Source organism: Caballeronia sp. GAWG1-5s-s, assembly GCF_023631445.1.
Taxonomy (GTDB): domain Bacteria; phylum Pseudomonadota; class Gammaproteobacteria; order Burkholderiales; family Burkholderiaceae; genus Caballeronia.
On the sequence record NZ_JALQDC010000003.1, the window covers coordinates 1 to 54,905 of the forward strand.

The 54,905-nt window shown below is 64.1% G+C and carries 58 protein-coding genes and 1 other RNA gene (1 of these 59 running past the window's edge); 29 read left to right on the plus strand and 30 right to left on the minus strand.

Annotation, left to right across the window (positions count from 1 at the left end):
- Positions 1–259: 259 nt before the first annotated feature.
- The 4 genes from NCR34_RS02455 (at position 260) to NCR34_RS02470 (ending at position 3,362) form a co-directional block, all read left to right on the plus strand.
- Entirely contained in the window at positions 260–1,153 is an 894-nt protein-coding gene (locus NCR34_RS02455; protein ID WP_248321162.1) for a glutamate/aspartate ABC transporter substrate-binding protein, read from the plus strand.
- Positions 1,154–1,222: 69 nt separating this feature from the next.
- The gene (locus tag NCR34_RS02460) at positions 1,223–1,963 is read left to right on the plus strand and encodes an amino acid ABC transporter permease (RefSeq protein WP_175939439.1); all 741 of its coding nucleotides are present in this window, start codon (positions 1,223–1,225) and stop codon (positions 1,961–1,963) included.
- Complete coding sequence (gltK, locus tag NCR34_RS02465) at positions 1,963–2,640, plus strand: glutamate/aspartate ABC transporter permease GltK (RefSeq protein WP_175939440.1); 678 nt, start codon at positions 1,963–1,965, stop codon at positions 2,638–2,640. The genes NCR34_RS02460 and gltK overlap by 1 nt, the downstream gene beginning before the upstream one ends.
- Positions 2,637–3,362 (plus strand): amino acid ABC transporter ATP-binding protein, encoded by a 726-nt coding sequence (locus tag NCR34_RS02470; RefSeq protein ID WP_248321164.1) that lies wholly within the window; start codon positions 2,637–2,639, stop codon positions 3,360–3,362. Before gltK ends, NCR34_RS02470 begins: the two co-directional genes overlap by 4 nt.
- Before the next feature lie 55 nt (positions 3,363–3,417).
- Here NCR34_RS02470 and NCR34_RS02475 read toward each other — a convergent pair whose 3' ends face one another.
- Positions 3,418–4,320 (minus strand): class II glutamine amidotransferase, encoded by a 903-nt coding sequence (locus NCR34_RS02475; RefSeq protein WP_350029418.1) that lies wholly within the window; start codon positions 4,318–4,320, stop codon positions 3,418–3,420.
- 217 nt (positions 4,321–4,537) lie between these two features.
- On the opposite strand from NCR34_RS02475, the gene pyrC reads away from it, so the two are divergent.
- The 3 genes from pyrC to rnpB all read left to right on the plus strand — a co-directional run bounded on the left by pyrC (position 4,538) and on the right by rnpB (position 6,897).
- Positions 4,538–5,620, plus strand: a complete 1,083-nt coding sequence (pyrC, locus tag NCR34_RS02480; RefSeq protein WP_250499022.1) for a dihydroorotase — start codon at positions 4,538–4,540, stop codon at positions 5,618–5,620.
- A gap of 11 nt (positions 5,621–5,631) precedes the next feature.
- The gene (locus NCR34_RS02485; RefSeq protein WP_350029419.1) at positions 5,632–6,471 is read left to right on the plus strand and encodes a DUF3025 domain-containing protein; all 840 of its coding nucleotides are present in this window, start codon (positions 5,632–5,634) and stop codon (positions 6,469–6,471) included.
- A gap of 12 nt (positions 6,472–6,483) precedes the next feature.
- Positions 6,484–6,897: RNase P RNA component class A (gene rnpB / locus NCR34_RS02490), an RNA gene on the plus strand.
- Between the two features lie 59 nt (positions 6,898–6,956).
- Here rnpB and NCR34_RS02495 read toward each other — a convergent pair.
- On the minus strand, positions 6,957–7,379 hold the full coding sequence (locus tag NCR34_RS02495) for an OsmC family protein (RefSeq protein ID WP_248321169.1): 423 nt from the start codon (positions 7,377–7,379) through the stop codon (positions 6,957–6,959).
- 577 nt (positions 7,380–7,956) lie between these two features.
- On the opposite strand from NCR34_RS02495, the gene rplM reads away from it, so the two are divergent.
- The 3 genes from rplM to erpA all read left to right on the plus strand — a co-directional run bounded on the left by rplM (position 7,957) and on the right by erpA (position 9,353).
- Complete coding sequence (gene rplM, locus NCR34_RS02500; RefSeq protein ID WP_159835229.1) at positions 7,957–8,385, plus strand: 50S ribosomal protein L13; 429 nt, start codon at positions 7,957–7,959, stop codon at positions 8,383–8,385.
- 10 nt (positions 8,386–8,395) lie between these two features.
- Positions 8,396–8,788, plus strand: coding sequence for a 30S ribosomal protein S9 (gene rpsI / locus NCR34_RS02505; RefSeq protein ID WP_008351569.1), 393 nt, complete (start codon positions 8,396–8,398; stop codon positions 8,786–8,788).
- Positions 8,789–8,987: 199 nt separating this feature from the next.
- Complete coding sequence (gene erpA, locus NCR34_RS02510) at positions 8,988–9,353, plus strand: iron-sulfur cluster insertion protein ErpA (RefSeq protein WP_175939444.1); 366 nt, start codon at positions 8,988–8,990, stop codon at positions 9,351–9,353.
- A gap of 70 nt (positions 9,354–9,423) precedes the next feature.
- Here erpA and NCR34_RS02515 read toward each other — a convergent pair whose 3' ends face one another.
- On the minus strand, positions 9,424–10,554 hold the full coding sequence (locus NCR34_RS02515) for an anhydro-N-acetylmuramic acid kinase (protein WP_256465391.1): 1,131 nt from the start codon (positions 10,552–10,554) through the stop codon (positions 9,424–9,426).
- A gap of 291 nt (positions 10,555–10,845) precedes the next feature.
- Here NCR34_RS02515 and tyrS point away from each other — a divergent pair, with 291 nt between their 5' ends.
- Genes tyrS through NCR34_RS02530 form a run of 3 tightly spaced genes read left to right on the plus strand, consistent with a single transcriptional unit; the run spans position 10,846 to position 13,209 of the window.
- Positions 10,846–12,102: a tyrosine--tRNA ligase gene (gene tyrS, locus NCR34_RS02520; protein ID WP_248321170.1), complete on the plus strand. Its 1,257-nt coding sequence runs from the start codon at positions 10,846–10,848 to the stop codon at positions 12,100–12,102.
- 4 nt (positions 12,103–12,106) lie between these two features.
- Positions 12,107–12,565, plus strand: a complete 459-nt coding sequence (gene dtd, locus NCR34_RS02525; RefSeq protein ID WP_248321172.1) for a D-aminoacyl-tRNA deacylase — start codon at positions 12,107–12,109, stop codon at positions 12,563–12,565.
- Positions 12,562–13,209 carry a histidine phosphatase family protein gene (locus NCR34_RS02530; RefSeq protein ID WP_248321173.1) on the plus strand — a complete coding sequence of 216 codons (648 nt, stop codon included), beginning with the start codon at positions 12,562–12,564 and terminating at the stop codon, positions 13,207–13,209. Before dtd ends, NCR34_RS02530 begins: the two co-directional genes overlap by 4 nt.
- Here the strand turns inward: NCR34_RS02530 and NCR34_RS02535 are convergent.
- The 10 genes from NCR34_RS02535 to NCR34_RS02580 form a co-directional block, all read right to left on the minus strand.
- Positions 13,206–14,108 (minus strand): oxygenase MpaB family protein, encoded by a 903-nt coding sequence (locus tag NCR34_RS02535; RefSeq protein ID WP_248321174.1) that lies wholly within the window; start codon positions 14,106–14,108, stop codon positions 13,206–13,208. The genes NCR34_RS02530 and NCR34_RS02535 overlap by 4 nt on opposite strands.
- Before the next feature lie 3 nt (positions 14,109–14,111).
- Complete coding sequence (ruvB, locus tag NCR34_RS02540; protein ID WP_175939449.1) at positions 14,112–15,173, minus strand: Holliday junction branch migration DNA helicase RuvB; 1,062 nt, start codon at positions 15,171–15,173, stop codon at positions 14,112–14,114.
- Positions 15,174–15,253: 80 nt separating this feature from the next.
- Positions 15,254–15,835, minus strand: coding sequence for a Holliday junction branch migration protein RuvA (gene ruvA / locus NCR34_RS02545; RefSeq protein WP_159835236.1), 582 nt, complete (start codon positions 15,833–15,835; stop codon positions 15,254–15,256).
- Between the two features lie 24 nt (positions 15,836–15,859).
- A complete protein-coding gene (gene ruvC / locus NCR34_RS02550) occupies positions 15,860–16,402 on the minus strand; it encodes a crossover junction endodeoxyribonuclease RuvC (protein ID WP_175939451.1) in 543 nt (180 codons plus the stop codon).
- 89 nt (positions 16,403–16,491) lie between these two features.
- A complete protein-coding gene (gene purH / locus NCR34_RS02555; protein ID WP_250499023.1) occupies positions 16,492–18,057 on the minus strand; it encodes a bifunctional phosphoribosylaminoimidazolecarboxamide formyltransferase/IMP cyclohydrolase in 1,566 nt (521 codons plus the stop codon).
- A gap of 64 nt (positions 18,058–18,121) precedes the next feature.
- On the minus strand, positions 18,122–18,355 hold the full coding sequence (locus NCR34_RS02560; protein ID WP_175939453.1) for a Fis family transcriptional regulator: 234 nt from the start codon (positions 18,353–18,355) through the stop codon (positions 18,122–18,124).
- Entirely contained in the window at positions 18,352–19,443 is a 1,092-nt protein-coding gene (gene dusB / locus NCR34_RS02565) for a tRNA dihydrouridine synthase DusB (protein WP_250499024.1), read from the minus strand. Before dusB ends, NCR34_RS02560 begins: the two co-directional genes overlap by 4 nt.
- Positions 19,444–19,650: 207 nt before the next feature.
- Positions 19,651–20,850 carry a UbiH/UbiF/VisC/COQ6 family ubiquinone biosynthesis hydroxylase gene (locus tag NCR34_RS02570; protein ID WP_248321180.1) on the minus strand — a complete coding sequence of 400 codons (1,200 nt, stop codon included), beginning with the start codon at positions 20,848–20,850 and terminating at the stop codon, positions 19,651–19,653.
- A 10-nt stretch (positions 20,851–20,860) separates the two neighbouring features.
- Complete coding sequence (locus NCR34_RS02575) at positions 20,861–22,258, minus strand: aminopeptidase P N-terminal domain-containing protein (protein ID WP_248321182.1); 1,398 nt, start codon at positions 22,256–22,258, stop codon at positions 20,861–20,863.
- 115 nt (positions 22,259–22,373) lie between these two features.
- Positions 22,374–23,675, minus strand: coding sequence for a THUMP domain-containing class I SAM-dependent RNA methyltransferase (locus NCR34_RS02580; RefSeq protein ID WP_248321184.1), 1,302 nt, complete (start codon positions 23,673–23,675; stop codon positions 22,374–22,376).
- Positions 23,676–23,847: 172 nt separating this feature from the next.
- Here NCR34_RS02580 and NCR34_RS02585 point away from each other — a divergent pair, with 172 nt between their 5' ends.
- Positions 23,848–24,366, plus strand: a complete 519-nt coding sequence (locus NCR34_RS02585) for a hypothetical protein (RefSeq protein WP_250499025.1) — start codon at positions 23,848–23,850, stop codon at positions 24,364–24,366.
- Positions 24,367–24,439: 73 nt separating this feature from the next.
- Here the strand turns inward: NCR34_RS02585 and NCR34_RS02590 are convergent, their stop codons facing one another.
- From NCR34_RS02590 to NCR34_RS02600, 3 genes are read right to left on the minus strand one after another with little or no spacing between them, the layout of a single operon-like run.
- A complete protein-coding gene (locus NCR34_RS02590; RefSeq protein WP_175939458.1) occupies positions 24,440–25,882 on the minus strand; it encodes an NAD(P)(+) transhydrogenase (Re/Si-specific) subunit beta in 1,443 nt (480 codons plus the stop codon).
- On the minus strand, positions 25,883–26,203 hold the full coding sequence (locus NCR34_RS02595; protein WP_175939459.1) for an NAD(P) transhydrogenase subunit alpha part 2: 321 nt from the start codon (positions 26,201–26,203) through the stop codon (positions 25,883–25,885).
- Between the two features lie 13 nt (positions 26,204–26,216).
- Positions 26,217–27,362 (minus strand): Re/Si-specific NAD(P)(+) transhydrogenase subunit alpha, encoded by a 1,146-nt coding sequence (locus NCR34_RS02600; protein ID WP_250499026.1) that lies wholly within the window; start codon positions 27,360–27,362, stop codon positions 26,217–26,219.
- Between the two features lie 216 nt (positions 27,363–27,578).
- Here NCR34_RS02600 and NCR34_RS02605 point away from each other — a divergent pair, with 216 nt between their 5' ends.
- The 4 genes from NCR34_RS02605 to NCR34_RS02620 all read left to right on the plus strand — a co-directional run bounded on the left by NCR34_RS02605 (position 27,579) and on the right by NCR34_RS02620 (position 31,223).
- Entirely contained in the window at positions 27,579–28,061 is a 483-nt protein-coding gene (locus tag NCR34_RS02605; RefSeq protein WP_248321190.1) for an NUDIX hydrolase, read from the plus strand.
- 31 nt (positions 28,062–28,092) lie between these two features.
- Positions 28,093–29,226: a tRNA 2-thiouridine(34) synthase MnmA gene (gene mnmA / locus NCR34_RS02610; RefSeq protein ID WP_248321191.1), complete on the plus strand. Its 1,134-nt coding sequence runs from the start codon at positions 28,093–28,095 to the stop codon at positions 29,224–29,226.
- Positions 29,227–29,379: 153 nt separating this feature from the next.
- On the plus strand, positions 29,380–29,937 hold the full coding sequence (locus NCR34_RS02615) for a TetR/AcrR family transcriptional regulator (protein WP_248321192.1): 558 nt from the start codon (positions 29,380–29,382) through the stop codon (positions 29,935–29,937).
- Positions 29,938–30,197: 260 nt separating this feature from the next.
- A complete protein-coding gene (locus NCR34_RS02620; RefSeq protein ID WP_248321194.1) occupies positions 30,198–31,223 on the plus strand; it encodes an alpha/beta hydrolase in 1,026 nt (341 codons plus the stop codon).
- 45 nt (positions 31,224–31,268) lie between these two features.
- Here the strand turns inward: NCR34_RS02620 and NCR34_RS02625 are convergent, their stop codons facing one another.
- The 5 genes from NCR34_RS02625 to NCR34_RS02645 form a co-directional block, all read right to left on the minus strand.
- Positions 31,269–31,877: a glutathione S-transferase N-terminal domain-containing protein gene (locus NCR34_RS02625; RefSeq protein ID WP_248322244.1), complete on the minus strand. Its 609-nt coding sequence runs from the start codon at positions 31,875–31,877 to the stop codon at positions 31,269–31,271.
- A 221-nt stretch (positions 31,878–32,098) separates the two neighbouring features.
- Positions 32,099–32,803, minus strand: a complete 705-nt coding sequence (locus NCR34_RS02630) for a PqiC family protein (protein WP_248321196.1) — start codon at positions 32,801–32,803, stop codon at positions 32,099–32,101.
- The gene (locus tag NCR34_RS02635; protein WP_248321198.1) at positions 32,800–34,461 is read right to left on the minus strand and encodes a PqiB family protein; all 1,662 of its coding nucleotides are present in this window, start codon (positions 34,459–34,461) and stop codon (positions 32,800–32,802) included. Before NCR34_RS02635 ends, NCR34_RS02630 begins: the two co-directional genes overlap by 4 nt.
- Positions 34,454–35,143: a paraquat-inducible protein A gene (locus NCR34_RS02640; RefSeq protein WP_371747371.1), complete on the minus strand. Its 690-nt coding sequence runs from the start codon at positions 35,141–35,143 to the stop codon at positions 34,454–34,456. Before NCR34_RS02640 ends, NCR34_RS02635 begins: the two co-directional genes overlap by 8 nt.
- Positions 35,140–35,799, minus strand: coding sequence for a paraquat-inducible protein A (locus tag NCR34_RS02645; protein ID WP_248321199.1), 660 nt, complete (start codon positions 35,797–35,799; stop codon positions 35,140–35,142). Before NCR34_RS02645 ends, NCR34_RS02640 begins: the two co-directional genes overlap by 4 nt.
- 420 nt (positions 35,800–36,219) lie before the next feature.
- Between NCR34_RS02645 and NCR34_RS02650 the strand changes: the two genes are divergently transcribed.
- The 3 genes from NCR34_RS02650 to NCR34_RS02660 all read left to right on the plus strand — a co-directional run bounded on the left by NCR34_RS02650 (position 36,220) and on the right by NCR34_RS02660 (position 38,111).
- On the plus strand, positions 36,220–36,789 hold the full coding sequence (locus NCR34_RS02650) for a cytochrome b (protein WP_248321201.1): 570 nt from the start codon (positions 36,220–36,222) through the stop codon (positions 36,787–36,789).
- 121 nt (positions 36,790–36,910) lie between these two features.
- Positions 36,911–37,474, plus strand: coding sequence for a YceI family protein (locus NCR34_RS02655; protein WP_175939471.1), 564 nt, complete (start codon positions 36,911–36,913; stop codon positions 37,472–37,474).
- 73 nt (positions 37,475–37,547) lie between these two features.
- Complete coding sequence (locus NCR34_RS02660) at positions 37,548–38,111, plus strand: YceI family protein (protein WP_371747402.1); 564 nt, start codon at positions 37,548–37,550, stop codon at positions 38,109–38,111.
- Positions 38,112–38,193: 82 nt separating this feature from the next.
- Here the strand turns inward: NCR34_RS02660 and secF are convergent, their stop codons facing one another.
- The 5 genes from secF to queA all read right to left on the minus strand — a co-directional run bounded on the left by secF (position 38,194) and on the right by queA (position 44,165).
- Positions 38,194–39,144, minus strand: a complete 951-nt coding sequence (gene secF / locus NCR34_RS02665; protein ID WP_248321204.1) for a protein translocase subunit SecF — start codon at positions 39,142–39,144, stop codon at positions 38,194–38,196.
- Between the two features lie 18 nt (positions 39,145–39,162).
- Complete coding sequence (gene secD / locus NCR34_RS02670) at positions 39,163–41,241, minus strand: protein translocase subunit SecD (protein ID WP_248321206.1); 2,079 nt, start codon at positions 41,239–41,241, stop codon at positions 39,163–39,165.
- Positions 41,242–41,372: 131 nt separating this feature from the next.
- On the minus strand, positions 41,373–41,702 hold the full coding sequence (yajC, locus tag NCR34_RS02675; RefSeq protein ID WP_159835259.1) for a preprotein translocase subunit YajC: 330 nt from the start codon (positions 41,700–41,702) through the stop codon (positions 41,373–41,375).
- A gap of 206 nt (positions 41,703–41,908) precedes the next feature.
- Positions 41,909–43,069 (minus strand): tRNA guanosine(34) transglycosylase Tgt, encoded by a 1,161-nt coding sequence (gene tgt / locus NCR34_RS02680; protein WP_250499027.1) that lies wholly within the window; start codon positions 43,067–43,069, stop codon positions 41,909–41,911.
- A gap of 52 nt (positions 43,070–43,121) precedes the next feature.
- On the minus strand, positions 43,122–44,165 hold the full coding sequence (queA, locus tag NCR34_RS02685) for a tRNA preQ1(34) S-adenosylmethionine ribosyltransferase-isomerase QueA (RefSeq protein ID WP_248321208.1): 1,044 nt from the start codon (positions 44,163–44,165) through the stop codon (positions 43,122–43,124).
- A gap of 80 nt (positions 44,166–44,245) precedes the next feature.
- Between queA and recG the strand changes: the two genes are divergently transcribed.
- From recG to NCR34_RS02725, 8 genes are all read left to right on the plus strand, one after another.
- Positions 44,246–46,444 (plus strand): ATP-dependent DNA helicase RecG, encoded by a 2,199-nt coding sequence (gene recG / locus NCR34_RS02690; protein ID WP_250499028.1) that lies wholly within the window; start codon positions 44,246–44,248, stop codon positions 46,442–46,444.
- Between the two features lie 150 nt (positions 46,445–46,594).
- Positions 46,595–47,554 (plus strand): hydrogen peroxide-inducible genes activator, encoded by a 960-nt coding sequence (locus NCR34_RS02695; protein ID WP_175939478.1) that lies wholly within the window; start codon positions 46,595–46,597, stop codon positions 47,552–47,554.
- A gap of 201 nt (positions 47,555–47,755) precedes the next feature.
- Positions 47,756–48,127 (plus strand): DUF805 domain-containing protein, encoded by a 372-nt coding sequence (locus tag NCR34_RS02700; protein ID WP_248321211.1) that lies wholly within the window; start codon positions 47,756–47,758, stop codon positions 48,125–48,127.
- A gap of 308 nt (positions 48,128–48,435) precedes the next feature.
- Positions 48,436–49,926, plus strand: coding sequence for a catalase (locus NCR34_RS02705; protein WP_248321213.1), 1,491 nt, complete (start codon positions 48,436–48,438; stop codon positions 49,924–49,926).
- A 53-nt stretch (positions 49,927–49,979) separates the two neighbouring features.
- Positions 49,980–50,144 (plus strand): hypothetical protein, encoded by a 165-nt coding sequence (locus NCR34_RS02710; protein WP_175939481.1) that lies wholly within the window; start codon positions 49,980–49,982, stop codon positions 50,142–50,144.
- A gap of 166 nt (positions 50,145–50,310) precedes the next feature.
- Entirely contained in the window at positions 50,311–50,799 is a 489-nt protein-coding gene (locus NCR34_RS02715; protein WP_175939482.1) for a Dps family protein, read from the plus strand.
- Between the two features lie 116 nt (positions 50,800–50,915).
- On the plus strand, positions 50,916–51,776 hold the full coding sequence (ubiA, locus tag NCR34_RS02720; protein WP_248321214.1) for a 4-hydroxybenzoate octaprenyltransferase: 861 nt from the start codon (positions 50,916–50,918) through the stop codon (positions 51,774–51,776).
- Positions 51,777–51,813: 37 nt separating this feature from the next.
- A complete protein-coding gene (locus NCR34_RS02725) occupies positions 51,814–51,963 on the plus strand; it encodes a hypothetical protein (protein WP_250499029.1) in 150 nt (49 codons plus the stop codon).
- Positions 51,964–52,063: 100 nt separating this feature from the next.
- Here NCR34_RS02725 and proC read toward each other — a convergent pair whose 3' ends face one another.
- The 4 genes in view from proC to glcE are tightly spaced (at most 45 nt apart) and all read right to left on the minus strand, a layout consistent with a single transcriptional unit that may run on beyond the window.
- A complete protein-coding gene (gene proC, locus NCR34_RS02730) occupies positions 52,064–52,876 on the minus strand; it encodes a pyrroline-5-carboxylate reductase (RefSeq protein ID WP_248321217.1) in 813 nt (270 codons plus the stop codon).
- A gap of 13 nt (positions 52,877–52,889) precedes the next feature.
- Entirely contained in the window at positions 52,890–53,585 is a 696-nt protein-coding gene (locus tag NCR34_RS02735) for a YggS family pyridoxal phosphate-dependent enzyme (protein ID WP_248321218.1), read from the minus strand.
- Positions 53,586–53,630: 45 nt separating this feature from the next.
- The gene (glcF, locus tag NCR34_RS02740; protein ID WP_248321220.1) at positions 53,631–54,857 is read right to left on the minus strand and encodes a glycolate oxidase subunit GlcF; all 1,227 of its coding nucleotides are present in this window, start codon (positions 54,855–54,857) and stop codon (positions 53,631–53,633) included.
- A gap of 19 nt (positions 54,858–54,876) precedes the next feature.
- A protein-coding gene (glcE, locus tag NCR34_RS02745) for a glycolate oxidase subunit GlcE (protein WP_206467544.1) crosses the window boundary here: on the minus strand, positions 54,877–54,905 show its final stretch. It continues 1,060 nt past the right edge of the window; 29 of the gene's 1,089 nt are visible here — the last part of the coding sequence; its start codon lies beyond the right edge, outside the window; the stop codon is at positions 54,877–54,879.

Here is a 54,905-nt window from a genome sequence, read left to right on the forward strand (position 1 = left end):
CACCAGACGGCGCGGCCCCGCCCCGGCCGGCGCCGCGCCCCGCCCCCCCCCCCCCCCCCCCCCCCCCCCCGGCGGCGCCCCCCCCCCCCCCCCCGCCACTTTTTTTATCAAATTCGCGTAATATGCGCGCCTACGCGGAGTTGCACTCAGTTGCACCGGCCCGTCTCTAAAATGCGACGAACTCCGGTTAACGATCATTCTTTCAGAATTATTACCCTGCTAAACTTGGCCCGGTTTTTCGCCACAGGAGATCGAACACATGAAGGTTAAAAAGGCTGCGCTGCTCGTCGCCGCGCTGGGAATTTTCGCCACGGGCGCCTACGCCCAGGACGCGGGCACGCTCAAAAAAATCAAGGATACGGGTGTCATCTCGCTGGGGCATCGCGAATCGTCCATTCCGTTCTCGTACTATGACGACAAGCAGAATGTCGTCGGCTATTCGCACGAGTTCGCGCTGAAGGTCGTCGAGGCGGTCAAGCAAAAGCTCAACATGCCGAACCTGAAGGTGAAGCTGACGCCGGTGACGTCGCAAAACCGCATTCCGCTCGTGCAGAACGGCACCGTCGATATCGAATGCGGCTCGACCACGAACAACGCCGAGCGCCAGCAGCAAGCGGCTTTCTCGAACACGATCTTCGTGATCGGCACGCGTCTCATGACCAAGAAGGATTCCGGCGTGAAGGACTGGGCCGACCTGAAGGGCAAGACCGTCGTGACGACTGCCGGCACCACGTCCGAGCGCCTGCTTCGCAAGATGAATCAGGAAAAGAACATGGGCATGAACATCATCAGCGCGAAGGACCACGGCGAGTCGTTCCTGACGCTGTCGACGGGCCGCGCGGTCGCGTTCATGATGGACGATGCGCTGCTCGCCGGCGAGCGCGCGAAGTCGAACAACCCGGGCGATTTCGTGATCGTGGGCGCGCCGCAATCGCATGAAGCGTACGGCTGCATGATGCGCAAGAACGACCCCGAGTTCAAGAAGGTGGTCGACGACGCGATCGCGAAGGTCGAGACGTCGGGCGGAGCCGACAAGATCTACAAGAAGTGGTTCGAAAGCCCGATTCCTCCGAAGGGGCTCAACCTGAACTTCCCGGAAAGCGAAGACATGAAGGCTCTGTTCAAGAGCCCGAATGACAAGGCAATCGACTAACCGGTTCGGGTAAAGAACGAACGAGACGGAAGGAGCCTTGCTTCTTCCGTTTCTTTTTGGAGTGAGTCCATGTCTTATCACTGGAACTGGGGCGTTCTGCTGAGTCCGGTTTCCACCGGCGAGCCCACCACGTATCTCGGCTGGCTGATTTCAGGCTTCTGGGTGACGATTACCGTGTCGCTCGCGGCCTGGGTCATCGCGCTCGTGGTCGGTTCGTTGTTCGGCATCTTGCGCACGGTCCCGAATCGCACGCTCGCGGGCATCGGCACCGTGTATGTCGCGATCTTCCGCAATATTCCGCTGATCGTGCAGTTCTTCATCTGGTATCTCGTGATACCGGAGTTGCTGCCGGCTTCCATCGGCAACTGGTTCAAGCAACTGCCGCCTTCCGCGCAGTTCTTTTCGTCGTCGATCATCTGTCTCGGGCTCTTCACCGGCGCGCGCGTGTGCGAACAGGTGCGCTCGGGCATCAGCGCGTTGCCGCGCGGACAGCGCAACGCCGGCCTCGCGATGGGCTTCACGCAATGGCAGACGTATCGCTACGTGCTGATGCCGGTGGCGTATCGCATCATCGTGCCGCCGCTCACGTCGGAATTTCTGAACGTGTTCAAGAATTCGGCGGTGGCCTCGACCATTGGTCTCCTCGATCTGTCGGCGCAGGCGCGTCAGCTCGTGGACTACACGGCGCAGACCTATGAATCGTTTATCGCGGTGACGCTCGCGTACATGCTCATCAACCTTATCGTGATGCTGCTGATGCGCTGGATCGAAGCGAAAACGCGGCTGCCTGGCTACATCGGAGGCAAGTAATGCATCAGTTCAACTGGAGTGGCGTCATCGGCTCGCTGCCTACGCTGTGGACGGGCGCCATCATCACGCTGCAGATCACGCTGCTCGCTATCGTGATCGGCATCGTGTGGGGGACGGTCATCGCGCTGTTCCGCCTCTCGGGCATCAAGCCGCTGCAATGGTTCGCGGGCGCCTACGTCACGCTGTTCCGCTCCATCCCGCTCGTGATGGTGCTGCTGTGGTTCTTCCTGATCGTGCCGCAAGTGCTGCAGAACGTGCTCGGGCTGTCGGCGGATATCGACATTCGCCTCGCATCGGCGATGGTCGCGTTTTCGCTATTCGAAGCCGCGTACTATTCGGAAATCATCCGCGCCGGCATTCAGGCGGTGCCGCGCGGGCAGGTCAACGCAGCCTTCGCGCTCGGCATGACCTACGGCCAGGCGATGAAGCTCGTCGTGCTGCCGCAGGCCTTCCGCGCGATGGTGCCGCTTCTGCTCACGCAGGCGATCGTGCTCTTTCAGGACACGTCGCTCGTCTACGTGATCAGTCTCGCGGACTTCTTCCGCACGGCGACGAACATCGGCGACCGCGACGGCACGACCGTCGAAATGGTGCTGTTCGCCGGGGCATGTTATTTCGTGGTGTGCGTGGTGGCGTCGGCGCTCGTCAAAAGTCTTCAGAAAAAGGTCGCAAGATGATCTCTATCAAGAATGTTTCAAAGTGGTACGGGCAGTTTCAGGTGCTCACCGACTGCACGACCGAAGTGAAGAAGGGCGAAGTCGTCGTCGTGTGCGGCCCGTCGGGGTCGGGCAAGTCGACGCTCATCAAGACCGTCAACGGCCTGGAGCCGTTCCAGAAGGGCGAGATCAGCATCAACGGCCAGTCGCTGACGGACAAGAAGACGAATCTGTCGAAGCTGCGCTCGAAGGTCGGCATGGTGTTCCAGCACTTCGAGCTGTTTCCGCATCTGTCGATCGTCCAGAACCTGACGCTCGCGCAAATCAAGGTGCTCGGCCGCTCGAACGACGAAGCGACGCAGAAGGGTCTGAAGCTGCTCGATCGCGTCGGCTTGCGCGCGCATGCGGACAAGTATCCCGGCCAGTTGTCGGGCGGTCAGCAGCAGCGCGTGGCGATTGCGCGCGCGCTTTCGATGGACCCGATCGCGATGCTCTTCGACGAGCCGACTTCCGCGCTCGATCCGGAGATGATCAACGAAGTGCTCGACGTGATGGTGGAGCTCGCGCAGGAAGGCATGACCATGATGTGCGTGACGCACGAAATGGGCTTCGCGAAGAAGGTCGCGCATCGCGTGATCTTCATGGATAAGGGCTTGATCGTGGAGGACGACCAGAAGGACGCCTTCTTCGCGAACCCGAAGTCGGACCGCGCGAAGGACTTCCTCGCGAAGATCCTGCACTGAGCTTTCGCAACGCTAGAAAGAAACGCGGCGCTCCTGAGAAGAAGCGCCGCGTTTTTTATTCGATGCCCAGTTCCGATTCCACTGCCGCCGTCGTGCGGATCTCGTCGATTTTCAGCGCGGAGCCGACGCACGCCTTTGCGAGCGGCTCGGCCGCCTTCTTCGCGACTGCCTCCGGCACCGGAATGTTCAGCGTTCGCGCGAGCGCGCCTTGCTGGAACATCGCGAGATCGCCGGGAGCGAAGCGCGTCCAGACTTCGTTATCGGTGAGCGGCGAAGTCGCGATCACGGCGACGCGATCTTCGGGCGTCGTGTACTTCGCGAAGTCGATCGACATGTCCGCGTCGATCAAGTGCGCGGTCGAAAACGGCCAGCTGCGCACGAGGTAGTAGAGATGCGTCGAGCAGTGCGAGAAGAGCGCCTGCCCGTTCGACATCAGAAAGTTGAACACGCCGTACTGCGTGACCTCGCGCGTGAGCGTGGCGAGCGCCTCGAAGAGTTCGTCGAGCGGCGGCTGCGAGCACGGAAATGCGCTACGGAGCCCTTGCAGCAGCGCGCAGAACGCGAGTTCGCTGTCCGTGGTGCCGACCGGCTGATAGACGCCAGTGAGTTGCGGCGCGTGGCCATTCAGATCGCCGTTATGCGCGAAGATCCAGTGCCGGCCCCACAACTCGCGCATGAACGGGTGGCAGTTCTCCAGAAGGATATGCCCTTGCGTCGCCTTGCGAATATGCGCGATGGTGTTCTTCGACTTGATCGGATACCGCTTGACCATCTCGGCGAGCGGCGAACTCGCCGACGACTGATGATCGATGAAGAGCCGGCACGCCTTGTCCTCGAAGAACGCAATGCCCCAGCCATCCGCATGATGATCGGTCATTCCGCCGCGCGCCGCGAAACCGGTGAACGAGAACGTCACGTCGGTCGGTTCGGCGCAATTCATTCCGAGAAGTTGGCACATGTTGCTCGATGCGGCGGGCGAAAGCCCTGAAGTCGGGTTGTTACAATACGTCCGACAAGCATATCACCGGGGCATTCCCGAAAAAATCGAAGGCCGTCCCCGGTTGGCGGCCCGTTGTGGAATTTCCACGGCGATTTTTTCCGGCCGTGCGCTTCTCGGCTGCGCAGTTCTTTGCTTGCGGTTCGCTTTCTCTTAACGTCCTCGCTGTCATCACGCCATGTCCGCTACTTCCGCATCGCCCGATTCGCCTACGACTCTCACGCTGGCGCGCCCCGACGACTGGCACTTGCACGTGCGCGATGGCGCGACGCTCGCCGCCGTGCTTCCGCATACGGCGCGCCAGTTCGGCCGCGCGATCATCATGCCGAATCTGAAGCCGCCGGTCACGACGACCGAGATGGCCGCGGCGTACCGCGAGCGGATTCTGGCGGCATTGCCGAAAGAGGGCGCGGGCGCGCGCTTCGAGCCGCTAATGACGCTCTATCTGACCGACAACACGCCGCCCGACGAGATTCGCCGCGCGAAAGACAGCGGCTTCGTGCACGGCGTGAAGCTGTACCCGGCCGGCGCGACGACGAATTCGGACGCGGGCGTGACGGATCTGCTCGGCAAGTGCGCGAAAACGCTCGAAGCGATGCAGGAAGTCGGCATGCCGCTCTTGGCGCACGGCGAGGTGACGGACAGCGACATCGACGTATTCGACCGCGAGAAAGTGTTCATCGACCGCGTGATGACGCCGCTGCGCCGCGATTTCCCCGCCCTCAAGATCGTCTTCGAGCACATCACGACAAAAGACGCCGCCGACTATGTGCGCGACGCGCAAGGCGCGATCGGCGCGACGATCACCGCGCATCACCTGCTGTACAACCGGAACGCGATGCTCGTCGGCGGCATTCGTCCGCACTATTACTGCTTGCCGGTGCTCAAGCGCGAGACGCATCGCGTGGCGCTCGTCGAGGCGGCGACGTCCGGCAATCCGCGCTTTTTCCTCGGCACGGACAGCGCGCCGCATCCGAAGGGCCTGAAGGAGCACGCGTGCGGCTGCGCGGGCTGCTACACGGCGCTGCACGCGCTGGAACTCTATGCCGAAGCCTTCGACAAGGCCGGCGCGCTCGACAAGCTCGAAGGCTTCGCCAGTTTCCACGGCGCGGATTTCTACGGCCTGCCGCGCAGCGCGGAGACGGTGACGCTCGAACGCGCATCGTGGACGCTCCCCGCCGAGTTCGCCGCGGGCGATTCGCAGATCGTCCCGTTGCGCGGCGGCGAGTCGATCGGCTGGCGGTTCGTGGAATCGGTCTGACGGTAGCCGCAGTGTCCGCGCGTTTCGACGAGATCGACTGGACGCGTCCGTGGCTCGCGCCACTCGCGTCGCGCGGCGAACGCTGGCAGGCGGCGGCGCTCGATGGTCCGGCGCGCTATCTCAAAGCACTGAACGATGACGCGGCGCAAGCCGCGCTCGTCACCGGACGTGGCCGGCCGCTCGCGTTCGTCGCGCAGGAATCGCTGCCGGAAGGCGCGTCGTACGAGGCGCATATCGCCGCGACCGGCTGCGTGCCGACGCGCCACAATCTGCACGATTTCTTCAACGGCCTGATGTGGTTCGCGTATCCGCGCATCAAGGCGGCGCTCAACGCGTGTCAGGCGAAGCAGATCGACGCGCTCGGCATCGGCCCGACGCGCGGCGGCGTGCGCGACGCGCTCACGCTCTTCGACGAAAACGCGGTGCTATTCGCGTGCGCCGAGCCATCCCTCGCGGATGCGCTGCGCCGCTTCGACTGGCGCGCGTTGTTCGTCACGAAACGCGCGTCGTGGGGCAGCCGGTGCGAGGCGCGCGTCTTCGGCCACGCGTTGCTCGAGAAGCTGGTCGCGCCATACAAGGCGTGCACGGGGCACGCGTGGATCGTGGACGTGCCGGCCGCCTATTTCTCATCGGACGATGCCGCCCGCCGCTCCATGCTCGACGATATCGTGTCGCGCAGTTTGCTCGGCGAGCCGCCCGCGAGCCGCGCGTTCGCGCCGCTGCCCGTGCTGGGCGTGCCCGGCTGGTGCGACGCGAATGCGGACGCCGCGTTCTACGACGATCCGTCCGTCTTCCGTCCCGGCCGACGCATCGCGGCAGGCGCAGTGAAGGACGCGAAAGCCGCATGTTAGAATCGACGCCGCAAAGCAGGCCAGGCAGTCGCGGCTTCGGCGCTTTTTGGCGTCGAGGGCGAGGAAAGTCCGGACTCCACAGGGCAGGGTGATGGCTAACGGCCATCCGTGGCAACACGCGGAACAGGGCAACAGAAAGCAAACCGCCGATGGCTTCGGGCGCAAGTCCGGAGATCAGGTAAGGGTGAAACGGTGCGGTAAGAGCGCACCGCGGCCGTCGCGAGACGTGCCGGCACGGTAACCTCCACCCGGAGCAATTCCAAATAGGCAGGCGCGCATCTTCGTGATGCAGGACGGTGCCCCCGTTCGTCTGCGGGTAGGAAGCTCGAGCGCGTCAGCAATGGCGCGCCTAGAGGAATGGCTGCCACGCGCGTTCGCCTTCGGGCGGCGCGCGCACAGAATCCGGCTTATCGGCCCGCTTTGTCGTCATTCAAAAAAAAGAGCCGGCGTCTTGTCTGACGCCGGCTCTTTTTTCTGCGACGCGCTTAGCGTTCGACGATATCGAACGAATGCGTGAGTTCAGCCGTCTTGGCGAGCATGATCGACGCGGAGCAGTACTTGTCGTGCGACAGATTAATGGCGCGTTCCACCGTCGAGGGATTCAGGTTCTTGCCCGTGACCGTGAAGTGGAAGTGGATCTTCGTGAACACCTTCGGGTCTTCGCTTGCGCGCTCGGCCTTGAGCGTCACCGAGCAGCCTTCTATTTCCTGGCGGCTTTTCTTCAGGATCATCACGACGTCGTACGCGGTGCAGCCGCCCGTGCCGAGCAGAACCATCTCCATCGGACGCGGCGCGAGATTGCGGCCGCCGCCTTCCGGCGCGCCGTCCATGTTGACGAGATGACCGCTACCGGTTTCGGCGGCGAACGCCATGCCGTCCTGTCCCATCCAGCTCACTTTGCATTCCATGCTGAGGCTCCGCCCGCTTCACGCGTTGTAGACAGCTTTCATTGTAGCGGTTCATCGAACGGTCATCGCAGACCGACTCCGCGCATTCTCCGATTGACGCGGGCGGGAACCCGGAATCCGCATAACCGCGCGCGCCACGCTGACGGTCCGACATTCCGCCGCCGCGAGACCGAGACGCCGTGGCAACAGCGCAAGCCGAATCCACATTATGAAATCCGTTCTCATGATGCGAATCTTCTTGCTTTGCAGCATGACCGTGCCTATACTCGGGCCATTGGTTGTTGCAGTACCTACAGCGTCTCCTCCACCTCCTCCTAGGTGGATTGAGCCCGAGCTACGAACGCTCGGGCTTTTTTTCGTTCGGAGAGCCGCGCGCTGTTTGCAGTCGGCCACCGAGTGCGGCAAGCCTTTGACGCAACGAGCGTTTTCCCGCTATACTTCAAAGTTCTCTTCGTCACACGCCCGCGGAGAGAAGTCAGGGAGAGCCTGCACGCGCAAGGAAAGTCATTTAGCGCACTCATATAAGCAGGACCGAACAAGGTAAAGAGCAAAGGGCAGATTAATTTTTGGATCGATCATGAAGACGTTTTCCGCAAAAGCCGAAGAGGTGACGCGCGAATGGTACGTGATTGACGCGACGGATAAGGTTCTCGGCCGTGTCGCCAGCGAAGTGGCACGCCGTCTTCGCGGCAAGCATAAGCCTGAATTCACTCCGCACGTCGACACCGGTGATTACATCATCGTCGTCAATGCCGGCAAGCTGAAGGTCACCGGCAACAAGACCACGGACAAGAAGTACTACCGTCACTCGGGCTACCCGGGCGGCATCTATGAAACGACGTTCGGCAAGATGCAAGAGCGTTTCCCGGGCCGCGCGCTCGAGAAGGCTGTGAAGGGCATGCTGCCGAAGGGCCCGCTCGGCTACGCGATGATCAAGAAGCTGAAGGTCTACGCTGAAGCCACGCATCCGCACACGGCTCAACAGCCCAAGTCGCTCGAGATCTAAGGGAGCCCACATGATCGGTAACTGGAACTACGGTACGGGCCGCCGCAAGAGCGCCGTCGCTCGTGTCTTCATCAAGTCGGGCAAGGGCGAGATCATCGTCAATGGCAAGCCCATCGCCGACTATTTCTCGCGCGAAACGTCGCTGATGATCGTGCGTCAACCGCTGGAACTCACGAACCACGCCACCACGTTCGACATCAAGGTCAACGTGAACGGCGGCGGCGAAACGGGTCAGGCAGGCGCGGTCCGCCACGGCATCACCCGTGCGCTGATGGACTACGACGCAACGCTCAAGTCGCAACTGTCGAACGCTGGCTTCGTCACGCGTGACGCGCGTGAAGTGGAACGTAAGAAGGTCGGTTTCCACAAGGCACGCCGCAGGAAGCAATTCTCGAAGCGTTAATCGCTTCGGGTTTCGCCGGTTCTGCCGGCGAAGCTGCTGCGAAAGCCGCCCGCACTGCAAGGTGCCGGCGGCTTTTTCTTTTTGCCGCGATTTGCCCGAATCAGTCGAATTTGCATATAGCCTCTTGATTTCATGGGCTTTCGGCACGATTTTGAGATCAGCCCTACAATAGCGGCTAGAAGCTAAATTGGAGAGTTCAATGAGCGCAGTCAGCGACACCCCCACGACCGAAATGCCGATGCCGTTCGTCTTCACCGACGCTGCGGCCGACAAGGTCAAGCAATTGATCGACGAAGAAGGCAATCCGGATCTGAAGCTGCGCGTGTTCGTGCAAGGCGGCGGATGCTCGGGCTTCCAGTACGGTTTCACGTTCGACGAAGAAATCAACGAAGACGACACCGTGATGGACAAGAGCGGCGTGCAGCTGCTCGTCGATTCGATGAGCTATCAGTACCTCGTCGGCGCGGAAATTGACTATAAGGACGATCTTAACGGCGCGCAGTTCGTGATCAAGAATCCGAACGCGACGACGACGTGCGGTTGCGGTTCGTCGTTCTCGGTCTGAGCGCGGACCGAGCAGTTGTGGAAAAACGGAGCCTTCGGGCTCCGTTTTTCGTTTCCGCTCGCCAAAGAGCTCAGCGCGGATAGATCGCGCCCAGCACGCGCTCGCCGGCCGCGCCCGTCACCGACGCGAGATTGCCGGGTTCGCGCGCCACGCAGCGCATCGCGAGCCACGCGAACGCGAACGCTTCGACTTGTTGCGGCGGCACGCCGAGCGCCTCGGTGGTCATGACGGGCACGCCCGAAACGCCGGTTTCATCGAGCGCCTGTTGCAGCATCTGCATCAGCACCGGATTTCGCGCGCCGCCGCCGCAAACATAGACCGCGCGGGCGTCGGATGCGTGGCGCTCGATTTCGCGCGCGACCGTCACGGCCGTGAGCGCGGTGAGCGTCGCTTGCACGTCGGCGGGGGCGAGCGCGGCGAACGGCGCGAGCTTCGCATCGAGCCACGCCGGATTGAACAGATCGCGGCCCGTGCTTTTGGGCGGCGCTTCCTCGAAAAACGGCTCGTCGAGCAGCGCATTGAGCAGCGGCCGATTCACCTCGCCGCGCGCCGCGAACTTCCCGCCGTCGTCGTACGGTTTGTTCAGATGCCGGTGCGCCCATTCATCCAGCAACGCGTTCGCCGGGCCGCAATCGAAGCCGCGTACCGCGCCGCTCGCCGCCAGCACCGTGATATTGCTGATGCCGCCCAGATTGCAGACGACGCGCGTCTCGTTCTTCGCGCCGAAAACGGTCGCGTGGAACGCCGGCACGAGCGGCGCGCCCTGACCGCCGGCGGCGACATCGCGGCTGCGGAAATCCGCGATCACGTCGATATTCGTCATTTCCGCGAGCAACGCGGGATTGTTGATCTGCCGCGTGTATCCCTTCTCCGGCCGATGCCGCACCGTTTGGCCGTGTACGCCGATCGCGCGCACCTTCGTCGACGAATAGCCGCTCACGCTCTGCAACTCGTGGCAGCAGACGGCGTAGCGCGTGGCGAGCGCATTGCCGGCGAGCGCCTCGCGTTCCAGTTCGTTGTCGCCCGGCGTCTGTAGCGCAAACAGCGCGTCGCGCAGGCCCTCGGAAAAGGACACGTGCGCCTCGCCGAGCACGACCGGCGGTTTGCCCGCGGCGAACTGCACCGCGACGCCATCGACGCCGTCCATGCTCGTGCCGGACATCAGGCCGAAGTACACGCCGTCTGCCTTGCCGGGTTCAATTGCTTCGGCTTTTTTCCCCACGTTCCCCTCCTCGTCGATGCTCGTCGGTGCTTGTCCATCAACGCGGGATTATCCGCGCATCCGCGCCGATCGTTAAGGTGTGGCCACCGACCGCGGCCACCGCCCGCAGCCGCCGCCGGATGTCCGCGTGCCGCCGAACGGACCGAATGCGTGCCTCATCGCGTAAAATCGTGAGCCTGAACAAGCCATTACGCCCATCACGCCGTTAAGCACCGCGCGAGGCCGTCCGGGACGGCGCCATCGCAATCTTTCACATCACAAGCCGCAAGCATGACCACTGACTCCAACGCTTCTTCCGCGCCGCCGCGCGAGGCCTTTCCGATCACCGACGACGTGCGCGCCGCCCTCGCGATCGCCAAGCGCGGCTGCGACGAACTTCTGATCGAAGACGAGTTTGCGCAGAAGCTCGCACGGAGCGCCGCGACGGGCAAGCCGTTGCGCATCAAGCTCGGCCTGGACCCGACCGCGCCCGACATCCACATCGGCCATACGGTGGTGCTCAACAAGATGCGCCAGTTGCAGGACCTCGGGCATCAGGTCATCTTCCTGATCGGCGATTTCACGTCGCTGATCGGCGATCCGTCCGGCCGCAACGCCACGCGCCCGCCGCTCACGCGCGAGCAGATCGAAATGAACGCGAAGACGTATTTCGAGCAGGCGTCGCTGGTGCTCGACCGCGAGAAAACCGAGATCCGTTACAACAGCGAATGGTCCATGCCGCTCGGCGCGGACGGCATGATCAAGCTGGCATCGCGTTACACGGTCGCGCGCATTCTCGAACGCGAAGATTTCACCAAGCGTTTCCAGAGCGGCGTGCCCATCTCGATTCACGAATTCCTTTATCCGCTGATGCAGGGCTACGATTCCGTCGCGCTCAACGCCGACCTCGAACTCGGTGGCACGGATCAGAAGTTCAACCTGCTCGTCGGCCGCGAATTGCAGAAGCAATACGGCCAGGAGCAGCAATGCATTCTGACGATGCCGCTGCTCGAAGGCCTCGACGGCGTCGAAAAGATGTCGAAGTCGAAGCACAACTATGTCGGCATCAGCGAGAAGCCGACCGAGATGTTCGGCAAGCTGATGAGCATTTCGGACGTGCTCATGTGGCGTTACTTCGAACTGCTGTCGTTCCGCAGCATGGAAGAGATCGCGCGCTTCAAGCAGGAGGCCGAGGGCGGCCGCAATCCGCGCGACTTCAAGGTGATGCTCGCGCAGGAAATCGTCGCGCGCTTCCATTCGCCGGCGGACGCCGAGCGCGCGCTCGAAGACTTCAACCATCGCGCGAAGGGCGGCGTGCCGGACGATATTCCGACCGTCACCCTCGCGGGCGCGCCGCTGGCCATCGGCCAGTTGCTGAAGCGGGCGGGGCTCGTGCCGTCTACCAGCGAGGCGCTGCGCAACATCGAACAGGGCGGCGTGAAGATCGACGGCGCAACGGTGTCCGACAAGGGCCTGAAAGTCGAGCCGGGCGAATTCGTCGTGCAGGTGGGCAAGCGCCGCTTTGCGCGCATCACGCTGACGGCGTAAGCGGATGATCGCGCTTATCCAGCGAGTGCGGCGCGCGGACGTGCGCGTCGGCGAACGCGTGACCGGCGCGATCGACGCGGGCCTGCTCGCGCTCGTCTGCGCCGAACGCGGCGACACAGAAGCCGCCGCCGACAAGCTGCTCGCGAAGATGCTGGCGTACCGCGTGTTCAGCGACGCGGGGGGCAAGATGAATCTCTCCGTGCAGAACATCGACGGCGCGGGGCGCGCGGGCGGCGTGCTGCTGGTATCGCAGTTCACGCTCGCCGCCGATACATCGAGCGGACTGCGCCCGAGCTTCACGCCGGCCGCGCCGCCCGACGAGGGCAAGCGGCTCTTCGATTACTTCGTCCGCGAAGCGCGGGCGAAGCATCCGATCGTCGAGACCGGCGAATTCGGCGGCGAGATGCAAGTGTCGCTCGTCAACGACGGGCCGGTCACGTTCTGGCTGCAGGTGCGGCCATGACGACGCAAGTCTTGTTCGTCCGCCACGGCGAAACCGATTGGAACCGCGTGAAGCGCATCCAGGGGCATATCGACATTCCGCTGTCCGCGCATGGCGTGCTGCAAGCTGAACAATTGGGCGCGCGTCTCGCGCGGGAAGGGCGGCTCGACGCCGTCTACACCAGCGATCTCCTACGCGCCCAACAGACCGCCCGCCCGTTCGCAGATGCGCTCGGTCTCGACCTCCGCTTGTCCGAAGGCTTGCGCGAACGCAACTACGGCGCGTTCCAGGGACACGACAGCGACGAAATCAGCGAGAAGTTTCCGGCCGAGTACGTCGAATGGCAGACGCGCGATCCCGGCTTCACGCCGCCCGGCGGCGAGTCGCTGCGCGTCTTCTATCACCGCGTGATCCACGCGATGGAGCCGATCGTCGCCGCGCATCCGGGCGGGCGTATCGCGTGCGTCGCGCACGGCGGCGTGCTCGACTGCATCTACCGATTCGCGATGAGACTGCCGCTCGACGCGCCGCGCAACTGGCCGCTGCTCAATTGCAGCGTCAACGTGGTCGATTACGACGGCGGCCATGCGACGGTGGTGTCATGGGGTGACGTGTCGCATCTCGTCACCGACACCGCCGACGACAGCCTGCGCAAGACAGCCTAGTCGTTCTTCTTTGCGGCAACTCGCAAGCGCGCACGCTTCGAGATGCCGTTGACGAGCGCCCAGCGAACGACGGGCGCCATCGCCCGCACGCCGGGCCGCGCAATGACTCGCCGCATCGGCGCAAGCGACGACAGCCCGAGCGTGTCCTGCGCCCAGTCGGGCAGCAAATCGACGCCCGCATTGAACACCAGCACGCGCGCCGGCTTCATGACCACGCTCGGCGTCGGCGCGTTCCTGAGCACGCGAATGACTTCCTGCGTGCGCTCGCTTGCATGCAGATGCGGGCGCATGGCGGCGAGATACGCGTCGACCTGCGCGCGCGTGGTCGGCACGTCGCGCGCGCCGAGCAGGCGGGCGACGAGCGCCGTTTCTTCGAAGTAGCGGTCCTGATCCGCCACGGACAGAGCGGGGTCCACGTAGCGCAGATAGCCCTCTAGAAAGCTCGTGACTTCGGCGACGTGGACCCAAGTCAGAAGCTCGGCATCGCTCGCGCGATACGGCCGGCCGTCGGGCGCGGTGCCTGTCACGCCGAGATGGATACGCTTCACGCGCTCGATCAACGCGAGCGCGTCTTGCCGGTTGCCGAACGTGGTTCCCGCGATGAAAGTCGCCGTGCGCCGCAGACGCCCGAGAATATCCGTGCGAAACGTCGAGTGATCCCACACGCCCGCGAGCGCCAGCGGATGCAGCGTCTGCAGCAACAGCGCGCTGATGCCACTCGTCATCATCGACGTGAAATCGGCGTGGACTTTCCAGCAGATGGTGTCCGGCCCGAAGAGGCCCGGGTCGCCCGGCGGCGACGTGTAATCGAGCGTCGGTCCGCTGCCGGTCGTGAGATTCGTGATGCCGCGTGCGATCGACGACCGCACGCGCGTGACCAACGTTGCCTGATCCGACATGCGCTAGCCGTTGTTCGCGTCCCAAAGATCGCGGATCGGGCCGCCATCCGGCGCGGCGATGCCGAAGTGCCGATACGTCAGCAAGGTCGCGACGCGCCCGCGCGGCGTGCGCTGCAAATAACCTTGCTGGATCAGATACGGCTCCAGCACGTCTTCGATCGTGTCGCGCTCTTCGCCGATGGCCGCCGCGAGGTTATCGACGCCGACCGGCCCGCCGTCGAACTTGTGCAGGATCGCTTCGAGCAGCTTGCGGTCCATCAGGTCGAAGCCGACCGGATCGACGTCCAGCATCTTGAGCGCGGCATCCGCCACTTCTGCCGTGATGCTGCCGTTCGCCTTCACTTCCGCGTAGTCGCGCACGCGGCGCAGCAGCCGGTTCGCGATACGCGGCGTGCCGCGCGATCGCCGCGCGATCTCCAGCGCGCCTTCGGGCACGATGTCCGCCTTCAGCAGCGACGCCGAGCGCGACACGATACGCGCGAGCTCGTTCGCGTTGTAGAACTCCAGCCGCGACACGATACCGAAGCGGTCGCGCAGCGGATTGGTCAGCATGCCCGCGCGCGTGGTCGCGCCGACGAGCGTAAACGGCTGTAGATCCAGCTTCACGCTGCGCGCGGCCGGCCCTTCGCCGATCATGATGTCGATCTGATAATCCTCGAGCGCCGGATACAGAATTTCCTCGACGACAGGCGACAGCCGATGAATCTCGTCGATGAACAGCACGTCGTTCGCTTCGAGATTGGTGAGCAGCGCGGCGAGGTCGCCTGCGCGCTCCAGCACCGGGCCCGACGTCTGCCGCAGATTCACGCCCATTTCCCGCGCGATGATATGCGCGAGCGTCGTCTTGCCGAGACCCGGCGGACCGAAGAGCAGCACATGATCCAGCGCTTCCGAACGCCGCTTGGCCGCTTCGATGAAGATTTCGAGCTGCCCGCGCACCTTTTCCTGCCCCACGTATTCGTCGAGCTGGCGCGGTCGCAACGCGCGCTCGAAGGCTTCTTCGTTCGGCGAGACGGGCGTGGCCGAGATGATGCGTTCGGCGGCGAGTTTGTCGGTTTCGATCATGGGTCGATTGTACAGCGAGCCTTCTCGCCGCGAACCTGGCCGAACGGCCTAGTGGCGCGCAACGCCGAGCGCCCGCACACTCAGGCTTTCGAGAGCGCCTTCAACGCGAGCTTGATGCCTTCCGAGACGCCCGTTCCCGCCGGCACGTTCTTGATGGCGGCGAGCGCTTCCTTCTCGGAATAGCCGAGCGCGAGCAGCGCGTTGAGAATGTCGGACGCATGGTCGGACTGCGAAGCCGCGCTCGCCATTGCGCCGAGATCGGCGCCGAGCTTGCCCTTCAGTTCGAGCAGCAAGCGTTCGGCCGTCTTCTTGCCGATGCCCGGCACGCGCGTCAAGCGCGCGGAGTCTTGCGTCGTCACGGTCTGCGCGAGCTCCTGCACGCTCATGCCGGAAAGCACCGCGAGCGCCATGCGCGCGCCGATGCCGCTGATCTTTAACAATTCGCGAAACGTCGCGCGTTCCTGCGACGTGAGAAAGCCGTAGAGCAAATGCGCGTCCTCGCGCACGATCATCTGCGTGAGCAGCACGACCTTCTCGCCGGCATTCGGCAGGTTGTAGAACGTGCTCATCGGCACGTCGATTTCATAGCCGACGCCGTTGCAGTCGACGAGCAGGTGCGGCGGATTTTTTTCCAGCAGAACGCCGGCAATGCGACCAATCATGTTTGCGTTATCGAATGGAGAGATTTAGCCGATGAGTCTGCCGCGCCGCACGCGCAAGCCCTTCTTCGCGAGCGACGGCGCAATGCCGCCGAGCGTGGCGAGCCCCGTGCCGCCGTGCGCGTGACAGATGGCCATGCCGAGCGCGTCGGCGGCGTCGGTACTCGGCACGCCCGACAGATTGAGCAGACGCACGACCATCTGCTGCATCTGCTCCTTGGTCGCGCGTCCGTAGCCGACGACTGCCTGCTTCAATTGCAGCGCGGTGTATTCGGCGACCGGCACGCCGCTCGCGACGAGTCCGCAAATGGCCGCGCCGCGCGCCTGCCCGAGCAGCAGCGTCGATTGCGGATTGACGTTGACGAAGACCTTCTCGATGGCCGCCTGATCCGGGTTGTGCTGCCGGATCAGCGTCGAGATGCCGTCGAAGATGGTGTTCAGGCGCGAAGGCAAATCGGCGTCGGCCGTCTTGATGACGCCGCTCGTCACATAGTTGAGCGAGTGCCCCGCCATGTCGATGATGCCGAAGCCCGTCACGCGCAGGCCGGGGTCGATGCCTAGGATTCTCATTCGTTCGCGATGCGGCTCGTCCAAAGTGAAATGGCCTGCTTGCGCGACTCGACGCGCAAACAGGCCAATACTAAATGAACTCGGCGCAATTAATGGCGGAAATGGCGCGTGCCGGTGAGGATCATCGCGACATTGTGCTCGTCGGCGGCGGCGACCACTTCGTCGTCGCGCATGGAGCCGCCCGGCTGGATCACGCAGGTCGCGCCCGCGTTCACCACCACGTCGAGGCCGTCGCGGAACGGGAAGAACGCATCCGATGCGACCGCCGAGCCGTTAAGCGAGAGTCCTGCGTTCTGCGCCTTGATACCCGCGATGCGCGCCGAATCCACGCGGCTCATCTGGCCCGCGCCGACGCCGAGCGTCATGCCGCCGCCGCAGAACACGATCGCGTTCGACTTCACGAACTTCGCCACGCGCCACGCGAACATCAGATCGTCCATTTCCTTCGGCGTCGGATGGCGCTTGGTCACGACGCGCAGTTCATGCGGCTGCACGTTCTTCGAATCGAGCGACTGAACCAGCAGACCGCCGCCCACGCGCTTCAGGTCGAATGCGTTGTGGCCGTCGCCGAGCGCGATTTGCAAGAGGCGCACGTTCTGCTTCGCGGCGAACACGGCGCGCGCGGCTTCGCTGAACGAAGGCGCGATCAGCACTTCGACGAACTGCTTCGCCACGGCCTGCGCCGCCGCTTCGTCCACTTCGCGATTGAACGCGATGATGCCGCCGAACGCCGAAGTCGGATCGGTCTGGAACGCCTTCGAGTAAGCCTCGTGCGCGTTTGCGCCGATGGCGACGCCGCACGGATTCGCGTGCTTGATGATGACGCACGCGGGCGCGTCGAAGGTCTTCACGCATTCCCACGCGGCGTCCGAATCCGCGATGTTGTTGTACGAGAGTTCCTTGCCCTGCAACTGCTCGTAGTTGGCGAGCGCGCCGGCAGGCACCGAAAGATCGCGGTAGAACGCCGCGCTTTGATGCGGATTTTCGCCATAGCGCAAGTCCTGCACTTTCTCGAACGCGAGATTGAACGTGGCGGGGTAGGTGTTGCGCTCGCTATGCTGAAGCGTTTCGGTGAGGCTCGTCAGATAGTTGGTGATCGCGCCGTCGTACTGCGCGGTGTGCGCGAAGACCTTGGTCGCGAGCCGAAAGTTCGTCGCATAGCCGACGCTGTTGTTGTTCGCGCGCATCTCGTCGAGCACGGCGGCGTAGTCGGCCGGATCGACGATCACGGTCACATCGCGATGATTCTTCGCCGCCGAGCGCAGCATGGTCGGCCCGCCGATGTCGATGTTCTCGATGGCGTCTTCGAGCGAACACTGTTCCTTGGCGACCGTCTGCACGAACGGATACAGATTGACGACGAGCAGGTCGATCGTCGGAATGTCGTGCTTCTCCAGCGCGGCCATGTGCTCGGGCAGATCGCGGCGGGCGAGAATGCCGCCGTGCACCTTCGGATGCAGCGTCTTCACGCGCCCATCCAGCATTTCCGGGAAGCCGGTGTAGTCGGCGACTTCGGTCACGGGCAGTCCCGCGTCCGCGAGCAGTTTCGCCGTGCCGCCGGTCGAGAGAAGCCGGACGCCGAGCTGCGAGAGCGATTGGGCAAATTCGACGATGCCGGACTTGTCGGAAACCGAGATGAGCGCTTGCTTGATCATGATGAACACTGAAACCAGAAAGGATAACCAGGCCGGACGCGAGGCGCGCGCCTCGTCCGAAGAATCAAATCAATCCGTGCTGCTGAAGTTTCTTCCGTAGCGTGTTGCGGTTGATGCCGAGGTATTCGGCCGCGAGCGACTGATTGCCGCCCGCCTGCGCGAGCACCACTTCGAGCATCGGTTTCTCCACGCACGAAATCACCATGTCGTACACGTCGTGCGGGTTCGAGCCGTCCAGGTCCTGAAAGTAGCTGTCGAGGCTCTGGCGGACGCATTGTTCGATGTTATGTCTGCTCATGCGGCGATTCGTCGGTCTGTGTTGTTCTGTTCGCCGCACGATTCTTCATCGGCCGCTTCGTCGGCGTCCGCGGCCTCATCTACATAGACGAGACGGTCTGACAGCGCCTTTTGCGCGTCGAAGAATTCGTTCACAGCGAACAATTGTTCTTTGGTCGTGTCGAGCGTATTCATCCGGTGCCGGAAGGTGTTGGCCCCGGAAAGGCCGCGAGTGTACCAGCCGATGTGCTTGCGCGCAGTCCGGACGCCCGTGAATTCGCCGTAGAAGGCGTAGTGATCTTCGAGGTGCTCGTTCATCACCTGCTGGATCTCGTCGATGCGCGGCGGCGGCATGCGCTCGCCCGTCGCAAGGAAGTGCTCGATCTCGCGGAAGAGCCACGGCCGGCCCTGCGCCGCGCGGCCGATCATGATGGCGTCCGCGCCGGTTCCCGCGAGCACGTCGCGCGCTTTTTCGGGCGTCGTGATGTCCCCGTTCGCGACGACCGGGATCTTCACCGACGCCTTCACGGCCGCGATGGTCTCGTACTCCGCGTCGCCCTTATACAAGTCGGCGCGCGTGCGTCCGTGCACGGTCAGCATGGCGATGCCGGCATTCTCGGCAATGCGCGCGATGGTCAGCGCATTCTTGTTCTCGCGATTCCACCCCGTGCGAATCTTGAGCGTCACGGGCACCGCGTCCGGGCCGACGCCGACCGCCTGCACGACCGCCTCGACGATGCGCGCGACCAGCGGTTCGTTCTGCAAGAGCGCCGATCCCGCCGCGACGTTGCACACCTTCTTGGCCGGGCAGCCCATGTTGATGTCGATGATCTGCGCGCCGTTCGCGACGTTGTGACGCGCGGCTTCGGCAAGCATCTGCGGGTCCGCGCCCGCGATCTGCACGGCAATGGGCTCGACCTCGCCCGCATGGTTCGCGCGGCGCATGGTCTTTTCGCTCTTCCACAACTGCGCGTTGGACGCGACCATCTCCGAGACCGCGTAGCCCGCGCCCATGCGCTTGCACAACTGGCGGAACGGCCGGTCGGTGACGCCTGCCATCGGAGCGACGAACAGGTTATTGCGCAGAACGTGTGAACCGATGATGGGCATGAAGTCGGGGCACCGGGCGGGCGAACGTTCGACAATGAGCGCCGTGTCGCGTCAGACGGATGCAGAAATGCGGAAGGGAAACGCGTATTTTAACGCTAAGCGACTGCTGAAATTAAGAGCAATCGCGTGCAAGTGTTTAAATCTTCTGTGAAAGCAGACGCGGCCATAGAGGATAAGTCGCGCGTCTGCCACACAAGTCGCCCACGTTCAGCGTCGCTGGCCGAACATCATCTGCCGCGCGAGCGCCGTTTTGAGCGGCGGCAGGAATTCGAGCGCGGTCAGCGCCAGCCCGCGCGCGGCGGCGAGGGGCGCGAAATCCACCGTGAAGATGCGGGCGAGCGTATCCGTCGCGCCGATGGTGAAGCGGCGGTCGAGCGCGCGCCGCTGTGCAAAGTGCGCGAGCGCGAGCGGGCGCGGTCCGTCGGTCGAAAGGGCGTCGCAGAGCGCCTGAGCGTCGCGCAGCCCGAGGTTCAGGCCCTGGCCCGCCACCGGATGCAACGTCTGCGCCGCGTTGCCGATAGCAACCGTGCGCCGGTCGACCAGCGCGTTGAGCGCCGTCAGCCCGAGCGGGTACGCCGCCCGCCCGACGATGCGCGTGAAGCGCCCCATGCGCGAGCCGAACGCGACGCCGAGTTCGGCAAGCAAGGCGTCGTCGTCGAGCTGCATGCGTCGCGCGGCTTCGTCGGGCGAGCAGCACCAGACGAGCGAGTAATCCGCGTGACGCTGGCCGCCGCAGGGCAGAAGCGCAATCGGGCCTTGATTCGTGAAGCGTTCCCACGCGACGTTGGCTTGCGGGTCCGACACGCTCACCGTGCCGACGATGGCCGTCTGCCCGTAGTCGCGTGCCCGGCGCTGCGTGGAGACTGCGACATCGCGCGGACCTTGCTGATAGAGCCCGCCTTCTGCGTTGACGAGCACGCGCACCCGGATCGTGCGCTCGACGCCGCCCGATTGCAGTGGCAGCGTCACGCTTTCGTTGTCCTGCAAGGGCGGCAAGGCGGACGTATCGGTGAGCCAATCGACTTTCGTCGCGCGCACGGCCTTCGCGAGCGCGCCGACGAGCGAGCCGTAGCGCACCACGTAACCCAGCTCCGGCAAGTCGTGTTCGTCGTGCTCGATCAGCGTGCGCCCGAAATGCCCGCGCTGCGATACGTGAATGCGGCGGATCGGCGTGACGTCGGCGGGAAAGCCGAGCGGCTGGAGCATCACGCGGCTGCCGTGCGAAAGCGCGAGCGAGCGCGGATCGTTCGCGGCGGCTTCGGGCGTGCGCGCGTCGATCAGCGCGATGGAAAGCCGCGAGGTCGCGCTGCGCCGCGCGAGCCAGCCGGCGAGCGCGAGCCCGACCGGACCCGCGCCGACGATGGCGATGTCGTAATCGAAATGCGGTTGCGTGATGGCGTCGCTCATGTCGTGAGATTCAATGGCTGATGGATTCGCGCATGAGCGCCTCGATTTCGTCGGCGGCGACGGGGACTTCGCGCGTCAGCAGCTCGCAGCCGCCGGGCGTGACGAGCGCGTCGTCTTCGATTCGGATGCCTGTGTTCCAGTAGCGCTCGGGCACGTCCTCGGCGGCGCGCACGTACAGGCCCGGCTCGATGGTCAGCACGTTGCCGGCAACGAGCGTACGCCAGGGACGCGCGCCTTGCGCGTCGCGCGGGCCGTCCGCTTCCCGATACTCGCCCGCGTCGTGCACATCCATGCCGAGCCAGTGGCCGGTGCGATGCATGTAGAAGCGCGCGTAGGCGCGTTCGGCGATGACGTTCTCCACGCCGCCGAACTTCGCTCTATCGAGGATGCCGGTGTCGAGCAGACCTTGGCACAGCACTTCGAGCGCGGCCTGATGCGGCGCGTCGAAGCTCACGCCGGCACGCGTCGCGTCGATGGCGGCGGACTGCGCGGCGAGCACGATGTCATAGAGCTCGCGCTGCGCCGGCGTAAAACGGCCGCTTGCCGGGAACGTGCGCGTGATGTCGGAGGCGTAGCCGTCCAGTTCGCATGCGGCGTCGATCAGGACAAGGTCGCCGTCGCGCAGAACCGCATTGCCCGCCGGGTAATGCAGCACGCACGCATTCGCGCCTGTAGCCACGATGGAGCCGTACGCGGGCGCTTGCGCGCCGTGCCGCCGGAAGGTGTAGAGCAGTTCCGCTTCGAGTTCGTATTCGCGCATGCCAGGGCGGCAAGCGTGCATCGCGCGGCGGTGCGCCTCGGCGGAGATGGATGCCGCGCGGCGCATGATCGCGATCTCGTGCGGGTCCTTCACCATCCGCATTTCGTCGATGATCGGCAACAGATGCTGCGCCCGCGTGGGCGCGCGCACGCCGCTGCGGCTTTGCGCACGCACGGCGTCGAGCCAGCCGCGAACCTTGGCGTCGAGTTCAGCCGATGTGCCGAGCGCGTAGAACAGCGCGGGCTGGTCGGCGAGAAGGCGCGGCATATGTTCGTCGAGCGCGCCGATGGCGAAGGCGGCATCGAAACCGAACGCCTCGGCGGCGGCTTCCGGGCCGTAGCGAAAGCCTTCCCATGTTTCGCGCTCGGGGTTCTTCTCGCGGCAGAACAGGATAGACGCGGGCTCGCCATCCCGCGCGCTCGCGTTCAGCACGAGCGTCGCCTCGGGTTCGCTGAAGCCCGTCAGGTAATAGAAGTAGCTGTCGTGGCGGAACGGATAGTCCGTGTCGCGATTGCGCATGACTTCGGGCGCGGTCGAGAGCACGGCGAGCCCGCCGCCCTGCGCGCGCAACTGCGCGAGCACGCGCTCGCGGCGGCTGCGGTAGATATCGACGGCGATCGGGCTGACATCTTCGGTAAATGAGTTCATGCGCCGATTGTAGCGCCGGCCTACAAGCTGCGCGAATAGGCCATTCGGCCTAGTAGTCGCACGTCATGGGACGCGGCATACTCGCTCGAAAGCGGTCGAGCTCCCTGCGCAGCGCCTACTCTTCCGCCCGGTTGCGCACGCTGCCCGCCACGAGGTCGAAGCGGAACAGCCGGCATTCGAGCGCGCCGTTGAAAAGCGGCGTCTTCGTCGATTCCCGCAGCCGCAGCATGCCGGGCAGCTTGCGGTCGGACGTGAGCACATAGGCGCGCCAGCCGGGGAAGCGTTGCTTGAGCGCGTTGCCGAACGAGACGAAGAACTCGGTGTCGGCTGGATCGGGCTGAGCGCGGGCGAATGCGTCGTCATCCTCGCGGCGCGAACGAGCCGTGTCGCGGATTTCGCCGCGCGGGCCGCGTCCGCGCACTTCGATACGTTCGCCATACGGCGGATTCGCGACGAGGATGCCGGGCGCGTCGGTGGGCGGCGTCATGTTGCGGGCGTCCACCTGCTTGAGCGAGAGTTCCGGCACGCCGGCGCGGCTGAGGTTCGCGCGCGCCTTGTCGAGCATGTCGCCGGAGATGTCGCTGCCGAAGATGTTGATGTCCTTCGCGTTGGCGCGCGCCGCGCGCTTCGCTTCCATCGCGGCGTTCTTGAGCTTTTGCCACATGCCCGGATGGAACGGCTTCAGCTTCTCGAAGCCGAAGCGTCGCTCGCTGCCCGGCGCGATGTTGAGCGCGGTCTGCGCGGCCTCGGCGAGGAAGGTGCCGCTACCGCACATCGGATCGAAGAGCGGCGTGCCGGGCGTCCATCCGGTCAGGCGCAGAATGCCGGCGGCGAGATTTTCCCGCAGGGGCGCCGCGCCCTTGTCGAGCCGCCAGCCGCGTTTGAAGAGCGGTTCGCCGGACGTGTCCAGATAGAGCGTGCACTCGTTCATGGTGAGGAACGCGAACACGCGTACGTCGGGCTGCGCCGTATCGATGCTCGGGCGCGCGCCGCTCAGATCGCGCAGGCGGTCGCACACGGCGTCTTTCACGCGCAGCGTCGTGAATTCGAGGCTCTTGAGCGGCGATTTGATTGCGGTCAGATCGACGCGCATGGTCTGGCTCGGCGTGAACCACTGTTCCCATCGCTGCCGATGCGTCAGTTCGTAGATATCGTGCTCGTTGCGATACGGGCCGTGCGCGATCTTAAGCAACACGCGGCTCGCGATGCGCGAGTGCAGGTTCGCCGCCATGCCCGCGACCCAGCCGCCCCGGAAGTGCACGCCGCCCGGCACTTGCGCGCCGACCTTGAGCGGACCGCTTCCCGAGAGCGGCGCGGTGCTGACGTGTCGTTCCCCGATCTCGGCAAGCTCGGCGGCGAGCGGCGCTTCGAGACCGCGCGGGCAGGGGACAAACCAGTCGAAAAGAGGGGAGGACATGTGGGGCGGTTGCGGGGTTCAAAGGCGGTATTGTACGCGGGGAACTTCGAAAGGCTGTGCGCTAGAATCTGCCGCCGCGTCGTTTCGGGGCCGCGCCGGGCTAGCGGGTGGCAACGTCTCGTTCTGCTTCGGCACAGACGTTCAGTGAGTGCATTTGCCACCCTATTTGAAAATGGTCAACTGGGCATATTTCCCGAGATCCGACAAAGCGACGCGTCTTGCCGTCGGCGTGGTCCAGGCGTTCGAAGAAGTTCATTCGTCGATTGCTTCGGATCAACATACTCTTCCGAGCAACGGCGTTCTGGCCTACGTTGCTGCGCCTCTTGCAGAACTGGGCTTCGCCGTCGAGGCAGGGAAAAAGCACGCGGACAAGATTCGCGTTCCCGTCTTATATGGAAACAACGGACGAGTCGCCAAGGCATTCGAAGCGGATGCCTATCATGCGGACGAACGGTTCGTTGTCGAAGTCGAGGCCGGACGTGGAGTGGCCAACAACCAGTTCCTTAAGGACCTCTTTCAAGCTTGCATGATGGATGACGTCGACTATCTGGCGATTGCGGTCCGGAACGTCTACGTTGCCGCGGGCGTGACGAACCCGGACTTCGACCGCGTCGTCACGTTCTTCGATACTCTCTTTGCGAGCAACCGAATGCGGCTTCCTCTGAAGGGTATCTTGATCGTTGGCTATTGAATGGTATGTGGCATGACTTTACGCGCTCGTCCACGACTGGCGAACGAGCGCGGTTCGTCTCGATCGCCAAGCCTCACTCCACCGCCTTCATCATCTCCTCGACCACCTTCTTCGCATCCCCGAACACCATCATCGTCTTGTCCATATAGAACAGTTCGTTATCGAGCCCGGCGTAGCCCGCCGCCATCGACCGCTTGTTCACGATGATCGTCCGCGCCTTGTACGCTTCGAGAATCGGCATACCCGCGATGGGCGATTTCGGGTCCGTCTTCGCAGCCGGGTTCACCACGTCGTTGGCTCCGAGCACGAGCACCACGTCCGTCTGCCCGAACTCGCTGTTGATGTCTTCCATCTCCTGAACCATCTCGTACGGCACTTCGGCTTCCGCAAGCAGCACGTTCATATGCCCCGGCATGCGCCCCGCGACCGGGTGAATCGCATACCGCACGTCGATGCCTTTCTCGACCAGTTTGTCCGTCAGCTCCTTCAGCGCATGCTGCGCGCGTGCGACGGCGAGCCCGTAACCCGGCACGATCACCACGCTTTCCGCGTTGCCGAGCATGAAGGCGGCGTCGTCGGCGGAACCGGACTTCACCGGCCGCTGCTCCTGCGCGCCGCCCGCCGCCGCGCCGCCCGCCTCACCGCCGAAGCCGCCGAGAATGACGTTGAAGAACGAGCGGTTCATGGCCTTGCACATGATGTACGAGAGAATCGCGCCCGACGAACCGACGAGCGATCCCGCGATGATCAGCATCGGATTGTTGAGCGAGAAGCCGATGCCCGCCGCCGCCCAGCCCGAGTACGAATTGAGCATGGAGACCACGACCGGCATGTCCGCGCCGCCAATCGGAATGATGATGAGCACGCCGAGCGCGAACGCGATCAGCGTCATGATGACGAACGGCAGCCACGACTGCGTCACCATGAAGATGATGCCGAAGCCGATCATCGCGACAGCCAGCAGCAGGTTGATCAAATGCTGCCCCGAGTAGACCACCGGCGCGCCCTGAAAGAGCCGGAACTTGTACTTGCCCGAGAGCTTGCCAAAGGCGATCACCGATCCCGAAAACGTGATCGCGCCGACGAACGTGCCGATGAACAACTCGACGCGATTGCCGTAGGGAATCAGATAGCCCGGCGGCGCGAGTCCGAACGCGGACGGCTCCGCAACCACCGCATACGCGATGCACACGGCCGCGAGACCGATCAGCGAGTGCATCGCGGCGACGAGCTCGGGCATCTTCGTCATCTCGACTTTCGCCGCGATATACGCGCCCGCCGCGCCGCCGATGATCAACGCCGCGAACAGGAGCGACAGCCCGAGCGAAAGATTGGAGCCGAGATCAGCGGCCTGCTTTGTGATGAGCGCGAGCGTCGTGAAAATGGCGATGGCCATGCCCGCCATGCCGAACGTATTGCCGATGCGCGCGGTCTTCGGATTCGACAGGCCCTTGAGCGCCTGAATGAAGCACACCGACGCGATCAGATACAGGAGAGTGACGACGTTCATGCTCATTTACGCGCCCTCCTTGCTGGTCAGCTTCCTCGGTTCCTTCTTCTTGAACATTTCGAGCATGCGCCGCGTGACGAGAAAGCCGCCGAACACGTTCACCGCCGCGAGCAGCACCGCGAGCGCGCCGAAGAACTTGCCCGTGCCGCCGACCGTGAGCCCGACCGCGAGCATCGCGCCGACGATCACGATCGCCGAAATGGCGTTCGTCACGGCCATGAGCGGCGTATGCAGCGCGGGCGTCACGTTCCAGACCACGTGATAGCCGACGTAGATCGCCAGCACGAAGATGATGAGGTTGATCACCGTATGGTTGATGACGTCCATGTTCGTCTCCGTGTCAGGCGGTCGCGCGGGCGAGCTGTCCGTCGCGGCACTGGAGCGTGGCCGCGACGATGTCGTCCGCGAGGTCGATGTTGAGCGTGCCTTCCTTCGTCAGGATCAGCTTCAGGAAGTCGAGCAGATTGCGCGCGTAGAGCGCGGAGGCGTCGGCGGCGACCATCGAAGCCAGATTCGTGTGGCCGACGATATGCACGCCATGCTTCGTCACCACCTGATCGACTTCGGTAAGCGGGCAATTGCCGCCTTTTCTGCCTTCGAACTCGGGGCCGCGTCCGGCGGCGAGATCCACGATCACGCTTCCGGGTTTCATGTGCTTCACCGTTTCCACCGAGATGAGCGTCGGCGCGGGACGGCCGGGAATCAGCGCGGTCGAGATGACGATGTCGGCCGCCTTCGCGCGTTCGTGCACGAGCGCGGACTGTCGCGCGAGCCAGCTCGGCGGCATCGGACGCGCGTAGCCGCCGACGCCTTGCGCCGCCTCGCGTTCCTCGTCGGTTTCGAAAGGCACGTCGACGAACTTCGCGCCGAGCGATTCGATCTGCTCCTTCACGGCCGGCCGCACATCCGACGCTTCGACCACGGCGCCGAGGCGCTTGGCCGTCGCGATCGCCTGCAGGCCCGCGACGCCCGCGCCGAGCACGAGCACGCGCGCCGCTTTCACGGTGCCGGCGGCGGTCATGAGCATCGGCATGAATCGCTGATAGTACTGGCAGGCCATCAGCACGGCCTTGTATCCGGCGATGTTCGCTTGCGACGAGAGCACGTCGAGGCTCTGCGCGCGCGTCGTGCGCGGCGCGGCTTCGAGCGCGAACGCGGTGATGTTGGCCGCTGCGAGCCGCGCGGTGTTCTCGGTGTTGAACGGATCGAGCATGCCGATGAGCACGGCGCCCGGCTTCATCGTCGAGAGCTCTTCGGCGGATGGCGACTGGACCTTGAGCACGATGTCGGCTGAAAACGCGGTGCCGGCATCGACGATATCCGCGCCCGCTTGCGCGAACGCGTCGTCGATATAGCTCGCCCGCACGCCCGCGCCGCTTTGCACCGAAAGGCGGTGTCCTTGCGCGACGAGCTTTTTCACGGTCTCCGGCGTGGCGGCGACGCGCGCCTCGTTCGCCCGCGTCTCGGCAGGCACTCCGATATGCATGTTGAATCCTCCTGTCTTTTCTTTTCTTGCCCTCGCGCGCGGCCACGCTTGAGGGAGAGACCAAGGCTGTTTTCGGGTTTCAGATGCTGACGGACGACGTTCTCAACTCTAACTGAAGAATAAGCGCCCAAAATGCGATCCGGGGCGCGATCGCACTCCGCGCTAACCCTTAGGCCGCGCGCACGTGATCGGACGGGTGACGGTAAAATGTCGGCCATGAAATCAGATACTTGGGCTCCTCACGTTACGGTCGCGGCGGTCGTCGAGCAGGACGGGCGCTTCCTCGTCATCGAGGAACACACGTCCGCAGGGCTGCGAATCAACCAACCGGCCGGTCATCTCGAAGCGGGCGAAACGCTCGTCGAGGCGGTCATTCGCGAGACGCTGGAAGAAACGGCGCATCGCTTCGAGCCCGAGGCGCTCGTCGGCGCGTACATGACGCACTTTCAGCGTCCGGGGCGCGACGTGACGTATCTGCGCTTCACCTTCTGCGGCAAGTCTGCGGGCGAAGTGGCGGGGCGCGCGCTGGACAAAGGCATCGTTCGCGCAATGTGGCTCACGCCCGACGAACTGCGCGCGACGGCCGCGCAGCATCGCACGCCGCTCGTCATGCAGTGTGTCGACGACTATCTGGCCGGGCGGCGCGTGCCACTCGATTTCATCCATACGCATTCGGTCGCGCCGGTGGTGCGCTCCTGACGCGCTCGCGCGCCAACAACGCGGTAATCCTATGAGCAAGCGAAGAGTAGTGGTGGGCATGTCGGGCGGCGTGGATTCGTCGGTGACGGCGTGGCTGCTGAAAGAGCAGGGCTACGACGTCGTCGGCCTGTTCATGAAGAACTGGGAAGATGACGACGACGGCGAATATTGCTCGACGCGGCAGGACTGGATCGATGTGGTGTCGGTGGCGGACCTGATCGGCATCGACGTCGAGGCGGTCAACTTCGCCGCCGAATACAAGGACCGCGTGTTCGCCGAGTTTTTGCGCGAGTACTCGGCCGGCCGCACGCCGAATCCGGACGTGCTGTGCAACGCCGAGATCAAGTTCAAGGCATTCCTCGATCACGCGATGTCGCTCGGCGCGGAAACCATCGCGACCGGCCACTACGCCCGCGTGCGCGAACAGAATGGCCTCTTCCAGTTGCTGAAGGCCACCGATTCGACGAAGGACCAGTCGTACTTCCTGTATCGGCTGAATCAGCAGCAGCTTTCGAAGACGCTCTTCCCGCTCGGCGAGATTCCGAAGACGAAGGTGCGGGAAATCGCCGCGCAGATCGGCCTGCCGAACGCGAAGAAGAAGGATTCGACCGGCATCTGCTTCATCGGCGAACGGCCGTTTCGCGACTTCCTGAACCGCTATCTGCCGACGCAACCCGGCCCGATGAAGACGGCCGAAGGGAAGGTCGTCGGCGAGCACATCGGGCTTGCGTTCTATACGTTCGGGCAGCGCAAGGGCATCGGCATCGGCGGCGCGAAGGACGGCAGCGGCGAGCCGTGGTTCGTCGCGGGCAAGGACATGGCGAGCAACACGCTCTATGTCGTGCAGGGCCACGACCATCCGTGGCTTCTGTCGCAGACGCTCGTCGCGGGGAACACGAGCTGGGTCGCGGGTTTCGCGCCCGAGGACGGCACCGCGTGCGCGGCCAAGACGCGCTATCGGCAGCAGGACGCCGCGTGCCGCTTCGCCGCTGCGGACGACGGTCATTTCGAATTGAACTTCGATGAAGCGCAGTGGGCGGTGACGCCGGGACAGTCGGCCGTGCTGTATCAGGGCGACGTGTGTCTCGGCGGTGGGATCATCGAAAGCGCGGCGGCGGACGTGGTACCGCACGCGCCGCGCGTCGTAGCGGCGACTGCAAGCTGAAGACACGCGCCCCGGACGCGCGTGCTCCAGGGCGCGCTTCGATGGCCGTTTCCTATCGACTCGATAAAAAGTCATTTGATACAATCGCTTGACTCTCTACCTATCGATAGATAAAGTGAGGGCATCGACATCGGATGAACGGTGAATCACGCGATGGACAAGAACACGGTACGCGAGGCGCTGCTCGATCACGCGCAGACGGTCATGATGAAGCGCGGCTACAACGGCTTCAGCTATCGCGACTTGTCGGAACTCGTCGGTGTGAAGACGTCGAGCATCCACTATTACTTTCCAACGAAGGAAGACCTTGCGCTCGAAGCGGTGAACGCCTATAGCGCGGACGTCATGTCCTCGGTCTATGCCATCGACAGTTCGGCCTCGGCCGACAAGAAGCTCGACCGCTACACGAAGCTCTTCGGGCGCATCATCGGCGACGGGACTCAGGTCTGCCTATGCGGCATGCTGGCAGCGGACATCGAGTCGTTGCCGGAGAAAGTGCGTCATGCCATTCAGGCGTTCTTTCGCGCTAACGAAAACTGGCTGGCAAAGGTCCTGGCAGAAGGCGAGGCGCAGGATACGCTCGATGCCGGAGGCAAGCCGGAAGCGGCGGCGCGCGCGCTGTACGCCGCATTTCAGGGCAGTCTGCTCGCGTGCCGATTGTTTCAGACGCGGGCGCGTCTGGATGAGGTTGCCGCAACGGTGCGGCGGTAGATAACCCTGTGGATAAGTCTGTGAAAAACCCGTTTTCCCTTTTGCCTATGTCTATCGTTCGATAGGTAGATTTTGGCGTGAATCATCCCGACATGAAGAGAGGGCACCTTCGCGAGCCTTGCGTGGCGCGCCCGGCTGTATTGCGGGGATAGCCGCGCTACGCACACGAACCAGATGCACCACACGATTCCGTCGATTTATCTATCTAGTAGTAGATAAGCATCAAACTTACGTTTCCTTTTTACCGACCGGAGCACACCATGAAAAAGCTGAAAGCCACGTTGATCGCAACCGCCGTTGCCACCGCCGTTCTGTCGCATACCGCAGCCGACGCCGCGCCGGTGCTTGAACCGACGACGCAGCAGTTCATCGACACGCTCGCCGCCAAGAACGGCCCGCCGATCTACACGCTTTCCCCGGCCGACGCGCGCAACGTGCTCGCAGGCGCGCAAGCGCAGCCGGTGAAGAAGGAAGCCGCGAAGATCGAAGACCGCGTGATCGAAGCCGGTCCAACGGGCAAGATCGCGTTGCGCATCGTCCGGCCGGCGCATGCGAAGGGCGCGTTGCCCGTCATCATGTATTTCCACGGCGGCGGCTGGGTGCTGGGCGACAAGAACACGCACGACCGGCTGGTGCGCGAAATCGCGAACGGGGCAGAGGCCGAAGTCGTGTTCGTCGATTACGACCGCTCGCCCGAGACGAAGTATCCGGTGCCGATCGAGGAAGCGTACGCGGCGACGCGTTACGTCGCGGACCACGCCCGCGAGTTCGATGTCGATGCGTCGCGCATGGCGGTGGCCGGCGATAGCGTCGGCGGCAACATGGCCGCGGCCGTGACGCTGCTGGCAAAGGAGCGGCACGGCCCGGCGCTGCGCGCGCAAGTGCTGTTCTATCCGGTGACGGACGCCAATTTCGATGACGGCGCGTACAACGAGTTCGCCAACGGCCCGTGGCTCACGCGCGACGCGATGAAGTGGTTCTGGGACGCCTACGCGCCGAACGCCGCAGATCGCGCGAAGGTTACGGCGTCGCCGCTGCGCGCAAGCATCGACGAATTGAAGGGATTGCCGCCGGCGCTCGTCATCACCGACGAAAACGACGTGCTGCGCGATGAAGGCGAAGCCTACGCGCGCAAGCTGACCGAAGCCGGCGTACCCGTGACTTCGGTGCGCTACAACGGCACGATCCACGATTTCGTGATGCTGAACGCCCTCGCCGGGACGCCCGCCACGCGCGCCGCGATCGCGCAGGCCAACGCGACGCTCAAGGCCGCGCTGAAGAAGTGACGCGCGGATGCCGGACCGCTCCCGCCGCGCGCGGGAGCGCGGCCCTCAGCGCGGCTCCGTATCGATAAACGATTGCCGTTGCGCGAGCCGCGCGTAGAACTTGTCGAGCGCCGGGTGGGCCTCGCGCCAGTCGAGGTCCGGCATGCGGAAGTCGAGATAGCCGAGCGCGCAGCCGCACGCGATGTCGGCGAGCGTGAAGCGGTTCGCGGAGCACCACTGTTTCGTGTCGAGACCACGCGCCATCGCGCGCAGACCGTCCTCGATCTTGTGCCGCTGCCGCGCGATCCACATGTCGCTGCGGTGGGCCTCGTCGCGCAGCACGCCTTCGAGGCGAATCAGGACGGCCGCGTCGAGCATGCCGTCCGCGAGCGCTTCCCAGCAGCGCACTTCGGTGCGCTCGCGCCGTTCCTGGGGCAGCAGCTTGCCGACCGGCGTCAGCGTGTCCACGTATTCGCAGATCACGCGCGAATCGAACACCGCTTCGCCGCCGTCCAGAATCAGACACGGCACTTTGCCGAGCGGGTTGAAATCGTGGATCTTGGAATCGGATGCCCAGACATCTTCGAGCACCAGTTCGCAGTCGATCTTCTTTTCCGCCATCACGATCCGCACCTTGCGGACGAATGGACTCGTGTGCGAACCGATTAGTTTCATCATCTATTCTTCGCGTTCGTTTCGGATAAAGCGGAGGTCGATCTTAACCGGGCGCGCCTGCGCCAACTGCATTTTCGAGATGCGGCGCAGGCCGGTGTCGTCTGGCGACAACATGCCGTTGCCGCAAGACGCTCAGTGCTGCTCATCAGCAGACGAAACACGGTGCGAAGCAGACGGAAATATCGGGTTCCTATGCGTTCGGCGCATGCAACGCGCCGAACTTACTGCGCGCTGGCAGTCGTCGCGCCATCCGACGCCGGGCACGGCAAAACCGGCGCAGGGCGCGCGCTGGCCGCTGCCGCCTTGCCCTTGGCGGACGATGACGCCGCGACGGCGGGCGGCAGCGCAGCGAGACTTCGCACGCCTGCTGAAATAGCCGTGGCGAGCGCATTCACCGCTTTGCGATGCCCGTCGATCAGCGCGCCGTAGCCGTCGCCGACAGGCTCGTTTGCGACCGTGCGACAGGTCATGACCGTCTGCGAACCGGCGGCGCGCACGCTCCAGACCGCATCGAGCACGGCCTGCGAGCCCGGCCACGACTCGAACCGCTGCACCTTCACCGTCACGCGATACACCGGCGCCGATTCCGGATACGGCGTGCCGTAGACATCGATCGCATTCAGCTGCTGCGAGAGATCGCTCGACAGCGCGCGCCGCACTTCGTCGCCGGGAAGCGAGGCCCAGCGTTCCTGTTCCAGCACGCTCACTTGCGCGGGACTCGTCTGCACGACCAGCTGATTGCGCGAAACCTGCTCGGGCATGTCCACCGGCGCGAGCTGGAAATAGAACGCCGCCGCCGACGACGACACCGGAGCCGGCGTCTGCGCCGCGCCGCCCAACGTGTAGAACCGGCTCGACGGCGAGGACGCGCACGCGCACAGCGCGCCCGCCGCGCCCACCGTCAACAACAACGCGCCGAACCTCATGGTTTGTCCTCCGGTTTGCCGCGCAACAGCGATTCCGGATGACGTTCCAGATAATCAGCCAGCGCATTGAGCGATTGAAGCGTCCGCGTGAGTTCCTGCATCGCCTGATGCACGTCGGACTGAAGCGGCGAGTCCTGCTGAAGCGTCGATTGCGCCGCGCCGAAGGTTTTCTTTGCCTGCGTGAGCGTGTCGCGCATTTCGGGCATGACTTCCTTGTTGAGCTGGTCGAAGAGCGTGTTGGCGTTCTTCAGCGAGCCGTTCAGGTTCGTGCCGATCTGGTCGAACGGAATCTTGTCCAGCTTGCGCGCGATGTCGGCAATCTGCAGTTGCAGCTCGTCGAGCGTGTTCGGCACCGTCGGCAGTTCGATCGGATCGCCCGCCACGTTCACCTTCGCGGGCGCGGCTTTCGGGAAGAAGTCGAGCGCGACGTAAAGCTGGCTCGTCAGCAGATTGCCGGTGCGCAACTGTCCACGCAGGCCGCGCTTGACGAGCAACTCCAGCATGTCGTGGCTCTGCTCCGTTCCCTGTTCGGGCAGCGCGGCTTTCGCACGGCGGCCGAGCCGGTCCGGATACAGGTCGATGGTCACGGGCATCATGAACGAATGCGTCTGCTGGTCGTATCGCACGCCGATGCCCGTCACCTGTCCGAGCACGATGCCGCGGAAATCGACCGGCGCGCCCACCGACAAACCGCGCAACGACTGATTGAAGTTCATCACCACATGCACCGGATCGCCGTCGGGGTCGCGCATCGCGTCGGCCTGATCCGAGGCGAGGCGGAAGGTTGCGTTCTCCTTCGCTTGCGCGCCGGCCTGCTGATTCGGCGGCGTCTGGAACGCGATGCCGCCGAGCACCACAGTGGCGAGCGACTGCGTGTTCAGCGTGAAGCCGCTCGAATCCAGCCGCAGATCGACGCCGCTCGCGTGCCACCAGCGCGAGTTCGTGCCGACGTACTGATCGTACGGCGCGTTCACGAAAACCTGCATGGTGACGCCGGTGCCGTCTTTATCGAGCGAAAACGCCGTGACCTGCCCGACCTGCACGCGCCGGTAATACACCGGCGAGCCGATATCCAGCGAGCCGAGCGATTCGCCGTGCAGCGTGAACGTGTGTCCCTTCTGGTCGCCGGTGACGGCAGGCGGCGTCTCCAGACCGACGAAGTAGCTCTGATCCTCGGTCGATTTCCCCGCGTCCGCGCCGATGTACGCGCCGGACAGCAGCGTGGAAAGACCGGTGACGCCGCTTGCCGCCACGCGCGGCCGCACGACCCAGAAGCGCGTGTCCTTCACGGCGAAATCGGTGGCTTCCTTCGTGAGCTGGACATCGACGAGCACGCGCGAATGGTCCTTCGACAGCGTGATCGTCTTGACCGTGCCGATGTCCACGTCCTTGAACTTGACCTTGGTCTTGCCGGGCTCCAGCCCTTCGGCGCTCACGAAACTGATAGTCACGGTCGGGCCGCGACTCGACACCGTCTTCACGACCAGGAACACGCCGATCAACGCCGCGACGATCGGAATGACCCACACGAGCGACGGCAGCCAGCGGCTGCGCGGCTCGATCACCGGCTCGGGCAGTCTCGGCGGCAGTCCGCCGCCGCTCGTTTCCTCGAAAGGCTTGGGAGCATCCGGCCCATTCGGACCTTGGGCACTAGTCATATTTCTTTCCTGACGGTTCTATGTTGTCCCATATCAGACGTGGGTCGAACTGCATGGAGGCGAGCATCGTCAGGACGACGACGGACGCGAACGCGAGCGCGGCCGGCCCCGCCGTGATGACCGCGACCGACTTGAAGCGCACCAGCGCGACGGTGAGCGTCACGACGAAGATGTCTAGCATCGACCATCGGCCGATGCCTTCGACGATGCGATAGAGCGTCGTGCGCTGACGCGGACGCCACGTCGAGCGCCGCTGCACGCTCACGAGCAGAAATGCGAGCGACAGCAGCTTCAGCATCGGCACCAGAATGCTCGCCACGAAAATGACCACGGCGAGCGGATAGTCGCCATCGTTCCAGAACAACGCGACGCCGCTCATGATGGTGTCGTCTTCCGCGCCGAGAATCGACGACGTGTGCAGCATCGGATAGACGTTCGCGGGAATGTAGAGGATCGCCGCGCTGATGAGGAGCGCCCACGTTCGCGCGATGCTGTCCGGATTGCGCCGGTGCACGGCCGCGCCGCAGCGCGTGCAGCGCTGCTTTTCGACCGTGCGCGCGAGCGGCTGCACGAGGCCGCAGGCGTGGCAGCCGACTACGCGCTCGCGCGAGGCCGTGGTGAACAGCGTGGGCGGTTCGGCGCCGGGCGCGGACGACTCGGTGTTGCGCGGAATGTCGGTCACGATTTCTGCCTCGCGGGCGGCGAGACGGCCACGCGCCCGCGCCGGGGAAGCTGGCCCGCGATATCCCACAGCGAGCGCGGATCGAAACTGACGACGACTGCCACCATCAGCGTGAGCGCGCCGAACGCGAAGAGCGCGGCTTCGGGAATCACGCGCGCGACGCTCAGCATCTTCACGAGCGTGACGAGCACGCCGAGCATGAACACTTCGATCATGCCCCACGGCCGCACGAACTGAATCGCGCGCAAGGTGACGTCGAAACCCGGCGGAATATAACCGGCGCGCACGGGCATCAGCACATAGAGCAGGGCGGTCAATTCGCAGAGCGGGAACAGGATGGTCGCGCAAAACACGAGCACTGCGACGACCTCCATGTGCTCGCCCCACAGCGCGATGATCGCGCCGATGAGCGTCGTCTGCGAGGTAATGCCGTTCGCGTCGAGCTCGACGATGGGAAACGCCTGCGCGATGACGAAGGTGATGAGCGCAGCGAGCGTCGTCGCGCAGATGCGGTCGAGGTTGGATGTCATGCCGCGGTAGAGTCGCGTGCCGCAGCGCGGACAGTTCGCGGTGCTATGTTCGGGCAGCGCGCGCTTTCTGAAGAGCGCGTCGCATTCGTGACATGCGATCAGTTCTTCTGAATCGTTCACATTCATAGTCGATGCCGGGCCTTCTCATGCGTGTTCGTGGGGCGCCGCAAGATCGGCCCGGGGCAAAAAGAGCAAGTCCCGGGCCAGCGCGCACGGTAGCAGCATGGTATCAAAGACCGATGACGCGCGACGATACGGCAGGCGCGAAGCAAGCGAGACCCCGGCGCGGAATAAACCGGCCGACGGTTCCGTTCACTTCTGGCTGCGCCCGGAGGCATCGACCGTTGCATGCGCGGAATAGTTCGTTGCATGGATGCGGTACATCGCTCGGAAACGGCCGCAAAGCCGCGCCGGTGCTGGCCCGGAGCGTGGGCGGCAGGTCCCGGCACGTGTGATGGCATTTCGCCGTTGTTCGGGTAGCATGGCGGCGCGTGCATCGGTCAGGCGCACCCAGCGCACATTAGCCATATTCAGGACATCAGCATCATGGAAAGCAGTGTTGGCATCTCGCAAGCCAGTTCGGCCGAGCGATACGGCGCGACGGCGATCGCATTTCACTGGCTCATCGCGCTCTTGATCGTGGGCGGGTTCTATCTCGGCTGGATCATGACCGACATTCCCGGCTTCACCCCGACCAAGCTCAAGTACTTTTCGTGGCACAAGTGGATCGGCGTGACCGTGTTCGTGCTTGCGGCGCTGCGGCTCGTGTGGCGCATGACGCATCGCGCGCCCGCCATGCCGGCCGGCATGCCGCGCTGGCAGCAGGGCGCGGCGCACGTCACGCATATTCTGCTCTACGTGCTGATGGTCGTGATTCCCGCGTCCGGCTATCTGTACAGCTCGGCGGCGGGCTTGCAGGTCGTCTATCTCGGCGTGCTGCCGCTGCCGACGATCATCGGACCCGACAAGGCGCTCAAGGCGACGCTGCGCATCGTCCATGTGGCGCTGAACTACGGCCTGCTGGTGCTCGTCGCCATGCACGTGCTCGCGGCGCTCAAGCATCATTTCGTCGATCGCGACGGCTTGCTCGGCCGCATGCTGCCCTTCATCAAGTGATCGAGGCGCAACGTTCGATTGTTTCCTCGCCGTTGGCAACGCATGTCCGGCTCGTTGTTGGTTCCCGCATGCTTTTGATTTTCAATACCGGTTGCTCGTCGATACGTCAAAAAAGGCACACATGAAACTGAAACTCAATGGTTGGATGCTGGCCGCCGTGGCCGCAGCATCGCTCGCCACGGCAGCGGGCGCGCAGGCGCAAGTGGATATGGCGAAGAGCTCGGTCATCGCCACGTCCAAGCAAATGAACGTGCCCACCGACGGCAAGTTCAACAAGTTCAACGCGCAGATTTCGTTCGATCCGGCGAAGCCCGCGGCGGGCAGCGCGAACATCACCATCGACACCGGCAGCTACGATCTCGGCGACGACGACTACAACAAGCAGGTGCGCGGCAAGGAATGGTTCGACAGCGCGACGTATCCGACCGCCACGTTCGTTTCGAGCGCCATTGCGCCGGCGGGCGGCAACCAGTACAAGGTCACCGGGAAGATCACGATCAAGGGCAAGTCGCAGACGGTCACGGTGCCCGTCACCATCACGCAGCAGGGCGCGACCGAAACCTTCGACGGCGCGCTGCCGATCAAGCGCACGCAGTTCGACGTGGGCACGGGCGAGTGGAAGGACACGTCGGTGGTCGCGGACGATGTCGTCATCAAGTTTCATATCGTCGCCGCGAAGAAGTAAGCGGCGGCCGTTTCGTTCAACAACCTAGATTCAACGCTCATTCAGTCAGGAGAAGCACTTGAACAAGCTTTCGATGATCGCCGCCGGCATGCTCGCAGCCGGCCTGTCCTTCAGCGCGATGGCCGCTGACACGTACCAGCTCGACCCGAACCACACGTATCCGAGCTTCGAGGCGGACCACTTCGGCGGCGTGTCGACGTGGCGCGGCAAGTTCAACAAGAGCAGCGGCACCGTGGTGCTCGACCGCGCGGCGAAGACGGGCACGGTGGACGTGACCATCGACGTGTCGTCGATCAACACGGGCAACGCCAAGCTCGACGAGCATCTGCAAAAGCCCGAATTCTTCGATGCCGCCAAGTACCCGACGGCCGTGTACAAGGGCACGTCGATCAAGTTCGACGGCGACAAGCCGTCCGAAGTGGTCGGCACGTTGACGATGCACGGCGTGACGAAGCCGCTGAACCTGAAGATCGAGAGCTTCAAGTGCTTCGTGAACCCGATGATGAAGAAGGAAGTCTGCGGCACGGAAGCGACGGCGACGTTCGATCGCGGCGACTTCGGCATGGACTACGGCAAGTCGTACGGCTTCAGCCTGAAGACGGTGCTGCATATCCAGGCTGAAGGCGTGAAGCAGTAAGCCTCGGCGCATCGCGCGAGGAGAAACGAAAAGGGCCGGTCATCGAGACCGGCCCTTTTGCTTTTTGCGCTGAAAAGAAGGGTTAAACCTGAGCGCCCGCGTTCGGGTCGTTCGGATCGTACTTGTCCTTCTTGTCCTTGATCAGATCTTCACGCTTGACGCCGAACCACATGGCGAGCGCGGCGGCCACGAACACCGACGAATAGATACCGAACAGAATACCCACGGTCAGCGCGAGCGCGAAGTAGTGCAGCGTCGGGCCGCCGAAGAAGAACATCGAGAGCACCATCATTTCGGTACAGCCGTGCGTGATGATGGTCCGCGACATCGTGCTCGTGATCGCGTGGTTGATGACTTCGATCACCGTCATCTTGCGCTGCTTGCGGAAGGTCTCGCGAATCCGGTCGAAGATAACGACCGACTCGTTCACCGAATAGCCGAGCACCGCGAGAATCGCCGCCAGCACCGACAGCGAGAACTCCCACTGGAAGTAGGCGAAGAAGCCGAGAATGATCACCACGTCGTGCAGGTTCGCGATGATGCCCGCCACCGCGTACTTCCACTCGAAGCGGAACGACAGGTAGATCACGATGCCGATCACCACGCACGCGAGCGCGGCGAGCCCGTTGGTCACGAGTTCCTTGCCGACCTGCGGCCCGACGAACTCCACGCGCTGCAAGGTGACTTGCGCGTCGTTCGACTTGAGCGCGCTCATCACCTGGTCGCTCTGCTGCGCGGAGGTGAGGCCCTGCTTGAGCGGCAGGCGGATCAGCACGTCGCGCGAGGTGCCGAAGTTCTGCACTTGCGCGTCGCCGTAACCGAGTTTCGCCATGGTGGCGCGCACCGGTTCGAGCGGCACGGCCTGCGGATACTGCACTTCGATGACCGTGCCGCCGGTGAACTCGACCGACAGATGCAGCCCGCGATGCACGAGGAAAAAGACAGCCGCGAGGAACGTGATGAGCGAGATCGCGTTGAAGATCAACGCGCGCTGCATCAGCGGCAAGTCGCGGCGAATGCGGAAGAATTCCATGTTTCGTTTCTCCGGGGCTCAGGGCTTAACGGACTGGCCCGGTTTCTGTTGATCGATGCCGGGGCCCGAGCGGCGGCGCACGGTCGGCTTGCCGGTGCGCGGGGCCGTCTGAGCGCTCGCGCGCGGCGCGGCGGCGGCGCGCGCCTTGGCCTTGCTGCGGGCGGCGGGAACGACTTCCTCGGCGACCGCTTCATCGCCCTGCTGCGCCGCGAGATACGCCGCAGCGGCCGATTCGGCGCTCGCGCCTTCCGGACGCCACACTTGCCCGATCGCCAGCGACTTCAGCTTCTTCTTGCCGCCGTACCACAGGTTCACGAGACCGCGCGAGAAGAACACGGCCGAGAACATCGACGTCAGAATGCCGATACAGTGCACCACCGCGAAGCCGCGCACCGGACCCGAGCCGAACGCGAGCAGCGCGAGGCCGGCGATCAGCGTGGTGACGTTCGAATCGAGAATCGTCGCCCATGCGTGCTTGAAGCCTTCCTGAATCGCGGTCTGCGGCGGCGCGCCGTTGCGCAGTTCTTCGCGGATACGCTCGTTGATCAGCACGTTCGCGTCGATCGCCATACCGAGCGCGAGCGCGATAGCGGCAATGCCCGGCAGCGTCAGCGTGGCCTGCAGCATCGAGAGAATCGCGACGAGCAGGAGCAGGTTCACGGACAGCGAGAGCATCGAGATCAGGCCGAACAGCAGGTAGTACACGATCATGAAGACGGCGATCGCGGCGAAACCGTACGTGACCGAATCGAAGCCCTTCTTGATGTTGTCCGCGCCGAGGCTCGGGCCGACCGTGCGTTCCTCGATGATGTCCATCGGCGCCGCGAGCGAGCCGGCGCGCAGGAGCAGCGCGAGGTCGGTCGCGGCTTGCGGCGTCGGCTGGCCGGTAATCTGGAAGCGGTCGCCGAGTTCGGACTGGATGGTCGCGACCGTCAGCACTTCGCCCTTGCCCTTCTCGAAGAGCACCATCGCCATCGGCTTGCCGATGTTGTCGCGCGAAACGGCGCCGACCGCGCGCCCGCCGGCCGAATCCAGCCGGATGTTCACGGACGGACGCTGATGGTCGTCGAAGCCCGCCGAGGCGTCGATGATGCGGTCGCCCGTGAAAATCACCTGCTTGCGCAGAAACACGGTGCGATCGCCTTGCTTGAACGCTTCGTCGCCGGGAGGAACGGGATCGTTCGGGCCGGAGGCGTACGTGTTCACCGGGTCGGCAAGGCGCGCTTCGAGCGTCGCCGTGCGGCCGATGATGTCCTTCGCCTTCGCCGTGTCCTGCACGCCCGGCAGCTCGACCACGATGCGGTCCGCGCCTTGTTGCTGAATCACCGGCTCCGCGACGCCGAGTTCGTTCACGCGGTTATGCAGCGTCGTGATGTTCTGCTTGAGCGCGCCGTCCTCCACCGTCTTCTGCGTGCCCGCCGAGAACGTGCCGACCACCTGAACGCCGTCGCCGCCCTGGCGCGTCGTCCATTGAAGCTCGGAGACGCCCGTGGAAAGCAGGTTGCGCGCGTTGTCCGCGACCGCCTGATCCGAGAAATTCACGACGACCGATTGCCCCACGCGATTCACGCCGCCATCGCGAATGTTGCGATCGCGCAGATAAGTGCGGGCGTCGGCTGCGTCTGAATCGAGTTTCTTGTTCAGCGCGCCGGCCATGTCGACCTGAAGCAGGAAGTGCACGCCGCCGCGCAAGTCGAGGCCGAGGTACATCGGCAGCGCGTGCAGGGCCGTCAGCCAGCGCGGCGAGGCGCTCTGCAGATTCAGCGCGACGATGTATTGCGGATCGGTCGGGTCGCTGTTCAACGTTTTCGTCAGCAGGTCCTTCACGCGCAACTGCGTGTCGGTGTCCTTCAGCCGCACGCGGATGTTCGCGTTGGTCTGCGAATTGTCGAACGTGACTTCGTCAGCCGTGATGTGGCTCGCGGCGAGCGCGCCTTCCACATTCGCGAGCGTGGACGAATCCAGCTTGACGGTCGCCTTGCCGCTCGACACCTGCACGGCGGGCGCTTCGCCGAAGAAATTGGGGAGCGTGTACACGAGACCGATGACGAGCGCCACCAGCATCACGACATACTTCCAAAGGGGATAACGATTCATGGGGATGGCCGAACAGAAAGTTGGCTTCGGGGGAGAGGGCGTCCGGCGTTATGCGCGACGAGCCGGTTGAGTGACTCGTGTGACTCGGAGGGCTCGGAGCGAGGCCGCGCCGGACGCGAAAGAATCTGGCCTTACAGCGACTTGATGGTGCCCTTGGGGAGAATAGTCGTGACGGAGGCCTTCTGCACGGTGATTTCCGTGCCTTCGGCGATTTCGACGCCGACATACGCTTCCGACACCTTCGTCACCTTGCCGACGATACCGCCGTTGGTCACCACTTCGTCGCCCTTGGCCATGGCGGCCAGCATGTTGCGATGCTCCTTCTGACGCTTCATCTGCGGACGGATCATGATGAAATACAGCACCGCGAACATCAGGATCAGGGGCAGGAAGCTCATCAGGCTCGATTCCGCGCTGCCCGCGGTGGCGCCTTGTGCAAAGGCATTCGAAATGAACGACACGTTGGTCTCTCCGTTATACGTCGAAAATACGTCGAAATTGCGATTCAAAAACCGGCTTGGAAATTAGCCCGACATTCTACCACTCGCCCATGCCGGCAAGGCGCCGGAATGCGCTTTGGCATCAAGCCGTTAGGCCCGCGCGCGGGCCGTTCGGGCGAGCGTTAGAAAGGTGATTGTAATGGGAGCGGCGCGACGGCTGGCGTAAGTTAGTCGACCCCGCGCGCCCGGTTTTCCGCGAAGGTCTTGCGAAACGCCTCGAAGCTGTGATTTTCGATCGACTCACGCACTTCGCCGATCAATTGCAGGTAGTAGTGCAGGTTGTGGATGGTGTTCAACTGCGCGCCGAGAATTTCGCCCACGCGATGCAGATGATGCAGATACGCCCGCGTGAAATTGCGGCACGTGTAGCAGCCGCAGCTTTCGTCGAGCGGTTTCATCGAATTCTTGTGCGTCGCGTTCTTGATCTTCAGATCGCCGAAGCGCGTGAAAAGCCAGCCGTTGCGCGCGTTGCGCGTGGGCATCACGCAGTCGAACATGTCGACGCCCGCCGCCACGCCCGCCACGAGATCCTCCGGCGTGCCGACGCCCATCAGGTAATGCGGCTTGTCGGCAGGCAGCTTCGGTCCGATGTGATTCAGGACGCGCATCATGTCTTCCTTCGGCTCGCCGACCGACAGCCCGCCGATCGCAAAGCCGTGAAAGCCGATGTCCGCGAGTCCGGCCAGCGATTCGTCGCGCAGGTCTTCGAACATGCCGCCCTGCACGATGCCGAAGAGCGCATTCGGGTTGCCGAGCCGCGTGAATTCGTCGATGGAACGCTTGGCCCAGCGCATCGACATGCGCATGGAGTCGGCGGCTTCCTGGTGCGAGGTCGGCACGCCGTTGGTCGCGTACGGCGTGCATTCGTCGAACTGCATGACGATGTCCGAGTTCAGCACCTTCTGGATTTGCATCGACACTTCGGGCGACAGGAACAGCCGGTCGCCGTTGATCGGCGATGCGAACGTGACGCCATCTTCGGTGATCTTGCGCAGATCGCCGAGCGAGAACACTTGGAAGCCGCCGGAATCGGTGAGAATCGGCCGGTCCCAGCCCATGAAGCGATGCAGCCCGCCGTGCACGCCGATCGTCTCCAGTCCCGGGCGCAGCCAAAGGTGAAACGTGTTGCCGAGGATGATCTGCGCGCGGATTTCTTCGAGTTCGCGCGGCTGGATCGCCTTCACGGTGCCGTACGTGCCGACCGGCATGAAAATCGGCGTTTCGATGACGCCGTGATTGAGCGTGAGGCGGCCGCGGCGGGCCTGCCCGTCGGTCGTCAGCAGTTCGAACTTGAGGCCGTTGTCCGGCGGGGTGTGATTCACTGTCATGTAGATTCCTGTGCTACCGGAGAACAGTCCGGCGCGTCGGGTTGAGAAAAGCTCAAGCGCGCGTGAGCAGCATCGCGTCGCCATAGCTGAAAAAGCGGTAACGCGCCTCGATCGCGTGACGGTACGCCTCGCGGATCGTCTCCATGCCGGCGAACGCGGAGACGAGCATCATCAGCGTCGATTTCGGCAAATGGAAGTTGGTAATCAGCCGGTCGACGATGCGGAATTCGTAGCCCGGCGTGATGAAGATATCGGTTTCTGCGCTGGTCGCGGCAAGCGGGCGGCCGGCCTCGGCGGCGTCGCGGGCGGCGGCTTCGAGCGCGCGCATGGAGGTCGTTCCGACGGCGATCACGCGATTGCCGCGCGCCTTCACGGCCGCGATGCGATCCACGAGCGACTGCGGCAGCGCGTACCACTCGCTATGCATCTTGTGCTCGGCGATGTTGTCGACGCGCACTGGCTGGAACGTGCCCGCGCCGACGTGCAGCGTAAGCGTCGCACGTTCGACGCCGCGCGCATCCAGCCGGGCGAAGAGGGCGTCATCGAAATGGAGGCCCGCCGTCGGCGCGGCCACCGCGCCGGGATTCGCGGCATAGACGGTCTGGTAGCGCGATTCGTCGTAGGCGTCGGCGTCGTGCTCGATATACGGCGGCAGCGGCAAGCGCCCGTATTGCTCGATGAGCGTCAGGCAATCGGCCGGGAAATGCAGCGTGTAGAAGGGCTCGACGCGCTCGCCGACGGTCACGTCGAACGCGTCCGCGAGCTTGATCGTGCTGCCCGCCGCGGGACTCTTGCTCGCGCGAATTTGGGCGAGCGCGGTCGTCGGGCCGGTAAGGCGCTCGATCAGCACTTCTACGCGCCCGCCACTGGCCTTCTGGCCGAAGAACCGCGCCTTCAGGACTTTGGTATCGTTGAAGACGAGCAGGTCGCCCGGCTGAATCAAGTCGGGCAGTTCGGAAAAGCGCCGGTCGATGAGCGTGGCCGGCAAGGCGCGGTTGTCCACTTCGAGCAGGCGGCTCGCGCTGCGCTCGGCGAGCGCGCTCTGCGCGATCAGCTCGGGCGGCAGATTAAAATCGAAATCGGAAAGCGTGAACATGGCTTGAAGTCGTGCGAACGAAGCTGAAAACAAGGCACCAGCGCCGAACAAACCTCACATTGTACTTGCGAAGAGATTAGATGCCCTTGTCCGACCGTCGCCTGTCATCCCCGGCCGATGCGCTTTCCGGCGCCGAACCTGGCGCCGCGCTCGCAGCCGCGCCGGCGGCCAAGCGCGCGAAAGCCGGCGACGACGCGGCCAAGAAGACGAAGCCCGTCGTGAAGACGGCGGACAAGCTCGCGAAGCTCGGCCTCAAGTCGGACATCGACCTCGTGCTGCATCTGCCGATGCGCTACGAGGACGAAACCTCGCTCACGCCGATCGCAGAACTGATTCCCGGCGACATCGCGCAGACCGAAGGCATCGTGTTCGACAACGAGATTGCGTATCGGCCCCGAAGGCAGTTGCTCGTCAAGATTCACGACGACGCCGGCGACGAACTCACGCTGCGTTTTCTCAACTTCTACGGCTCGCAAGTCAAGCAAATGGCCATCGGCACGCGGCTGCGCGTGCGCGGCGACGTGCGAGGCGGCTTCTTCGGGCTGGAGATGGTGCATCCGGCGGTGCGCCCCGTCGATGGCGACACGCCGCTGCCGCAGGCGCTCACGCCCGTTTATCCGTCGACGGCGGGCATCTCGCAGGCGTATCTGCGCAAGGCCATCGACAACGCGCTCACCCGCGTCTCCTTGCCGGAGCTGTTGCCGGACCCGGTGGCGCGCGCCCATCTCGCGCCGCTGAATCTACCGGGCCTGCTCGACGCGGTGAAGACGCTGCATCATCCGCGCGCGGATTCGGACGAAACCGCGCTCATCGACGGCACGCATCCGGCGTGGACGCGCATCAAGTTCGAGGAATTGCTCGCGCAGCAGCTATCGCTCAAGCGCGCGCACGCCGAGCGCCGCACGCGCGCCGCGCCCGCGATGCCGCGCCGGACCGCGAGCGATGCCGGTTCCCTTGTCGCGCGTCTGTTGCATGCGCTGCCGTTCCGGCTGACCGGCGCTCAGGAGCGAGTGGTCGCGGAAATCGCGGGCGAACTGACGCTCGCGCATCCGATGCAGCGTCTGCTTCAGGGCGATGTCGGCAGCGGCAAGACCATCGTGGCGGCGCTCGCGGCGGCGCAGGCCATCGACGCCGGTTATCAGGCCGCGCTGATGGCGCCGACCGAAATCCTCGCCGAGCAGCACGCGCGCAAGCTGCGCGGCTGGCTGGAACCGCTCGGCGTGTCGGTGGCGTGGCTCGCGGGCAGTCTGAAGGCGAAGGAAAAGCGCGCCGCGAGCGAGGCGGCGGCGCTCGGCACGGCGCAACTCGTTATCGGCACGCACGCGATCATTCAGGACACGGTGGAATTTGCGCGTCTCGGCCTCGTGATCGTGGACGAGCAGCATCGCTTCGGCGTCGCGCAGCGGCTCGCGCTGCGGGCGAAGGCGCAGAACGCGTCCGATGGCGCGCGCGACTTCCAGCCGCATCAGCTGATGATGTCCGCGACGCCCATTCCCCGCACGCTCGCCATGACGTACTACGCGGACCTCGACGTATCCACCATCGACGAATTGCCGCCGGGCCGCACGCCGATTCTCACCAAGGTCGTCTCGGACGGCCGGCGCGACGAGATCATCGGCCGCGTGCGCGAGGCGGCGCTGACCGGGCGGCAGGTCTACTGGGTGTGTCCGCTGATCGAGGAAAGCGAAACCTTGCAGTTGCAGACGGCCGTCGAGACGTACGAGACGCTGGTCGCCGCGCTGCCGGAATTGCGCGTCGGGCTGGTTCACGGGCGGCTCGCGCCTGCCGAGAAAGCGGCCGTCATGGACGCCTTCTCGCGCAACGAAGTGCAGTTGCTCGTCGCGACTACCGTGATCGAAGTGGGCGTGGACGTCCCGAACGCGTCGCTGATGGTGATCGAGCACGCCGAGCGCTTCGGCCTCGCGCAGTTGCATCAGTTGCGCGGGCGCGTGGGGCGGGGCAGCGCGGCGTCCGTGTGCGTGCTGATGTATTCGAATCCGCTCTCGCAGACGGCGCGCGCTCGTTTGCAGACGATGCGCGAAACCACCGACGGCTTCGAGATCGCGCGCCGCGATCTGGAAATACGCGGGCCCGGCGAATTCCTGGGCGCGCGTCAGTCGGGCGAGGCCATGCTGCGCTTCGCGAGCCTGGAACAGGACGGCTGGCTGATCGAGACTGCGCGCGAGGCGGCCCAACAGATGCTCGACGCCTTCCCGGAGGCCGTCGAGCGGCATCTCGCCCGCTGGCTCGGCGCACGCGAGCAGTATCTGAAGGCATAGGCCGCGAACTTGGCGGCGTTTCGTCGGTCCCTATTTGATTCGAGTGATTCGCGCTTCATCCGCGCGCGCCGGCCATCGACGAGTTGTCGAACCGGCATTCCCGGGTGTATAACTCAAACCTATTGAATCCATGTCTTCCATTGGTCCCCAATGACGCTTACTGAATTGAAGTACATCGTCGCGGTGGCGCGCGAGCGGCACTTCGGCCGCGCCGCCGAGGCGTGCTTCGTCAGCCAGCCGACGCTGTCGGTGGCAATCAAGAAGCTCGAAGACGAGCTGAATGTGCAGATCTTCGAGCGCGGCACGAGCGAGGTCAGCGTCACGCCGATCGGCGAGCAGATCGTCACGCAGGCGCAGCGCGTGCTCGAACAGACGCTCGCCATCAAGGAAATCGCCAAGCAGGGCAAGGATCCGCTCGTCGGGCCACTGCGTCTGGGCGTCATCTACACCATCGGGCCGTATCTGCTGCCGACGCTCGTCAAGCAGATGATCAAGTCGGTCCCGCAGATGCCGCTCATGCTGCAGGAAAACTACACGCTCAAGCTGATCGAGCTTCTGAAGCAAGGCGAAATCGACGTCGCGATCATGGCGCTGCCGTTTCCCGAAACCGGGCTGATGGTGCGCGCGCTCTACGACGAGCCGTTCGTCGTGGCGATGCCTTCCGGCCACGCGTGGGAGAACCGCAGCAAGATCGACCCGGACGATCTGAAGCAGGAAACCATGCTGCTGCTCGGCAGCGGTCATTGCTTCCGCGATCATGTGCTCGGCGTCTGTCCGGAACTGATGCGCTTCTCGCAAAACGCCGACGGCATTCAGAAGACGTTCGAAGGCTCGTCGCTGGAAACGATTCGGCATATGGTCGCGAGCGGCGTCGGCATCACGGTGCTGCCGCGCATGTCGGTCATGGAAGTGAAGCCGCACGCGCCGGGCATCGACTCCGGCTTGCTCAGCTACGTCCCGTTCGACGAACCGGTGCCGGACCGGCGCGTGGTCCTCGCGTGGCGAAAGAGTTTCACGCGGATGCCGGCAATCGACGCCATCTCCGATGCCATTGCCGCTTGCGATTTACCGGGCGTTAAAAAGCTGGATATGCCGGTGGCGGTGAATTAAGCCGACTTCTGCTTTTCGATTGATCTGAACCGCGCGCTCGAAAGAGGCGCGGTTTTGTTATTTGCGGCCGAGCTTTTATGCGGTTCTGTGTTTTTTGGTCAATTGCCGCGATCGCGATAAAAATGCTGTTTCTCGCGCCATAGAATTTTTGTCCGGGCGCGGCATGTCCGTCGCGCCTCATACACAGGAACGAGAATAAAAATGGGCTTTTCAGAAGCAGTTCGCGTGGCGTTGATCGAAAAATTCGCTACTTTCAACGGCCGTGCTCGCCGTTCGGAATATTGGTACTTCCAGCTTTTCGCGGGCATCGTCGCGGGCGTTGCAATGGTGCTGATGGGCATGAATGAAGATTCGCTAGCCGTTATTTCGCTCGTCTCGATCGTGGTTCTCGCGCTGTTCGTGCCGAGTCTCGCAGTCACGGTTCGACGGCTGCACGACACCGGCCGGTCCGGGTGGTTTTATCTCGTCGCGTTCGTGCCGATCGTCGGCGGCATTCTGGTCTTTATCTGGACGTGTTCGCGCGGCACGGACGGCGTGAACCGCTACGGTTCCGATCCGCTTAACGCCGCGTGATACCCGGACGGCGCCATGCGCCGTCCCATCCGCGCCATCCGCGCCACCCGCCTATCGGATAAATAAAATTAATCGAATAGCGAAATCCGATAGCTTTGATAAGCTCTGTTCCCAGAGAGCCGCCCGGCTCTGACAAGACACGAGGAACAGAGCGATGACATCCCGCCAGCCCGCCGCATCCCGCGCCGCTTCGGCAGCGACGCCATGGTCCGAACTGCGCGCCGTCGCGCTCGACGTCCTCGCCGCCTTCGCCCGCACTGCGTGACGCCTTCTTCATCCCAAGCCAACACAAACCACGGAGTATCACGATGACGACCCAACGACTCACCACCGCCAGCGGCGCGCCCGTAGGAGACAACCAAAACTCGCAGACCGCCGGCCCGCGCGGCCCCGTGACGCTGCAGGATTTCTGGCTCATCGAGAAGCTCGCGCACTTCGACCGCGAAGTGATTCCCGAGCGCCGCGTGCATGCGAAGGGCTCGGGCGCGTTCGGCACGTTGCGCGTGACGCACGACATTTCCCGCTACACGAAGGCGAAGCTCTTCAACGAAATCGGCAAGGAAACGCCCATTTTCATGCGCTTTTCGACGGTGGCCGGCGAGCGCGGCGCGGCCGATGCCGAGCGCGACGTGCGCGGCTTTTCCATCAAGTTCTATACGGAAGAGGGCAACTGGGACGTGGTCGGCAATAACACGCCGGTGTTTTTCATTCGCGATCCGCTCAAGTTTCCCGACTTCATCCATACGCAAAAGCGCGATCCGTACACCAACCTGCGCAGCAACGTGGCGGCGTGGGATTTCTGGTCGCGTCATCCGGAATCGCTGCACCAGGTGACCATTTTGATGAGCGATCGCGGCATTCCGAAGAATTATCGGCAGATGCACGGCTTCGGTTCGCACACCTTCTCGTTCATCAACGCGAATAACGAGCGCTTCTACGTGAAGTTCCACTTCAAGTCGCAACAGCCGCTCGAAAACTTCACGGATGCCGAAGCCGCCGCCGTGATCGCCGCCGACCGCGAAAGCGCGCAGCGCGATCTCGTCGAGAATATCGACCGGGGCAACTTCCCGCGCTGGAATTTCCGCGTGCAGATCATGCCGGAAGCGGACGCGGCGACTTACCGCTTCAACCCGTTCGACATCACGAAGGTGTGGCCGCACAAGGACTATCCGCTCATCGATGTGGGCGTGATCGAGCTGAACCGCAACGCGCAGAACTACTTCGCGGAGGTCGAGCAGTCGGCTTTCACGCCGGCGAACGTCGTGCCGGGCATCGGCTTTTCGCCGGACCGGCTGTTGCAAGGGCGGCTTTTCTCGTACGGCGACACGCAACGCTATCGCCTCGGCATCAATCACCATCAGATTCCGGTGAACGCGCCGCGCACGCCGGTGGCGAATCCGTTTCATCGCGATGGCGCAATGCGCGTCGACGGCAATCTCGGTGGCCGCGTGAACTACGAGCCGAACCGCTTCGGCGACTTCAGCCAGGACCCGAGCGTGAACGAGCCGCCGCTCGCGGCGGGCGCGGTCGATCGCTACGATCATCGCGAGGACGAGGACTACTACAGCCAGCCGGGCGCGCTCTTCCGCCTGTTCGATGACGGGCAGCGCGAGCGGCTCTTCGGCAACATCGCGCGGCACATTCACGGCGTGCCGAACGAGATCATCGCGCGGCAGATCGAGCACTTCCGCCGCGCCGATCCGGCCTATGCGCAAGGCGTCGTCGATGCGCTCGCCCGCATCGGGCAGCGGGTCGACGCGAACAAGGACATCGACGAGGAAGATACGGCCGCTGTGTGACTCGCGTGAAAGGCGCGGCGGCAACGGTCGAACGGGAACGCAGGAGCAAGATCATGACCCAGACACTGAACATCATCGGCCAGGCGGTGGATCGCCTGGAAGCGACGAGCCGCCGGGCAACGCGCGGTGCGCGCGTCGCAGTTGCTTTCGGAATCGTGGCGGCGGCGTACGGACTCGTCGTCGCGAGCGCGCTGCATGGCGCGGGCGGGTTCGCCTGACGTCATCCGCCTTGCGCAGCGCGCGGCATGAGCGCCGCGAAGCCTTGCTGCACAAGGAAACCGCCGCGTTTCTAAGATACACTGTCGATCGCTCGAAACGCCGCGCGGCGAAACAATGCGTCACGCGCGGCGCACCACGTTCGAATCACTCTTTCACGGAGTCATCATGGCGAAAAAAGGCATTGCACCTGCCGTCAACATCGGCATCAACGACAAAGACCGCAAGCGGATCGCCGACGGGCTGTCGCGGCTGCTCGCGGACACCTACACGCTCTACCTGAAGACGCACAATTTCCACTGGAACGTCACGGGGCCGATGTTCAACACGCTGCACCTGATGTTCGAGACGCAATACACGGAACTGGCGACGGCCGTCGATTCGATCGCGGAACGCATTCGCGCCCTCGGCGTGCACGCGCCGGGCAGCTATCGCGACTTCGCGAAGCTCTCGTCGATTCCGGAAGCCGAAGGCGTGCCCGACGCCGAAGACATGATCCGCCAACTGGTGGAAGGTCAGGAAGCGGTGGTGCGCACGGCGCGCGAGATTTTCCCGGCGACCGAAGCCGCCAACGACGAGCCGACCGCCGACCTGCTGACGCAGCGCATGCAGACGCATGAAAAGACCGCGTGGATGCTGCGCTCGATGCTCGCGTAAAGCGCTTCTCTTGTCCGTTCAGGAAACCCGTGCGATGTACTGCACGGGTTTTTGCTTTTCAGAGCGGCGCGCAGCGCTGGACTAAAATATCTGCTCTTCCGTTCCGGCCGCCTTCCATGCTCGCCCGTCTCCCGCTCTATATGCGCCTCGTGCGCCTGGACAAGCCCATCGGCAGCCTGCTGCTTTTGTGGCCGACGCTCAACGCGTTATGGATCGCGTCGGATGGCCGGCCATCGCTGATGCTGATCGTGATCTTCGCGATCGGCACGCTCCTGATGCGCTCGGCGGGTTGCGCGATCAACGATTACGCCGACCGCGATTTCGACCGCTACGTGAAGCGCACCGCCGAGCGGCCGATCACGTCGGGCAAGATTCGCGCGTGGGAAGCGGTGGCGCTCGCGGCGGCGCTGTCGCTCGTCGCGTTCCTGCTCATTCTGCCGCTCAACGCGCTCACGAAGGAACTGTCGGTTTTCGCGCTGTTCGTCGCGGGCACGTATCCGTTCACCAAGCGATTCTTCGCGATTCCGCAGGCGTATCTGGGCATCGCGTTCGGCTTCGGCATTCCGATGGCGTTCGCCGCCGTGCAGGATCATGTGCCGATGCTCGCGTGGATCATGCTCGCGGCCAACGTGTTCTGGTCGGTGGCGTACGACACCGAATACGCGATGGTCGATCGCGACGACGACATCAAGATCGGCATTCGCACGTCCGCGCTCACGTTCGGCCGGTACGACGTGCTCGCCGTGATGCTGTGCTACGCCGCGACGCTCGCGGTGTATGCGGGCATCGGCGTCGCGCTGCACTTCGGCTGGCCGTACTGGCTCGGCTGGCTGGGCGCGGCCGGCTGCGCGGGGTATCACTACACGCTTATCCGAAATCGCGAGCGCATGGCGTGCTTCGCCGCGTTCAAGCACAACAATTGGCTGGGCGGCGTGTTGTTCGCGGGGATTGCGCTTCAGTACGCGCTGGCAGGCTGAGAGTGCGCGGCGCGTGGCGATTCATTGATGCTCGATCGTGTCGATCTCATCAAGCTCGACATGGAAGGCAATCGGACTGGACGTGCTTCGGGGCGCGAAGGAAACCATCGAGCGGTGCGCGCCCGTCATGCTCGTCGAAGTGTTCAAGAACGACGAGAAACTCAATCGGACGTTCTGCTCGCGTTGAACGCACGTGACCCGCTGTTGAGGCATATCGCGCAGCGCGGCAAGAGGTTTTTCATCGAATAACCCGCGCGCGCCACGTCATATCTGCGCTTTCAAGAGCCTCAAGCCGCGCCGAATTCATCCCCCATTTCCTTGGCCCGCGCTTGTGCCGCCAGCGCGCCGCGCACGATCGCGTCCTTCACGCCTTGCGCATCGAATGAGGCGAGCGCGGCCGCCGTCGTGCCGCCCTTCGATGTCACGCGCTCGCGCAGCACGCTCGCCGGTTCGCTCGACTGCGCCGCGAGTTGCGCCGCGCCCGTGAACGTCGCGACCGCGAGCGCGCGGCCTTGCTCATCGTCCATGCCGAGGGCGCGCGCCGCTTCCTGCATCGCTTCGATGAAATAGAACACGTACGCCGGACCGCTGCCCGAGATGGCGGTGACGGCGTCGATCTTCGCTTCGTCGTCGAACCAGACGGTCGCGCCGACCGCTTCCAGCACTTGCGATGCAAGCGCCTTCGCCTCGTCGCTCACGCCCGGCAATGCGGCGAGCCCCGTTACGCCCATGCCGATGAGCGCGGGCGTGTTCGGCATGGTGCGCACCACGTTCGCGTAGCCGCCGAGCCACCGCGAGAGGTCCGCCGCGCGGATGCCCGCCGCGATGCTGATGACCGTCTGCCGCGCGAGATGCGGCGCGAGCGCCTCGGCGACGCCTTTGAGCACCTGCGGTTTCACGGCGAGCAGGATGGCGTCGTAGCCCGCGAGCTTCGCGTCGATGGCCGCGCCCGTCTCGATGCCGAATTGCTTCGCGGTGCGCGCGCGCGCTTCGTCGTTGATGTCGATGGCGTAGATATCCGCAGGCGCGACGCCGCGCTTGATGAGACCGCCGATGAGCGCCGCGGCCATGTTGCCGCCGCCGATGAATGCGATTTTCATGGTGAGTGATGAGTCAGTGGGTGTAAGTGCGCTTGCCGAAGATCGCGGTGCCGATGCGCACGATGGTCGCGCCTTCGAGCACGGCGGCTTCGAGATCGGCGGACATGCCCATCGAAAGCGTGTCGAGTTCGAGGCCGTCGGCGCGCAGCGTACCCATCAGATCGCGCAGGCGCGCGTGCGGCGCGCGCTGGGCGTCGAGCGTGTCGGCGGGCTCGGGAATCGACATCAGCCCGCGCAGACGCAGGCCGGGCAGCTTGGCCACCGCATGCGCGAGCGCCGCGGCGTCATGCGGCTCGACGCCGCTTTTGGATGCCTCGCCGCTCACGTTCACCTGCACGCACACGTTGAGCGGCGTCGCGCCTTCGGGACGCTGCGCGGAAAGGCGCTCCGCAATTTTCAGGCGGTCGATGGAATGCACCCAGTCGAACTGCTCCGCGACGAGCTTCGTCTTGTTCGATTGCAGCGGCCCGATGAAATGCCATTCGATCTCGCGGCGCAAGTCTGCGAGCGCCGCGATCTTCGCGATGCCTTCCTGCACGTAGTTCTCGCCGAACGCCCGCTGGCCGGCATCGAAGGCGGCGCGCACGTCGTCGGCGGGGAAGGTCTTGGATACGGCGAGCAGCGTGACGGACGCCGGATCGCGCGACGCGCGTTCGGCGGCCTGCGCGATCCGTTGACGGACTTCTTCTAGATGTTGAGCGATGGACATGCGCGAGCGACATTCATGGCGGATCGGGCCATTATACGAATCCGCCTAGCCGTACAGCAGATGCTCCAGAAGCTGAATCCAGTGCGTCACCGGCGTGGATGTGCCGCTTTGCAGATGCGCGATGCAGCCGACGTTCGCCGACACGATCATCTGCGGCTCGGTCTTTTCCAGCCGGTCGAGCTTCTGGTTGCGCAGCGCGTAAGCCATTTTCGGCTGCAGCACCGAATACGTTCCGGCCGATCCGCAGCACATGTGCGCGTCCGCGGGCAGGCGCACTTCGAGACCGAGCGCCGTCAGAAGATGCTCGACGCGCCCGCGAATCTGCTGCCCGTGCTGCAACGTGCACGGCGGATGGAATGCCACGGTATGCACCGCACGCCGCCGCGCCAGTGCGACGAGTTCTTCTTCGAACGCCGGCAGAATTTCGGCCAGATCGCGCGTCAAGTCGACGATGCGCCGCGCCTTGTCCGCATACATCGGATCGTTGCGCAGCAGGTGCGCGTACTCCTTGACCGTCGCGCCGCAGCCCGACGCGTTCATCACGATCGCCTCGACGCCGCTTTCGACATACGGCCACCACGCGTCGATGTTGTTGCGCACGTCGTCGAGCGCGTCATCGTTATAGCCGAGATGCAGACGAATCGCGCCGCAGCAGCCGGCGCTCGGCGCGGTCACGATCTCGATGCCGAGCGCATCGAAAACGCGCGCCGTCGCCGTGTTGACGTTCGGCATCATCGCGGGCTGCACGCAGCCGGCGAGCATCAGCATCTTGCGCGCGTGCTTGCGCGTGGGCGGCGCGAGCGGCTTCTCGGGCACCGGAATCTTCGCGCGCAGCTTGCGCGGAAGCACGCCGCGCACTTGCTGCCCGAGCTTCATCGCGGGCGTGAAGAGCGTGCTGTTCGGCAGGAAGCTCGCAAGAAAGCGGCGCTGGATGCGCTGACGCATCGGCCGCTCGACCTTCTGCTCGACGACCTTGCGGCCGATCTCGACGAGTTTGCCGTACTGCACGCCCGACGGGCACGTGGTCTCGCAGTTGCGGCACGTGAGGCACCGGTCCAAATGCGTCTGCGTGCTGCGCGTGGCGGGCGCGCCCTCGAACATCTGCTTCATCAGATAGATGCGCCCGCGCGGTCCGTCGAGTTCGTCGCCGAGCAGTTGATACGTCGGGCAAGTCGCCGTGCAGAAGCCGCAGTGGACGCACTTGCGGAGAATCGCGTCGGCTTCGTCGCCATCGGCGGTGCCGCGGATGAAATCGGCGAGATTGGTTTGCATTGCGTGTTGCTCGGTTCGCCTAAAAATCGGGATAAAGCCGGGCGCGGT

What these genes read in the sequence shown, in the direction of transcription:
- NCR34_RS02455 (WP_248321162.1), top strand. Translation starts at nt 260, where the DNA reads ATGAAGGTTAAAAAGGCTGCGCTGCTCGTCGCCGCGCTGGGAATTTTC.
- NCR34_RS02460 (WP_175939439.1), top strand. Translation starts at nt 1,223, where the DNA reads ATGTCTTATCACTGGAACTGGGGCGTTCTGCTGAGTCCGGTTTCCACC.
- gltK (WP_175939440.1), top strand. Translation starts at nt 1,963, where the DNA reads ATGCATCAGTTCAACTGGAGTGGCGTCATCGGCTCGCTGCCTACGCTG.
- NCR34_RS02470 (WP_248321164.1), top strand. Translation starts at nt 2,637, where the DNA reads ATGATCTCTATCAAGAATGTTTCAAAGTGGTACGGGCAGTTTCAGGTG.
- NCR34_RS02475 (WP_350029418.1), bottom strand. Translation starts at nt 4,320, where the DNA reads ATGTGCCAACTTCTCGGAATGAATTGCGCCGAACCGACCGACGTGACG.
- pyrC (WP_250499022.1), top strand. Translation starts at nt 4,538, where the DNA reads ATGTCCGCTACTTCCGCATCGCCCGATTCGCCTACGACTCTCACGCTG.
- NCR34_RS02495 (WP_248321169.1), bottom strand. Translation starts at nt 7,379, where the DNA reads ATGGAATGCAAAGTGAGCTGGATGGGACAGGACGGCATGGCGTTCGCC.
- rplM (WP_159835229.1), top strand. Translation starts at nt 7,957, where the DNA reads ATGAAGACGTTTTCCGCAAAAGCCGAAGAGGTGACGCGCGAATGGTAC.
- rpsI (WP_008351569.1), top strand. Translation starts at nt 8,396, where the DNA reads ATGATCGGTAACTGGAACTACGGTACGGGCCGCCGCAAGAGCGCCGTC.
- erpA (WP_175939444.1), top strand. Translation starts at nt 8,988, where the DNA reads ATGAGCGCAGTCAGCGACACCCCCACGACCGAAATGCCGATGCCGTTC.
- tyrS (WP_248321170.1), top strand. Translation starts at nt 10,846, where the DNA reads ATGACCACTGACTCCAACGCTTCTTCCGCGCCGCCGCGCGAGGCCTTT.
- dtd (WP_248321172.1), top strand. Translation starts at nt 12,107, where the DNA reads ATGATCGCGCTTATCCAGCGAGTGCGGCGCGCGGACGTGCGCGTCGGC.
- NCR34_RS02530 (WP_248321173.1), top strand. Translation starts at nt 12,562, where the DNA reads ATGACGACGCAAGTCTTGTTCGTCCGCCACGGCGAAACCGATTGGAAC.
- NCR34_RS02535 (WP_248321174.1), bottom strand. Translation starts at nt 14,108, where the DNA reads ATGTCGGATCAGGCAACGTTGGTCACGCGCGTGCGGTCGTCGATCGCA.
- ruvB (WP_175939449.1), bottom strand. Translation starts at nt 15,173, where the DNA reads ATGATCGAAACCGACAAACTCGCCGCCGAACGCATCATCTCGGCCACG.
- ruvA (WP_159835236.1), bottom strand. Translation starts at nt 15,835, where the DNA reads ATGATTGGTCGCATTGCCGGCGTTCTGCTGGAAAAAAATCCGCCGCAC.
- ruvC (WP_175939451.1), bottom strand. Translation starts at nt 16,402, where the DNA reads ATGAGAATCCTAGGCATCGACCCCGGCCTGCGCGTGACGGGCTTCGGC.
- purH (WP_250499023.1), bottom strand. Translation starts at nt 18,057, where the DNA reads ATGATCAAGCAAGCGCTCATCTCGGTTTCCGACAAGTCCGGCATCGTC.
- NCR34_RS02560 (WP_175939453.1), bottom strand. Translation starts at nt 18,355, where the DNA reads ATGAGCAGACATAACATCGAACAATGCGTCCGCCAGAGCCTCGACAGC.
- dusB (WP_250499024.1), bottom strand. Translation starts at nt 19,443, where the DNA reads ATGCCCATCATCGGTTCACACGTTCTGCGCAATAACCTGTTCGTCGCT.
- NCR34_RS02570 (WP_248321180.1), bottom strand. Translation starts at nt 20,850, where the DNA reads ATGAGCGACGCCATCACGCAACCGCATTTCGATTACGACATCGCCATC.
- NCR34_RS02575 (WP_248321182.1), bottom strand. Translation starts at nt 22,258, where the DNA reads ATGAACTCATTTACCGAAGATGTCAGCCCGATCGCCGTCGATATCTAC.
- NCR34_RS02580 (WP_248321184.1), bottom strand. Translation starts at nt 23,675, where the DNA reads ATGTCCTCCCCTCTTTTCGACTGGTTTGTCCCCTGCCCGCGCGGTCTC.
- NCR34_RS02585 (WP_250499025.1), top strand. Translation starts at nt 23,848, where the DNA reads ATGGTCAACTGGGCATATTTCCCGAGATCCGACAAAGCGACGCGTCTT.
- NCR34_RS02590 (WP_175939458.1), bottom strand. Translation starts at nt 25,882, where the DNA reads ATGAGCATGAACGTCGTCACTCTCCTGTATCTGATCGCGTCGGTGTGC.
- NCR34_RS02595 (WP_175939459.1), bottom strand. Translation starts at nt 26,203, where the DNA reads ATGGACGTCATCAACCATACGGTGATCAACCTCATCATCTTCGTGCTG.
- NCR34_RS02600 (WP_250499026.1), bottom strand. Translation starts at nt 27,362, where the DNA reads ATGCATATCGGAGTGCCTGCCGAGACGCGGGCGAACGAGGCGCGCGTC.
- NCR34_RS02605 (WP_248321190.1), top strand. Translation starts at nt 27,579, where the DNA reads ATGAAATCAGATACTTGGGCTCCTCACGTTACGGTCGCGGCGGTCGTC.
- mnmA (WP_248321191.1), top strand. Translation starts at nt 28,093, where the DNA reads ATGAGCAAGCGAAGAGTAGTGGTGGGCATGTCGGGCGGCGTGGATTCG.
- NCR34_RS02615 (WP_248321192.1), top strand. Translation starts at nt 29,380, where the DNA reads ATGGACAAGAACACGGTACGCGAGGCGCTGCTCGATCACGCGCAGACG.
- NCR34_RS02620 (WP_248321194.1), top strand. Translation starts at nt 30,198, where the DNA reads ATGAAAAAGCTGAAAGCCACGTTGATCGCAACCGCCGTTGCCACCGCC.
- NCR34_RS02625 (WP_248322244.1), bottom strand. Translation starts at nt 31,877, where the DNA reads ATGAAACTAATCGGTTCGCACACGAGTCCATTCGTCCGCAAGGTGCGG.
- NCR34_RS02630 (WP_248321196.1), bottom strand. Translation starts at nt 32,803, where the DNA reads ATGAGGTTCGGCGCGTTGTTGTTGACGGTGGGCGCGGCGGGCGCGCTG.
- NCR34_RS02635 (WP_248321198.1), bottom strand. Translation starts at nt 34,461, where the DNA reads ATGACTAGTGCCCAAGGTCCGAATGGGCCGGATGCTCCCAAGCCTTTC.
- NCR34_RS02645 (WP_248321199.1), bottom strand. Translation starts at nt 35,799, where the DNA reads ATGAATGTGAACGATTCAGAAGAACTGATCGCATGTCACGAATGCGAC.
- NCR34_RS02650 (WP_248321201.1), top strand. Translation starts at nt 36,220, where the DNA reads ATGGAAAGCAGTGTTGGCATCTCGCAAGCCAGTTCGGCCGAGCGATAC.
- NCR34_RS02655 (WP_175939471.1), top strand. Translation starts at nt 36,911, where the DNA reads ATGAAACTGAAACTCAATGGTTGGATGCTGGCCGCCGTGGCCGCAGCA.
- NCR34_RS02660 (WP_371747402.1), top strand. Translation starts at nt 37,548, where the DNA reads ATGATCGCCGCCGGCATGCTCGCAGCCGGCCTGTCCTTCAGCGCGATG.
- secF (WP_248321204.1), bottom strand. Translation starts at nt 39,144, where the DNA reads ATGGAATTCTTCCGCATTCGCCGCGACTTGCCGCTGATGCAGCGCGCG.
- secD (WP_248321206.1), bottom strand. Translation starts at nt 41,241, where the DNA reads ATGAATCGTTATCCCCTTTGGAAGTATGTCGTGATGCTGGTGGCGCTC.
- tgt (WP_250499027.1), bottom strand. Translation starts at nt 43,069, where the DNA reads ATGACAGTGAATCACACCCCGCCGGACAACGGCCTCAAGTTCGAACTG.
- queA (WP_248321208.1), bottom strand. Translation starts at nt 44,165, where the DNA reads ATGTTCACGCTTTCCGATTTCGATTTTAATCTGCCGCCCGAGCTGATC.
- recG (WP_250499028.1), top strand. Translation starts at nt 44,246, where the DNA reads ATGCCCTTGTCCGACCGTCGCCTGTCATCCCCGGCCGATGCGCTTTCC.
- NCR34_RS02695 (WP_175939478.1), top strand. Translation starts at nt 46,595, where the DNA reads ATGACGCTTACTGAATTGAAGTACATCGTCGCGGTGGCGCGCGAGCGG.
- NCR34_RS02700 (WP_248321211.1), top strand. Translation starts at nt 47,756, where the DNA reads ATGGGCTTTTCAGAAGCAGTTCGCGTGGCGTTGATCGAAAAATTCGCT.
- NCR34_RS02705 (WP_248321213.1), top strand. Translation starts at nt 48,436, where the DNA reads ATGACGACCCAACGACTCACCACCGCCAGCGGCGCGCCCGTAGGAGAC.
- NCR34_RS02710 (WP_175939481.1), top strand. Translation starts at nt 49,980, where the DNA reads ATGACCCAGACACTGAACATCATCGGCCAGGCGGTGGATCGCCTGGAA.
- NCR34_RS02715 (WP_175939482.1), top strand. Translation starts at nt 50,311, where the DNA reads ATGGCGAAAAAAGGCATTGCACCTGCCGTCAACATCGGCATCAACGAC.
- ubiA (WP_248321214.1), top strand. Translation starts at nt 50,916, where the DNA reads ATGCTCGCCCGTCTCCCGCTCTATATGCGCCTCGTGCGCCTGGACAAG.
- proC (WP_248321217.1), bottom strand. Translation starts at nt 52,876, where the DNA reads ATGAAAATCGCATTCATCGGCGGCGGCAACATGGCCGCGGCGCTCATC.
- NCR34_RS02735 (WP_248321218.1), bottom strand. Translation starts at nt 53,585, where the DNA reads ATGTCCATCGCTCAACATCTAGAAGAAGTCCGTCAACGGATCGCGCAG.
- glcF (WP_248321220.1), bottom strand. Translation starts at nt 54,857, where the DNA reads ATGCAAACCAATCTCGCCGATTTCATCCGCGGCACCGCCGATGGCGAC.